The organism is Lacrimispora sp., assembly GCF_031982545.1.
In the GTDB taxonomy this organism is placed as follows: domain Bacteria; phylum Bacillota; class Clostridia; order Lachnospirales; family Lachnospiraceae; genus Lacrimispora.
Map to the genome: position 1 here is coordinate 1 of NZ_DALYXB010000013.1, position 57671 is coordinate 57671.

Consider the following 57671-nt stretch of genomic DNA (forward strand, 5'->3'; position numbering starts at 1 on the left):
AAGAGGAAAGAACGGATGAAAGATATATAACAATGTGTGGTTTTGAGGGTATATGTATTAACCTTCAAAAAGGTTTGGCCTGGTGGCTCAGTTGGTTAGAGCGCCGCCCTGTCACGGCGGAGGTCGTGGGTTCGAGTCCCATCCGGGTCGTTTTACAACTGCATTTTGCTTATGGGATCTTAGCTCAGCTGGGAGAGCATCTGCCTTACAAGCAGAGGGTCATAGGTTCGAGCCCTATAGGTCCCATTCTGTATGCACACGCCATACATGAGTAGATTTGTGCCGATGTGGCTCAATTGGCAGAGCAGCTGATTTGTAATCAGCAGGTTATCGGTTCGAGTCCGATCATCGGCTTGCATCAAAATTAAATATGGATGGGTTCCCGAGTGGCCAAAGGGGGCAGACTGTAAATCTGTTATCGACGATTTCGATGGTTCGAATCCATCTCCATCCATTTAGTGATTAAAATTCTAATCACTGCATATAATATAATTGAATAACGCGGGGTGGAGCAGTCTGGAAGCTCGTCGGGCTCATAACCCGAAGGTCGCAGGTTCAAATCCTGCCCCCGCAATTTTTGTTGGTATTTTTTATGAATTATGTGTTTTTTACACATGAGCCCAGATAGCTCAGTTGGTAGAGCAGAGGACTGAAAATCCTCGTGTCGCTGGTTCGATTCCGGCTTTGGGCATATGGGATACTAGCTCAGGTGGTAGAGCACTTGACTTTTAATCAAGTTGTCCGGGGTTCGAATCCCCGGTGTCTCAGGACAAGCCTTGGAACAGAAATGTTTCAGGGCTTTTTTTATGCAAAAAAATATTCGATGAAAGTATTACTATTCATCGAATTCTACGATTACATAATAGCCCCTGTCGTTGCGTTTGATCTCTTTCACAATTCCATGATCTGATTTAATTCGGTCACGGCCCATATAGCATCCGGACATGGCAACCGCAGGGTCAATAATATAGCTGTAGCTGCTGGTTCCTTCTCTTTCGATGATCTGAACCTGGTCACCAGCCGTTACAAGTCCGGGGCGTTCCATTTTAAATTCTATCAGTCTCATAATCGGTGTTCTCCTTCTTATTTCCAGGTTATTATAACCCTGTGAGAAAAAATTGTAAAGATAAGATAAGAATGATATACTAAAAGGGCAATTTCGAGTGCTATTAAGAGAGGCGGTTGGCAAAGTGAGTGATAATAGGAATCTATTAGAACGATTAAAGGAGTATGGAAGATCAGATTTTTATCCCTTTCATATGCCTGGGCATAAAAGACAATGGGAAGAATCATTTTGTACGAATTTTACCAACCCATTTTCTGTTGATATTACGGAAATTGACGGATTTGATAATCTGCATCATCCCCAGGGAATATTAAAGGAGTCTATGGAATGGGCGGCAAACGTATATAAAAGTGACAGGACTTATTATCTGGTGAATGGAAGCAGCTGTGGGATATTAAGCGCCATCAGCGGTACGGTATCAAGAGACGGAACCATTTTGATGAGCAGAAATTGTCACAAGTCAGCATTCCATGGAGTTTTCCTCAATAATTTAAGATCAGAATATATTTATCCACAATTGATCAGGGAATTTGGCCTTCAAGGTGGAATACTTCCTGAAGATATGGAATGGATGTTGAAAAACAATCCGGATGTGGAAGCTGTTCTTGTGGTATCTCCTACTTACGACGGTATTGTTTCGGATGTGGGAAAGCTTGCGGATATAGTTCATAAATTTGGTTTACCTTTGATCGTTGATGAGGCACATGGCGCTCATTTTTCTTTTGGAGAAGGACAGGGATTTCCTGTATCGGCCATTGAACTGGGGGCTGATGTGGTGATTCAGAGTCTTCATAAAACCCTTCCCTCTCTTACACAGACTGCTGTTATGCATGTAAAAAGCGGGTATGTGGATATGGACAGGCTGGACCGGTATGTGCATATGTATCAGACCAGCAGTCCGTCTTATGTTCTGCTTGCTTCCATAGACAACTGTATCAGATATATGGCTGAAAATGGGTCAAAATGCATGAATGAGTTCTATGAGAGGATAATGGAGTTAAGGGAGGGGCTGAAAAATCTTACCTGTCTGAAGATTCTTAATGAACAGGTAAGAGGGCAGTCCGGAGTGTATGACGTTGATTTATCAAAGCTTGTTATATCTACAAGGGAGTCTAAATACTCGGGAGCTGAACTGGATCATTTATTAAGGGAAGATTATCATTTGGAAATGGAAATGTGCGGAACGGACTATGTAACGGCTATATTAACCATGGCTGACACAGGAGAAGGCTTTAAAAGGCTTTCCCAGGCATTACTGGAGATTGATTCAACGGCAGGGAAGGGCTCTGAGATATGCTCGGGCGGAAGATATTTAGCAGCGGGATACGACAATTTTAAATTCAGACCGGAATGCAGGACTACCATTGGGAAGTCCATGGACTCTCGCAGAAGAAAGGTTCTTTTAAATGATGCAGTGGATCTTGTCTCAGCGGAATTTGTTTACATTTATCCTCCGGGCATCCCTATTATTGCGCCTGGCGAAGTGCTGAAAAAGGAGCTGATAGAACTGATTGCAGCATATAAAAATATGAAACTTCCGGTACAGGGACTGGAAGATGAAAAGATAGAACATATTTATGTTATGGATGAATTAGCTGAATAAATAAATTTGGAGTAGGAAACGATGAGCAGGATATTTTATATTATGGGTAAAAGTGCATCCGGGAAGGATACTATTTATAAAAAACTTCTGGAGAGAATTCCTGGTTTAAAAACCATTACCCCATATACCACGAGACCAATTCGGGATGGAGAAGTTAACGGGGTGGAATATTTTTTCACAACCAGAGAAGAGCTGGAACAATTCCGCAGAGACGAGAAACTAATTGAAGAACGTACTTACGATACAATATATGGGCCATGGACTTATTTTACAGTAGACGATGGCCAGTTTAACCGGTCAGGACGGGAACCATATCTTATGATCGGGACATTGGAATCTTACGAGAAAACCAGACATCATTTTGGTAGTGGGTATTTGTTTCCAATTTATGTGGAGGTGGATGACAGAAAGCGTTTACTTCGTTCTATTGAGAGAGAAAGATCTCAGGAAGTGCCTAAATATAAGGAAGTATGCAGAAGGTTTCTCGCGGATGAAGAAGATTTTAAAGAGGAGAATCTGCTTCGATGCGGTATAGATACGCGTTTTCAAAATGATGATCTTGATTACTGTCTGGATGAGATTACAGAGCAGATTAAAAAGTATTTGTAAAGATAAAAATGCTCTCTGACATTGGTATATTACCAAATTGTTCAGAGAGCATTTTTTTGTTTATTTTGCTGCCAGTCTTCTGGCTTTTGCTTCCATACGAGATCTTGTTACATCGATGAATACGGCTGCGATGATAACCATACCAATTACGATGTATTGAACAGAGCTTGAGGTATTAAGGAGTGTCAGTCCGTTACGAATGGTAGAGATCATCAGTGCACCGATTAACGTTCCCCAGATCGTTCCTTTGCCTCCCATGAATGAAGCCCCTCCTATAATACAGGCTGCAATGGCATCTGTATCATAAGGAGATATGGCTGCAGATGGATTTGCCACTGCAGAACGTCCTACAATCACCAGGCCGGCTATTGCACACATGAAACCGGATAAGCTGTAGACAAAGATCAGGACGTTGTCGGAATTGATGCCTGATAGACGGGCAGCTTCCGGATTTCCGCCTACACAGTAAATCATTCTGCCCAGTGCGGTTTTATTTAAGAAGAAGTGATACACACCATATATTAATAAAAGAACTACGAAGCACAGAGGAATTCCGGAAAACCCGTCCAATGATTTAAACAGGTTGGAGGATCCTAAAAATGTAACGCCTGCTGGAAAGTCGGAAATCGTTTTGGTTGATACCACTAAAAGGGCAAGGCCACAAAGTACGTTCTTCATACCCAGAGTTGATACAAAGGGATGAGGGAGATGCATTTTCGTCAACAGAAGTCCATTTAAAAAGCCAACACAAAGTCCTGTGATCATGCAGGCGAGTATGAGGATTAATGGATTGGTAATTCCCAGTGAATTCTTTAGCATACCCATTACACAGGCGCACAGTATGGCGTTTGCCCCTACAGAAAGGTCAATGCCTGCGGTAATCAGTACAACCAGCATTGCTGCGGATATAAGGCCGTTAACGGCCGTCTGCCGAAGGATATTCATCATGTTATTCATTGTAAGAAATTTGTCTGTTGCTACTGACAGAATCATAAACAACAGGATCAGAGCCAACAGCGGAGCTGCCTTACTGACTATGTCTTTCATTTTTTTTGTTTTCATTGTATAGCACCTCCCCAGGCAGCTTTCATAATTGTCTCCTGATTCAGTAAGTCACTGTCTCGTGAAAGCTCACCCATGATTTTTCCTTCTCTCATTATAATGACTCTGTCACTCATTCCGATAATTTCAGGCAGCTCAGAGGAAATCATGATTACACATTTTCCTGCTTTAATCAGGTTGTTCATGATGTTATAAACTTCAACTTTTGCGCCTACATCAATGCCTCTTGTGGGTTCATCAAAGATATAGATATCTGCATTGGTATTAATCCATTTGCCGATTACTACTTTCTGCTGATTTCCGCCGGAGAGCTGGCCCACTGCTTCCTTTGAATCTGATATTTTAATTTTTAAACCGTCTACATTATCTCCGGTTAGCTGGTCAATGTGTTTCTCATCCAGAAAGAGTCCTTTTTTGCATTTTTTCATGGAACTGAGAATGAGATTGGTACGTACAGACTGGGTCAGAACAAGGCCCTGGCCTTTCCGGTCCTCTGTTAAAAATGCGATGCCTTGTCGGATTGCATCTTTTGGAGTTTTAATTGTGGCAGGTTTTTCATTGATATAGATATTTCCTGAATCGTGGCCGTCAGCACCAAATATAGCGCGGAACGTTTCTGTACGGCCAGCGCCTACCAGGCCGGCAAAACCAAGTATTTCTCCGTAATTGGCATGAAAACTTACATCTTTTAAAAGTCCGGTTGAATTTAAATGCTCTACTCTTAAGGCCTCTTTCCCTCTGGCGGTCTCTATCTTTGGATACTGGTTATCCAGAGTTCTTCCTACCATGGCGGAGATCAGAGAGTCATTGTCCATCTCGGAAATGTCCTTTGTCAGAATATGTTCCCCATCTCTCATAACGGTTACGCGATCGCATAATTCGAAGAGTTCTTCCAGTTTGTGGGATACAAACAGGATGGAGATTCCTTTTTTCTTTAGAGCACGGACTGTCTTCATTAATTGGGCGACTTCTTTTTCTCCAAGACTGGAAGTTGGCTCATCCATAATAATAAGCTTTGCATCAATTAAAACAGCTTTTGCTATCTCAACCATCTGCTGTATTCCCATACCATAGGAACCACATTCTTTCTTTACATCAATATCCTGTCCCAGTGACAGCATTACCTCATGAGCCATCTCATGCATTTTCTCATATTCCAGGAGCGGGCTGTTCTTCTTTTTCAGCGCTTTATTAATAAATATATTATCTGTGACTGACAGAAGGCGTACAATATTAAGTTCCTGGTAAACACAGGCGATTCCATGAGCTGCAGCCTCCCTGGGGTTTTTAAAGGAGACTTCTTCTCCCTCCATGATGAGGGTACCTTCTTCCGGGGTATACACCCCGGTCAGTACTTTAATCAGCGTGGATTTCCCGGCACCATTTTCACCGATCAGTCCATGAATCTCGCCTGGTTTTATTTCCAGTGACATATTGCGCAGAGCCACAACTCCTGGGAAGCGTTTCGTCACATCTTTCAGTTCCATTAAGCTCATAGCAGTTCAACCCTTTCTGTTTCTTACAAGCAGGTTATTTTAAATAGCCTTTCAGTTTTTCTAAGTAGTCTTTTGCATTGTCGGAAGAAATAACTTCACAGCCTGTATCTACAAAGGATTTTACAGTCTCGCCTTTTACAGATTTCACTGCAGTTTCTACTGCTTTATATCCCATGGTGTAAGCTGACTGGGCGCAGGTTGCAGAAATGGTTCCATCAATAATATTCTGTACACCACTCTGATTTCCATCAAATCCTACGATGACTACATCTTTTAATCCGCTTTGTTTGCAGGCGGTTGCAGCTCCTGCAGCAGTATCATCATTGTGACATAAAACGATCTGAATGTTTCCGCTCTGAGCAGTAATCATGTTTTCCATAACATTGGCAGCTGTGTCAGGATTTGACTGGGCATACTGTACGGAAACGATGTCTATTCCGTTTTCTTTCATAGCTCTTTCGTAACCGGCCTGTCTGGCATCGCTGGTTGCGTTTCCTTCAACGCCGCCTATGATAACCGCTTTTGCTCCCTTGCCGGCTTTTTCTGCGGCATATAGTCCGCCCTGATAGGCAGCTTTGTCATTACCGGTACCGACAAAGGCTATTTTTCCGGGTATTTCAGCATCGGTATCAACGGTTATGATTGGTATTTTTACATCACCGATTACGCTGGCAACTGATTCTGACTGGAGAGGGGAAATAACAAATGCATCAATACCTCCTGCCAGCATGGTTTCAATCATATTGTTCTGCTCGTCATAAGATGTTTCTGAAGCAGGTCCCTGAAGGTCAACTTTTACACCTAAATCTTTTGCAGCAGCATTGACTCCAGCGGCTACGTAGCTCCAGTATTCGCTGGAAAGCGTTTTTAAGATTACACCGACTTTGATATCTCCCGTAGTGGAAGCGTCGGTGGAAGCGGGGGCAGCAGCGGCAGTGGAAGCTTCACTGCTGGCTGGCGTTGTATCCGCTTTTTTTCCTGCGCAGCCGGTAGCTGATACCAGTAAGGCAGAAATTAACATCATGGATAAGATTCTTTTTTTCATGTTTAATCTCCTTTCACAACACGTGTTATACAATTTGCATAAAATGATTCAATGTAATTACTATTTTATAGACAAAAACACAATAACACAATGGTATAATTTGCGCTGTAAGGGGGTGGATGTTTCGATATCTTATTTTATATCAGATGAAAAAAAGCCCGGCTGAGGTAGGCTTTTTTCAAAGAGAAACGATAGAAAATGGAAGCAGTTAATCTGTAAACAAACAGCCATTTAAAGCGGTCAGATGTTTTCCTTTCATGGTATATGCTTCTGTTATATGATTTGTAATGAGTATGACTGCAATTCCTGATTTTAATGCTTCATCAAGCAGATTTATGGTCAGTGAACGAAGCTGAAAATCAATGGATGAAAATGGTTTGATACAAACGAGAATTTTAGGACGGAGAAAAATCCACCTGTAATAGATTAGTTTCAGCTTGCACTCATCACTGACTTTATCTGCTTTCTCCCCCAGTTCCTTTTCTGTAAAAATCCCTTCAGTCATATTTTTAACCAGCTTCTGATATGACTTTTTTAATTGAATGCCAGACTTTTTTTGCATAAACATAAAAATAAAGTTATCCATAATCGTCATATCAGTGAATATCATCTCATCTAAAGATCTCGCTTCTATGAATACAATTTCGTTTAAAACAGAGCGAAAAACAGTATCCGACCGGTTGGATATCATTGCTTTTCCAGTTATGGAACGGCAGCCTTCCAGCATGGAAATGGCGTGACTGCATTCTGCAGAATTTGTGTCCAGTATATTTAACAGTTCTCCTCCCTTTATATAGCGGGTTAAGGAGATTACGGGATTCAGTTTTAAATCCTGAAGATCCTCAGTATCTGTAATGGTTTGATCACTTACTGACTGAATAAAGTGATGAGGGGTGAACCGGCTTAAGGATCTTCCGTTTTTTATAATGGTAATTTCATCAGCGTGTTTCCATAAATCAGAATCGCTTCCTGAAACATAGAGAAAGGTCATTCCTTTTTCTTTTAATCTGGCGGATAGTTCAAAAAAACCGTTCATTTCATCCTCTGATAAAAACATTTCCAGATCTGTAATTACAGACAGTTTTCGTCCGGATATATAAGCACGAAGGAGCTCAATCTGCTTTTGCTTTCCGTAATCCAGAGTATGGGCTTTGGATGACATGGGGAGAGACAGATCCAGTTCTTTTAAAAGGTCAGGCGCCATCCGGCAAAGAGAAGCGGCCCGGTTCCACCAGAACACCTTACTGTTAGCCACAAATATATTTTCTTCCACACTTAACTGGGAAAAAATGCCACGGTTTTTCCCTATAAAAGCGGTTTGTTTTTGAATCTGATCCTGGGAACGGTAAGAATTTATCTTTTCTCCATTCCAGTAGATCCAGCCTGAATCTGGTTTTAATGAGCCATTTAAAAGTCTTAAAAAATTCTGTTTTTCAATTAAATTAGGGATAATGGCACAGCAAATCTGCCCCCGAAAGGCTCGCAGGCATACTCCTTTTAGTAAAGTCTGATTTCCCTCAGAACAGTAGATATTTTCGTAGCGCAATACTTCCTGTTTCATTTTTCAAGCCCCTCTGCTTCATCAAGTATGTAGGGAAGGGTAAGAGACACCTCAGTTCCGGCTCCGGGGGAACTAAACAAATGAATGCCGTATTCCTCTCCCATAAGAAGACGTATTCTGGAATTCACGTTATTCAGTGCGATCCCGCCTTTTTTGTCTTCTCTCACAGAACCAGTGCCGCCTGCCATATGAAGAAGTGTATCATTTAAATGTTCGACTGTGGCTTCGTCTATGCCAATTCCGTCATCTGAGACGGAAATATAAAGGATGGTATCGCTGTGATCAATGTCTATGATCACCTTTCCTCCCTCAACTTTTGGCTCCAGTCCATGCTTAATGGCATTTTCAACGATTGGCTGGAGAGTAAGCTTTGGAATTCTGGCCTTTAAAAGGTCTTCCTCCTCTGGCAGCAGGATATCCAGATATAACTTTTCTTCGAACCGGTATTTTTGAATGATAAAATAGTTTTTTACATTGGAAAGCTCCTCTTCCAGTGTTGTAAGACTTTCCATATTAGAAGTAGTATAACGGAAAAATACCGCCAGTGCTTCTGCAATTTTTCCAATCTCAGGGACGCCCGCCATAATGGCATCCGAGCGGATGGATTCCAGTACGTTATAAAGAAAATGAGGATTGATCTGGTTTTGTAAGGCCAGATAACGGGCCTGCTGTTTCGCATTTTCAATCATCTTATCTTTATCCAGACTGGTATGAATTCCTGATAACAATTCATTGAAGCTGGGTGATATTCCTTCCAGGCTTTTAAAAAGCTCAGTGAATATAATGCCGTTGTTAAAGAGCTCTGCCTGCTTTTCCATAAAACGAAGTGGCTCCCATATTTTCGCTTTTCCCCATAGGAGAATTGAAAATAATCCAAGACTCATAAACAGAACCAGGAGCACTGCAAAGTAGGATTCCTGACTGTGATCCGCCATCAGAATCAGGAAAAGCATAAGGAGCATAAGAATACTCCAGGATATCAAAGTACCGATCCATAGGACAAACCGGTTTTTTAACCATTGCTTTTTCAATTAGATTCCTCCCAGCTATCGGTTGGTAAACAATTTCCTGTACTCATTGGGCGAGACGCCAAGGGTCTTTTTAAACTGTCTGGTGAAAAACTTGATATCATTATATCCGGCCAGTTCAGCAACCTCACTGATGCTTCTTTCTTTTTCGGTCAGCAGCTTTTTGGCGGTGTCGATCCGCACCATTTGTATATACTCGCTTAAAGTTTTTCCGGTTTCTTTTTTAAAGAGAGAGGAAAAATAGGTATAGCTGAACCCGGTATTTTTAGCCAGCTCTTCCAGCTTAATATTAATTCCCTTATTTTCTTCAATAAAATGTTTGGCATAGATGACAGGCTTTATTTCTCTGTTTTTCAAATGGTCCAGCACATTCATAAGTGTTTCACAAAGAGTGTCTTCCAATAGCCGGAATGTCTGCTCCAGGCTTGTACTGTGTTCGTACATTTCAGAAAACCAGGATTCTTTTTCGTGTTCGTCCAAAGAGGAATCCAGCTGCTTGAATCCATTGAGATAATAGTTAAGAAGCAGCAGGAGATTTTTCTTTACCTGTAAGCAGGAGGTTATATCTTCTGCCTTCATAATATGCCTTGCAGCTTCCACGCATTTTTTAATCTCTTCCATATCAAAAGCTTCCGGCCTGTCTTCCAGAAGCTTTAAGATTCTGGCGTCCATGGCGGAGGAGAGACCCGCGTTTATAAAAGGTGTCTTTATCTCTGAGACTGTATTTAAGCCAGTGAGAAAACGGTTACCAATGGCGATACGGCTTTCCTTAATCCGCTTAATCAGCTGGATGCAGCTATCTGCCTGTTCGCTGACGACAGCATTAAAGTAGAGCCTGGGGAATAAATCCTGTAGACTGAGGACACGCTCCTTTATGTGGTTTATGGATTCCAGCAGCTCTTTCCTGTCAAGAGCATCAGAAAAGAGAAGAAAGAATATTCCTTCTTCTGTTACTTCAGAGATCCAGATCCAGTTGTGGGAGGAAAACTCCACTTCAGCTATTTCAAGGGTTTTCTCTGTTAGCAGCTGGTAGCTTTCTTTTGTAAATTCCCTGTAACTGATATTGGGTTTTACTGCAATACACCTTGCTGAATTCTTCATGATATCAGCAGCATTTATTTTTTCAACTTCCTGCAGTATGTTCTCCTCCTGTTCGTCCAGCTGCTTTTGTAAAACAGTTTTTAAAAACAGGTGTTTAAATGTACCGGTATAATTCTTTATGGTTTCTTCAAGATGCAGGCGCGAGGATTGTATGGATATCTGCTCCTGGGTTTCCTTAACCAGTTTTTTTAATGTACGGGTTAAATCCTCCTGGTTGATGGGCTTTAGAAGATAATCTCTTACCCCAACCCGCATTCCCTGCTGGGCATACTGAAAGTCTTTATAACCGCTGATGATGATGCATTTGAGAATTTCATTCTGCATTTTTGCTTCTTCAATCAGACGAAGACCATCCATTCCAGGCATTCGGATATCTGTAAGAAGAATATCCGGTTTTTTTTCATTAATCAGCTGCAGAGCAGTTAAACCGTCGTATGCGGTTCCAAGCAGCCGGATGCCAATTTCATCCCAATTAACTAAATATTCGATGAGCTTACAGATCTTTTTTTCATCGTCTGCAATTACCATACCTAAAATTGCAATCATCTCCCGTTTTGTCATTTTTAACAGTATTGCCTTTCAGGTTAAGTATACTTCACTGGTGAGAGATTCTCAACATAAATAGTGTTGAAAATTGTTGGAAATTGTAAAAAACACCATAATATTTTAAGTAATGATGAAAATATTGAGTAATAATGCTTTTTAATCCGGGTTAATTTGTTAAAATTATATCAAAAGTGCATAAAAACGGTTCAAATCATAGGCAGTAACTATGAGTACAGTTGAATTTTCTTGCTATCAATGAGTGGGTTTGGTATATTATTAATAAGATTTTGTACCGTAAAAAACATAGGGAATGTAAGAGGTATAATAAGGTGATTAAAATATGAATGCTATGGAAGCCCGTAAGAGCAGATTCTTTAAAAATATGTTCTTGTCCTACTGTCTGATCATTATATTAAGCTTTCTCATTTACTCGGTTACAGTCATTTATGAGGCTGCAAAAGTGAAAGAAAATCAGGCAGTTAAATATTATGAAACAAAGGCCCAGGCATTTGCCAATGGGATGGATCAGCAGATTTACAGCGCACAGAATATAATAACAAATCTTAATAATTCCTCGTTGATTAACAAATTGTATATGACTGTCCAGATGCAAAGTCCGGTTGATTCCTATCTTTTGTATCAGGTGTTAAATGACATCCGTTATCAAAAAACAGCTGGAGATGATTTTAGTATCTCAGATGTTGTCCTGATGATGAATAACTACAATAAGGTATATACCAGCGATGAGGTGATTCACTTATCCGATCGCATTGATTTATCAGAATGGAAGACCGACCGTCTGGCAATCACAGATTTAAATACCTGTTTAAATATGAATAACAGCCAGCTGACATTTTTTAAAAAATATCTGATATACAGTGGAGCTTATCAATATGGATCTGGTTCACAGAGAGGGATTATCTGCGTTCTATTTGAAAATCAGAAGATAGAGGAGATGCTGAAAGCTGCATCCGGTGAGGCCCGGGGATATGCAGTTTACTATAATGGAAAACCGGTTATAAAAGAGGGGATTGAAAATGGAAGAAGTTTTAAACAGACCTCGCAGGTAAGCAGTGCCATTTCTTATGAGATTATAGCGGATCATAATAAGTTTGGCTTTGAGTTATCTGACTTAGGATCTTTTGCATTGGTATTTGGATTTTTGATTTGTGTGGGGTATTTAATCCTCGCTTACTTTTTTACAAACCGGTATTCATCCCCATTTGAGAAAATCAGGCTTTTAGTGGGGAAAGACAGGAAAGAGGGAAAAAACGAAGCAGAAAAAATTGTCTCCGGTGTGGTTGATCTTCTTGGAGAGCGTAATGGGTATATGCAGCAGGTTCATAACATGTCGCCCTATGCCAGTCAGGGAATCCTTCACAGTCTTATTCTTGGGAGTGACGGGGAATCTGGTAATAAAGAATTTTTAACTGATTTCGTTCAGTTAAAACGAGTGTTTTTTCTGGCCGCAATGGTCGATTTATATTATGGAGAAAAATGGAGTAAGGATGAGGCAAAAAAAGCGGTAAAAGCGATTTCCCTGCTGGCAGAACAGGAATCAGATGAGGAATTTAAGATCCTGTCTTATAAAAAGGATTCGTTCCATGTCTATCTTATTTTTAACAGCAATAACGGAGAGCGTCTGGAAGATAAGCTTTATGAGTTTTTTGATAAGATGAAAAAGACCCTGGATTCTAAGTGCATGGTAACCGTTGGAGCAGATGAGGTGAAGGAAGAACTGGAAGAGATATCTGTTTCCTGTGATAATGCAATGCTGGTTTTGGAAAAAATTTTATGGGAGGGAAGAGGGTCAATCTATTTCCATGATCCGCAGTCAGGCTGTTCTATGAATTATTATTTCCCAAAGGATGGAGTAAAACAGCTGACAAAGGGGATGAAGGACAGAGACAGGGAGTCTATCAGTCATTTCTTTGAGGAGATTGAGAAGAAAAACCAGATGGAGTTTGATAATTCTGTTTATGCCGGGAAGCTGCTGTTAAGTGAGCTTTATGTTACCGTTGCAAAAGCGATGCAGGCCATATGGGATCAATGCGGCATTCCTTTAAGAAGAGTGGATGTCTGCCCTTCTTACCGTACCATGGATGAGGTCATTGAATATTATAGCAATCTGATAGAAGGGCTTTTTATTGAAGTGGATCACTCTGAGGAATTAAGAGAGGAATATTTCCAGAATGAGTTGGAATTAATTGAGTATATCAATAAAAATGACAAAAACCCGGATCTTTCCCTTACCCAGATAGCGGACCATTTTTCGGTAAGCAGTAAATATGTGACTGCTTTGGTGAAAAAGCGGTTTGGCATGACCTATTTAAAATATGTGCAGGAACGAAGAATTTCTTATGCCATTGATCTTTTAAAGAATTCGTCTCTTCCCCTTGAGAAAATAGCGGAAGAATGTGGCTACACCAATATGCTGACATTCAGAAGAAATTTTAAAGCGATTATGGCATGTAACCCAAGTGACTTCCGGGGAGAGAAAACAGCGGAAGAAGAGTCGTAATAAATCAACAAATAAACGGATTATAAAACCAGGAATGAATCAAAAAAGGATAGCAAATACGGCTTCCTTTTTTGATTCATTCATTTTTTATGGGCAAAATGCCCTTGGAAAAAGTGAAACTAGTAAAACAATAAGGCAAATTATACAATTTATTCACAACTCATCAAATGGAAGGGGACAAAAGAAATGAATGTGCTTGCCAGCAAAAAAGCAAAGCCAGAGATAAAAAAACTCTCGAAAGAAGAAAAAAAACTGCTGTTTCGAAAAAATGTGAAGAGAGATAAATATCTGCTTCTAATGTTTGCACCAGTTTTGATCTATTATCTGATATTCGCCTATTTACCTATGACAGGTCTGGTAATGGCGTTTACACAATTTAAGGCGGGCAGCGGAATGATGGGCCTTTATACAGGTACCTTTGTGGGGCTGAAATGGTTTATTCAGTTTTTTAACTCACCGTATGCGTTCCGATTGATCCGAAATACCTTTTTGTTATCATTTTATTCTTTAATATTTGGGTTTCCGATTCCTATTATTTTTGCACTGTGTATTACCCAGATAAAAAACAAGTATTTACAGAAAGGGACTCAGATCATTACATATTTGCCTTATTTTATCTCTACGGTAGTTATCTGCGGAATGATAACAAACTTTTTATCACCGTCCAGCGGAATTATTAACCAGCTGATTGTTAAGGCAGGGGGGACCGCAATAAACTTCCTGGGAGAGCCTAAATGGTTCCGGGCGATTTATGTTATTTCTGGTTCCTGGCAAAGCTTTGGATTTAATTCTATTATCTTCGTAGCTGCAATTATGGGTGTTGCGCCGGAACTTTATGAAGCAATGAAGGTGGATGGTGCCAGCAAGGTTCAGACCATACGTTATCTGGTACTGCCAAGCATTAAGCCAACCATCGTACTATTACTGATTATGTCGCTGGGCAATCTCCTGAATGTGGGATTTGAAAAGGTTTATCTTCTTTATAATTCCGGAATCTATGATACGGCAGATGTAATCTCCACTTATGTTTACAGGCAGGGTATTGGTAGTCAGAATTACAGCTATGCAACAGCAGTGGGACTGTTTAATTCTCTGATTGGTTTTGTCATCGTGTTTACGGCAAACAGGCTCAGCAGAAAACTGACAGAAACATCGGTATGGTAAGGAGGAAGAGATGAATCAGAAAAGCGCATGGATAGAGTTTAAAAATGAATGTATCACAGATAAGCTGTTTGATATCTGCATCTGGGTACTGATTGCAGCAGCAGTCTGTATTACCCTGTATCCCTTTGTATATGTTGTAAGCATTTCCTTAAGCTCTGGCGAGGCGGTGAACAAGGGATTAATAACTATGTTACCGGTGGATGTTAATCTGGATACATATCGGATGGTTATGTCTTATAAGGATCTATGGATTTCTTATGGAAATACATTTTATTATACAATTACGGGAACCTTTTTAAATATTGTATTTACCTGTCTGGCGGCCTATCCGCTTTCCAGAAAACGGTTTTTTTTAAGAAAAAAAATGAATTTCCTGCTGGCATTTACCATGTATTTTTCCGGTGGACTCATACCAAGTTATCTGGTTGTAACCGGGCTTGGTTTGTATAACAGCAGACTGGCCATGATACTTCCGGTTCTGGTCAGTGCTTATAACGTTATGATCTGCCGTTCTGCGTTTGAAGGCATTGCTGAGGAATTATTTGAGAATGCGTATCTTGAGGGAGCAAATGACCTTCAGATTTTGGTAAAAATAGCAATCCCATTAGTAAAACCGACGTTAGCTGTTTTAACTCTGTATTATGCAGTGGCACGGTATAATGATTTCTTTAGTGCGCTGCTTTATATCGGAAAACAGAATCTTCAGCCGTTGCAGTTGTTTCTTCGAAGAATTCTTCTGATGGCATCTACAGAGATCATGCAGGCTTCCGGTAATGCAACGGCCGCCAGTGCAGCAGCTCAGTCTACCATTCAGATCAGATACGTCTGCATCGTTTTATCCATGGTGCCAATCGTATGTCTTACTCCCTTTATACAGAAGTATCTGGTGAAAGGAACCATGCTGGGAGCAGTAAAAGGATAATCATGTTTTGATTATATATAATAAAAATGAGGAGGATGTTACAATGAAAAAGAAGGAATATTGGAAAGCAGCAGTCTTATCTGCAATGATAGCTGCAGCGGCGTTATCTGGCTGTTCAGGAAAGGGCACTCAGGCGGAATCGAAAGAGGAAAAAAGCAATGAGGCTGAATTTAATTACACAGGGGCAGCACCGGTAACCAACACTCCTGATGCAAAGGTCAGTATTCTGGCACAAAATTCCTGGTATTCTACCGTAGACTATGCCAACGCGGATATTATTAAGAAAATTGCTTCCAACGCAGGGGTGACGATTGACTGGACCCTTGTCTCACCTACCAACTATAAGGACAGTGTCAGCCCAATGCTTGCATCCGGTTCGGATCTTCCCAATATTGTGGAACTCCCTGATCTGGATGATAATATGACTTATATTACCGGAGGACTTTTCTATCCTCTTGATGAGTATATGAATTATATGCCAAACTATAAGAAGTTTCTGGATAGCAACCCGGCGATAAAAGCCAGTCTGACAGCTGAGGATGGTCATATTTACTATGTACCCCAGACGGTTGTAACGGATAATTATCAGCCCTGTACCATGATGAATATGCAGTGGTTAGATCAGCTGGGTCTTCCGGTACCAACTACACTTGATGAGTTCGTAGAAGATCTGCGTGCGTTCCGGGATAATGATATGAACGGAAATGGAGACAAAACTGATGAGATTCCATTAAGCGTAACAGCTAAGAATCTCCCCTTTATGTTTGGCCCGGCGTTTGGTCTTAACCTGGTGGATGGTTTTTATGCGGATGAAAGTGGGAAGGTACACTATTCAGCTGCAGAATCTGACAATTACAAGAAGTATCTTACGTTTTTAAATGGTCTTTATAAAGAAGGTCTTTTGGAAGTTGAATATACATCGCTTACCCGTGATCAGATTACAGAGCGCTGTGCCCGTAATATAACTGGTGCAACATTTGATTACAGCTGGCAGATGTCACAGCTTTACAGCAAGCAGTATCCGGAGTATACTGGTGAAAAAGGAATTATGGTTGGAATTCCACCTCTTTCTGGAGAATCAAAAGGCTTTTATCTTGGAAGAAATCCTATTGCCAATATTTTCGGTGTCAGCAAGTCAGACAAAGACCCGCTTATTGCCATTAAATTTTTAGATTATGCCATGAGTGAGGAAGCACAGAATTATTATGTCTGGGGACTGGAAGGAGAAAGCTATACGGTATCAGCAGATGGGAAAAAGGCTTATACAGAAAAGGCTTCTGATAGCAACTGGCTTCAGCAGTTTGGCATTAATGCAGGTTGTCTTCCTTCCCAGCAGTCGGTGGATGCTACAGATGTACTTCTTCCAAAATGGCATGTTGATAAGGATAAGGAGCTGCAGGCATTTTCCAAGGCACCTTGGCCATTCATCTATTCTACAAAGGATGAGCAGAATATTATTTCCCAATATCTGGTTGATATTACTACTTATGTAGATGAAATGAATGTGGCATTTATTACAGGTACAACAGATCTTAGTACATTTGATTCCTATTTATCTACCCTTGACAATATGGGATTAAAGGATCTGCTGAAAGTGAAACAGCAGCAGTATGACCGGTTCGTTTCATCGACCAAATAATGAGTTTAAGACCGGCACAGAGGATGGATTCTGTGCCGGTTTTTTACTTTAAATGTATATAATTGAAAGGACAAGATATGGAAAATAAGAAAAGAACTATACCTATCTCCAGGTTTTATACCTGCGAAGAGAAGCTGATAAAGAGAATCAGGGAGAAGGGCAGAAAAAACAGGTTCTGTGCTGAGACAAAAACAGATTATGAAAATTGGAAGAAGGAAACAAGAGAGCTGTTAAAAAACCTGATTGGACTTCAGAACATGGAATATTCCCCGTTAAATCCCCAATGTCTGGAACGGGTGGTAATTGAAGACGGTATCATACGTGAAAAGATTCTTCTTCAGGTAGAACCGGAAGTGTATATGCCGGTCTATGTTCTGATTCCTCCCAAAAAGGGGGAAGAAAAGTTAAAATGTTTTCTGGCACCTCCCGGTCATCAGGGAGCAGGGAAATATTCGGTAGCCGGAGTGCGGGAAATTCCGGCAGTTGCGGATAAAATTGAGCTGTTTCATTATGATTATGGTTTGATGATGGCAAAGCTTGGCTATGCAGTTCTCTGCCCTGACTGCCGCGGCTTTGGGGAGAGAAGGGAGGCTGCACTCCAGGGAGAAGAGGAAAATGAATTTTTAAATTCTACCTGTTTTCATCTTGCCCATATGGCAGAACCCCTTGGTATGACTGTGATTGGGATGTGTACCTGGGACTTAATGAGACTGGTTGATTATGTCTGGGAGCGGGGAGAATGGGAGGAGGAATCTGTGGGGTGTGTGGGATTTTCCGGCGGAGGGATGCAGACACTCTGGCTTTCTGCTTTGGATGACCGGATTAAAACCGTGATAATCAGCGGATACTTATATGGATATTCGGATTCTCTTTTAAGGCTGAATGGCAATTGCAGCTGCAATTATGTACCTCATCTTTGGGAACATGTGGATATGGGAGATATTGGGGCACTCCTGGCGCCAAGACCTCTCATGGTACAGTCCGCCCGTTCTGATCATCTGAATGGTTACAGAGGAATGGAAAATGTTTTAGAGCAGCTGGATGTGATCAGAAAGGCATATGGTTTGTATGGGAAAGAGGAAGTAATTTATCATGATATATGGGATGGTGGTCACTGTTTCCACGCAGAAAATCTGGAGAAATTCTTAAATGGAGTCATGGAAGTGAAATAAAGTAATTTTAATTGGATACGATAACATTTGCCAATACTTCTTTCTTGTGGTGAAAAACGTTCTATGCTATAATGATACTGGCTGGTTTTTATAAAAACGGGTCATACAACAGCGATAGGGAGGTGTCTCTATGCCAGGTTTCCACGATATTATCGGTCATGAGAGAATCAAAGAACATTTGCAGAAGGCGATTGAATCAAATCATGTATCCCATGCGTATATTCTCACTGGAGAAGCGGGAATGGGAAGAAAATCTCTGGCTAACGCATTTGCCATGACTTTGCTGTGTGAAAAAGGTATGAGCGAACCGTGTATGCAGTGCCATGCCTGCAAACAGGTTATGAGCGGGAATCATCCGGATCTTATTTTTGTCACACATGAAAAAACAGCAGGTATCGGTGTAGATGACATCCGAGGTCAGATACAGGATACGATTATGATTCGGCCTTACAGCAGTTACTATAAAATATATATCGTTGATGAGGCGGAAAAGATGACGGTTCAGGCGCAGAATGCTCTATTAAAGACCATTGAGGAACCTCCGTCTTATGCAGTTATTATGCTTCTTACTACCAACCAGGAAGCATTTCTGCCTACAATCCTCTCCCGGTGTGTGCAGTTGAAATTAAAGCCGTTAAAAGATTCTGTCGTTACTTCCTATCTGACAGGATCTATGGGGATTAGTGAGAGCAGGGCGGAAGTATACGGAGCATTTGCCAGGGGTAATTTGGGACGTGCCATTCATCTTGCTGCGTCAGAAGAATTTCAGGCGCTGTATATGGAATTAATCCATATGCTGAAGCACTTAAAAGAGATGGATATCATGGAACTCTTAAATTATATCAGGAAGCTGAAGGAACAGGATCCGGATTTATCTGACTGCCTGGATTTTATGCAGCTGTGGTATCGGGATGTTTTAATGTTTAAAGTAACACAGGATATCAATCTTCTTGTTTTTAAAGAAGAATTTAATACAATGAAGGAAATGAGCGCTGCCAGCTCTTATGAGGGAATCGAGCTGATCCTACAGGCCATAGATAAGGCAAGGGTTCGTTTAAATGCCAATGTAAATATGGAACTGGCGATGGAGCTTATGCTGCTTGTTATGAAGGAGAATTGATTGATGATAAAAGTTATTGGCGTCAGATTCCGGAATGCAGGAAAAATCTATTACTTTGATCCTGTAAATCTGGAGGTAAAGGCTGGGGATCATGTAATAGTAGAGACAGCAAGAGGTATTGAGTATGGTTACGTTGTACTTGGAGCCCGTGAAGTGGAAGATGAGAAGGTGGTTCAGCCTTTAAAATCGGTGATCCGTATGGCTACCAAGGCAGATGATGAAGTAGAGAAAAAGAATCATGAGAAGGAAAAGGAAGCATTTAAAATCTGCAAGGAAAAGATTAAAAAGCATGGTCTTTTGATGAAGCTGATTGATGCGGAATATACCTTTGATAATAATAAGGTGCTGTTTTATTTTACAGCAGATGGAAGAATTGATTTCAGGGAGCTGGTTAAAGATCTGGCTTCTGTTTTTAAAACAAGGATTGAGCTGCGCCAGGTAGGTGTCAGGGATGAGACTAAGATTGTGGGAGGTGTTGGTATCTGCGGCAGAACGCTGTGCTGCCACTCTTATCTTTCTGAGTTTATACCGGTTTCTATTAAGATGGCAAAGGAGCAGAACCTTTCACTAAATCCAACCAAGATTTCTGGCGTGTGCGGAAGGCTTATGTGCTGCTTGAAGAATGAAGAAGAAACCTACGAAGATCTTAACAGCAAGCTTCCTGGTGTTGGAGATTTTGTGACCACAGATGACGGTTTAAAGGGAGAGGTTCATTCAGTCAGTGTTCTAAGGCAGTTAGTTAAGGTCGTGGTTACGATTAAGGATGAAAAGGAAATCAGAGAATACAAGGTGGAACAGTTAAGGTTTAAGCCCAGACGCCGCAGGGAAAAGACCCAGGTGACGGATGAGGAGTTAAAGGCTTTGGAAGCTCTGGAAAGGAAAGAGGGAAAGTCTAAGTTAGATGACAATTAAGCTGAAAGACAATGAACGAATTGATGACCTGCAGCGCAATGGTTATCAGATCATACAAAATCGGGACGGCTTCTGTTTTGGGATGGATGCCGTTCTGCTTTCCGGATTTGCAAAGGTAAAGCCAGAAGAAAAGGCAATTGATCTTGGAACCGGAACGGGAATTATCCCCATTCTTTTGGAAGCGAAGAATCTGGGTCTTCATTATACAGGGCTTGAGATTCAGGAGGAAGTGGCTGATATGGCTGCCAGAAGCGTGGCGCTGAATCATCTTGAGGATAAAATAACCATTGTCAAAGGAGATATAAAGGAAGCCAGCCGTTTGTTTGGTGCGGCTTCTTTTGATGTGGTGACATCCAATCCGCCTTATATGAATGACGCCCACGGTCTTAAGAATCCGGATCTGCCAAAGGCAATATCACGACACGAGGTATTGTGTACATTAGAGGATGTGGCAAGGGAAGCGGCCAGGCTTCTTCGTCCGGGAGGACGGTTTTATCTGGTTCACCGACCACACAGACTGATTGAAATCATAACAGCATTAAAGAGTGTGGGTATGGAACCCAAGCGAATGAAGATGGTACACCCCTTTGTTGATAAGGAAGCAAATATGGTTCTTATTGAAGCAGTCAGAGGTGGAAGGTCCATGATTAAGGTGGAGGCACCGGTGATTGTGTATAAGGAACCAGGCGTGTATACGGATGAGATCTATACCATTTACGGGTACTGATCTTAACCAGGAATGAAAGAAAAGGAATTTTAGCGGGAGAAGGAAAATGAACGAGAAAAAAGGTAAATTGTATTTGTGCGCCACTCCCATCGGTAATCTTGATGACATTACCCTCCGGGTCTTAAATACGCTGAAGGAAGCGGATTTAATCGCGGCAGAGGATACCCGTCACAGCATTAAGCTTCTGAATCATTTTGATATCAAGACGCCTATGACCAGCTACCACGAGTATAATAAGGTAGAAAAGGCAGTTTATCTGGTGGAGCAGATGAAGCAGGGAGTTATGGTTGCTTTGATTACAGATGCGGGAACACCGGGGATCTCCGATCCAGGTGAGGAACTGGTGAAACAATGTTATGAAGCAGGGGTAGAGGTAACTTCTCTTCCGGGACCTGCGGCCTGTATCACAGCGTTGACCCTTTCCGGACTGGGAACCAGGAGATTCTGCTTTGAAGCGTTCCTTCCTTCCGATAAAAAGGAAAAGCAGTGGATTTTAAATGAGTTAAAGAATGAGACAAGAACCATAATTCTCTATGAGGCTCCCCACCGTCTTGTCAAGACTCTGGAAGAGCTTTATGAAGCATTAGGGGAACGTAGAATTACCATCTGCCGGGAATTGACAAAACGGTATGAGACTGCATTTCGTACAACATTTACCCAGGCACTCAGCACTTACCGCAATGAGGATCCAAAGGGAGAATGCGTCATCGTGGTGGAAGGTAAGAGCTTCGATGAAATCCGTATGGAGCAGACAAAAGCGTTTGAGGAGCTTTCTATTGAAGATCACATGGCACGCTACGAAAGCCAGGGAATGGATAGAAAAGAAGCCATGCGTATGGTTGGGAAAGACCGTGGAATCAGCAAAAGAGAGGTTTATCAGTATCTGTTAAACCGGGAAATATAAAAAATATCTTGACAACAGGCGTTTATTCTAATAATATTAGTTTGAGATTCAAACTATTTGAAATATAAAACAATCCAACGAGGCATGATTTCATTTCAGTCCGGGAATTACCAGAATGGAACAGAAACATGAATGGGGGAAATATATGACAACAAAAATAATTGGAACAGGGTCTGCAGTTCCGGACCGGGTGGTGACCAATGACGATCTGGCTAAGATCGTGGATACCAGTGATGAATGGATCCAGTCAAGGACTGGTATCAGGGAACGGCGGATTGCCGATGCCCAGTCTGGAACCACGGATCTGGCTATAAAGGCCGCTATGGCCGCTCTGAAGGATTCGGGTGTATCGGCGGATGAACTGGACATTATAGTTTTGGCTACTTCATCTCCTGACCGCTGTTTTCCAAGCGGAGCCTGTGAAGTACAGGCGGCAATCGGAGCCCACAGGGCAATTGCTTTTGATTTAAGCGCTGCATGCTCTGGTTTTGTCTATGGATTCCATACAATCTCCGCATTTTTTCAGGCAGGTATCTATAAAACAGGTCTGATCATCGGAGCCGATACGTTAAGCAAGTTAATTGACTGGAAAGACAGAGGAACCTGTGTACTTTTTGGAGATGGTGCGGGAGCAGCGGTAGTACGGACCCAGGATAAAGGAAATTTTTACATGACCATGGGTGCTGATGGCACAAGAGGAAGTGCACTGGACTGTGTATCACGGACCACTGGTAATTTTCTCACTGGTCAGGAACCGGAAACGGGCTATATGACCATGGATGGCCAGGAGGTGTTCCGGTTTGCAGTTAAAACCGTTCCGGAAGCAATCTCAGAGGTGCTTACAGAGAGTGGAACGGATATAAGTGAAATTAAGTATTTTATTCTGCATCAGGCGAATTACCGGATCTTTGAATCCATTGCAAAAAGACTGAAAGTGCCCATGGAAAAGTTTCCAACCAATTTAGAACGGTATGGAAATACATCAGGAGCATCAGTTCCGCTTTTATTAGATGAATTAAACAAAGCCGGAAAGCTGCAACGGGGAGATAAGATTGTACTTGCCGGATTTGGGGCAGGTCTTACCTGGGGAGCAATCCTTATGGAGTGGTAGATATTGGATGTAATACTTTGAAAATCAAAGTACTAGCATATAAAAATGATTAAGAGGAAGCAAAAGGAGATTAGAAGATGTTAGAGAAAATGCAGGAAATTATCGCAGAGCAGTTAAATGTGGATGCAGCAATCGTAAAACCAGAATCCTCTTTTAAAGAGGACTTAGGGGCAGACTCCCTTGATTTATTTGAACTGGTTATGGCTCTTGAAGATGAGTACTCAGTTGAGATTCCTTCCGAGGATTTAGAGAAATTAACAACCGTTTCACAGGTTATGGACTATTTAAAAGCAAAGGGCGTGGAAGCGTAATGAATACCAGAATCCCCCAACTTTTGGGAATTGAATATCCCATCATACAGGGCGGCATGGCATGGGTTGCGGAACATCATCTTGCAGCAGCCGTGTCGGAAGCTGGTGGCCTTGGACTGATTGGCGGAGCCAATGCACCGGGTGAAGTGGTGCGTGAGGAAATCCGCAAAGCAAAGAAGCTGACCAACAAGCCAATCGGTGTCAATGTCATGCTTTTAAGCCCTCATGCTGATGATGTGGCAAAGGTAATCGTTGAGGAAGGCATTAAGGTGGTAACCACCGGAGCCGGTAATCCTGAAAAATATATGGAGATGTGGAAGGCAGCAGGAATTAAGGTAATTCCGGTTGTCGCTTCTGTAGCACTTGCAAAGAGAATGGAGCGCTATGGTGCGGATGCGGTAGTAGCAGAGGGCTGCGAGTCCGGCGGACATATTGGAGAGCAGACCACCATGACGTTGGTTCCCCAGGTGGCAGACGCAGTTTCCATACCGGTTATAGCAGCAGGAGGAATTGGTGACGGCAGAGGAATCGCAGCAGCATTTATGCTTGGTGCAGAGGCTGTCCAGATTGGAACCAGATTTGTGGTTTCCAAAGAATCCATTGTACATGACAATTACAAACAGAGAATTATAAAGGCAAAGGATATTGATTCTGCAGTAACGGGACGTTCACACGGCCATCCGGTAAGATCTTTAAGAAATCAGATGACCAGGGAGTATACGAAACTGGAAGAAGAAGGAAAATCCTTTGAAGAATTGGAATATTTAACCCTTGGAACCCTTCGCAATGCGGTTTTAGAGGGAGATGTTATTAACGGTACGGTTATGGCCGGACAGATTGCAGGTATGATCAGTAAAGAACAGACCTGTAAGGAAATGATTGAAGAAATGATGGAGCAGGCCGGGAAACTTCTTGGCCGTTAAAGAGGAGTTTATGACTATGAGCAAGATCGCATTTATTTTCCCAGGCCAGGGCGCACAGTACTGCGGTATGGGCCAGGATTTTTATGAGCAGACAGCAACTGGAAAAGAAAATTTTGATATGGCTTCCGGACTTTTAGGTTTTTCCCTGCCGGAACTCTGCTTTGAGAAGAATGACCGTCTGGATATTACAGAATATACGCAGGCAGCCATGGTGACCACAGGGATCGCCATGATGAGGGTGCTGGAAGAAAAAACAGGGATCAGACCGGATGTGACGGCTGGTTTAAGCCTGGGAGAATATTGCGCGCTTGCAGCAGCAGGAGTCATGAGTGACAGGGATGCAATCTTAACTGTCAGACAAAGAGGAATTCTTATGCAGGAAGCAGTTCCTGCCGGTCTGGGAGCAATGGCAGCCGTTCTTTCTTTGGATGCGGATAAAATTGAAGAGGTTTTAAGCCAGATCGATGGAGTTCAGATTGCAAATTATAACTGCCCCGGGCAGATTGTTATATCAGGAAAGAAAGAAGCTGTTGAGGAAGCCGGTGAGAAGCTTCTGGCAGCAGGAGCAAAGAGAGTCATTGGCTTAAATGTAAGCGGTCCGTTCCACTCAGCCATGCTGACGCAGGCAGGTGAAAAGCTTGGTGCCGTGCTTGAGAATATAGAGATTCATAAACCTGTGATTCCCTATGTAGCAAATGTAACAGCTCAGTATGTGACAGAGGCAGATGAAGTTAAGCCTTTCCTGATCCGACAGGTATCTTCTTCCGTGCGTTTCCAGCAAAGTGTGGAAGCCATGATAAAAGACGGAGTGGATACTTTTATAGAAATAGGACCAGGAAAAACACTGGCAGGGTTTATTAAGAAGATAACGAGAGATGTTAAAGTCTTTAATATAGAAAAACTGGAAGATATAGATAAGTTAACGGAAATTTAAGGGGAGGTGACAGGATATGTTAGATGGTAAAATAGCGGTGGTCACTGGTGCCAGCAGAGGAATCGGAAGAGCAATTGCGCTAAGGCTGGGACTGGAAGGAGCCACTGTAATAGTCAATTATAATGGATCAGAAGAAAAAGCACTTCAGGTAGTAAAAGAGATTGAGGAAAAAGGCGGTAAAGCTGAGGCGATTGCCTGTAACGTATCAGATTATGAAGCTTCCGGAATATTCCTTGAGGGAGTCATTAAGAAATATGGAAAGCTTGATATTCTCATTAACAATGCAGGTATTACCAGAGATAACCTTCTTATGAAAATGTCCGAAGAAGAGTTTGATGCAGTCATTAATACCAACTTAAAGGGGGTATTTAACTGTATGAAGCATGTTTCCCGTCAGATGATCAAACAAAGAGGCGGCAGAATCATCAACATTTCATCTGTATCCGGAATTCTTGGGAATGCAGGTCAGGCAAATTACTGCGCGGCAAAAGCAGGAGTCATCGGAATGACAAAATCATTTGCCAGAGAATCTGCCAGCAGAGGCATTACTGTAAATGCCATAGCACCTGGCTATATTCAGACAGATATGACAGATGTGCTGTCTGATTCTGTGAAAGAGGCAACTTTGGACCAGATTCCCATGAAACGTTTTGGAACGCCGGAAGATATTGCGGCTGCCGCAGTATTTCTTGCATCAGACCCGGCTGGTTATATCACAGGTCAGGTCATCAGTGTAGATGGCGGAATGGCTATGTAAAAAGGAGAAAAACGGTATGAATAGAAGAGTGGTAGTAACAGGCATGGGAGCAATAACTCCTATTGGTAAGGATGTAGAAAGTTACTGGAACGGACTGAAGGAAAAAAAGGTGGGAATCGCGCCTATCACTCAGTTTGATACAACAGAATATAAAGCCACACTGGCTGCAGAAGTTAAGGATTTCGATCCGAAGGAGTATATGGATCCAAAGGCAGCCAAACGAATGGAACGTTTTGCACAGTTTGCAGTTGCAGCTACAAAGGAAGCTCTTGAAATGTCAGGAATTGATATGGAAAAAGAAGATCCTTATCGCGTGGGCGTTAGTGTAGGTTCCGGGATTGGAAGCTTACAGGCCTTAGAGCGGGAACATAAAAAGCTATTAGAGAAAGGTCCGGGCAGAGTCAATCCTCTTTTGGTACCCATGATGATATCCAATATGGCAGCAGGAAATGTGGGGATTCAGTTCGGATTAAAGGGTAAGTGCATCAACGTGGTTACGGCCTGTGCTACGGGAACTCACTCCATAGGAGAGGCGTTCCGATCCATCCAGTATGGGGAAGTGGATGTGATGGTGGCAGGGGGTGCGGAAGCCAGCGTTTCACCAATCGGTGTGGCCGGATTTACGGCTCTTACTGCGCTTACTACTTCAGATGATCCGCTCCGTGCTTCCATCCCATTTGATAAGGACAGAAGCGGCTTTGTTATGGGTGAGGGTGCTGGCGTTGTGGTATTGGAAGAACTGGAGCACGCGCTTTCCAGAAATGCCGTTATCTACGGAGAAGTAGTTGGTTACGGGTCTACCTGTGATGCATACCATATTACCTCTCCTGCAGAGGACGGAAGTGGTGCTGCGAGAGCCATGACTGAGGCGATGAAAGATGCCGGCATTAAGGCGGAAGATCTTGATTATGTCAATGCTCATGGAACCAGCACTCATCACAACGACTTATTTGAAACTATGGCAATTAAAGCTGCTTTAGGTGATCATGCAAAAAATGTAAGAATCAGTTCTACAAAATCCATGGTCGGCCATCTTCTTGGCGCGGCAGGCGGTGTGGAGTTCATTGTCTGTGTGAAATCCATTCAGGATGGATTTATTCATGCCACTGCCGGTCTGGAAGAAGAAGGTGAAGGTTGTGATCTAAACTATACAAAGGGTGAGGGCGTTTCCTGTGACGTAACTTATGCCATCAGCAATTCCCTGGGATTTGGTGGTCATAATGCCAGCATTCTTGTAAAGAAGTATGAACAGTAGGAGGCAGTCATAATGGAAATCAATGATGTGATCAGACTGATGGAGGCCGTTTCACAGCAGGGCCTCACCAGTTTTAAGCTGGAAGAGGGTGACTTTAAGTTATCCATTAAGAAAGAAAAACAGATGGTGATTGCGGCAGAAGGTGATTATGTCCAGAGAAGTATGGAGATTCCTTCTTATGCCGTTTCCAATACGAAGGCTCCAGCGCTGGAGAGTGGAATGGATGATGCTAAGACGGAAGCACTTGCTACTGATAATGTAGTATCTTCTCCGTTAGTAGGAACCTTTTACAACGCTTCTTCGCCGGATAGTGCACCGTTTGTAAAGGCGGGAGATACGGTTAAGAAAGGGCAGACTCTGGGCATTATCGAAGCCATGAAGCTGATGAATGAGATTGAATGTGAATACGATGGTGTGGTAGAAGCCGTTCTGGTTGGAAATGAAGATGTGGTGGAATACGGTCAGCCTCTGTTCCGTATCCGGTAGATGATTGTAAAATCTAAGAGAGGTCCAGGGTCGGACCTCTCTTTTGAACATAAGGAGATAGTATGATGTTAGGTATAAAAGAAATTCAGGAAATTATTCCACACAGACATCCGTTTTTACTGGTAGACTGCATTGAAGAACTGGTGCCGGGAGAGAAGGCTGTGGGATATAAATGTGTCACTTATGATGAGTCCTTTTTCCGGGGACATTTTCCGGAGGAACCGGTTATGCCAGGAGTTTTAATCATTGAAGCTCTGGCTCAGGTTGGAGCGGTTGCTATATTAAGCATGGAAGAGAATAAGGGAAAAATCGCTTATTTCGGAGCAATTGACAAGGCTAAATTTAAACAGAAAGTATATCCTGGAAGTAAGATAAAACTGGACTGTGAAATTATTAGAAAAAAGGGTCCGGTAGGAGTTGGGAAAGCGGTTGCCACTGTAGATGGTAAAATCGCAGCCAGCGCTGAACTGACATTTATGATTGGGTAGGTGGAGACCGATGTTTGATAAGATTTTAATTGCCAACCGCGGTGAGATTGCGGTAAGAATCATAAGAGCATGCAGGGAGATGGGAATTAAAACGGTTGCTGTATACTCGGAAGCGGATCGGGAAAGCCTTCATACCCTTCTGGCAGATGAAGCCATCTGCATCGGACCGGCACCGTCCACTCAGAGTTATTTAAATATGGAACGGATTCTCACTGCTACCGTAGCCATGAAGGCAGACGCAATTCACCCGGGATTTGGATTTCTTTCTGAGAACGCCCGATTTGCAGAACTCTGTCAGAAATGCAACATTACCTTTATCGGACCAGATGCCGGAATTATCAATAAAATGGGAAATAAATCAGAAGCCAGAAAAACCATGATGGAAGCTGGTGTTCCGGTAGTACCAGGCGGCAAAGAAGCTGTTCATCACGTGGAAGAAGCCAGACAAATGGCAGAGCGGATTGGTTTTCCGGTTATGATCAAGGCCTCATCAGGCGGCGGCGGAAAAGGAATGCGTATTTCAAGGGGAATGGAAGACTTTGAAGCCAATTTCAACAATGCACAAATGGAATCGGTAAAAGGATTTTCCGACGATACCATGTACATTGAGAAATATATTGAAAAGCCCAGACATATTGAATTTCAGATACTTGCAGATCAGATGGGGCATGTTATTCATCTGGGAGAACGGGATTGTTCGATTCAAAGGCGTCACCAGAAGGTTCTGGAGGAGTCCCCTTCTGCAGCAATTTCTGAAGAACTTCGCCACCAGATGGGCGAGGTTGCAGTACGTGCAGCAAAGGCGGTAGGCTATGTGAATGCAGGTACCATTGAATTTTTGCTGGATAAGGATAAGAATTTTTATTTTATGGAAATGAATACAAGAATTCAGGTGGAGCATCCGGTAACAGAAATGGTAACCGGACTGGATCTCATCAAAGAGCAGATCCGCATTGCAGCAGGTGAACCACTTCGTGTATCACAGTCTGATATTACAATCTCCGGTCACGCCATTGAATGCAGAATTAATGCGGAAAATCCATCAAAAAACTTTATGCCATGTCCTGGTCTTATTAAAAATGTCCACGTGCCGGGAGGGAATGGTGTACGAATTGATACCCACATTTACAATGATTATAAGGTTCCGGCAAATTATGATTCCATGCTGATGAAGCTGATCGTCCATGGGAAAGACCGTACGGAAGCCATTGCTAAGATGAGAAGCGCCCTTGGGGAGCTTATTATTGAAGGAATTGAAACAAATATAGATTTTCAATTTGATATATTAAGTCATGATGCATATCGGGATGGTGATGTGGATACAGACTTTATTCCCAAATTCTTCCCGGAATATATCCGGTAAACAGGGAAAGGAGCAGATCTTATGTTAAGAGAAATGTTTAAGAAAACTTATACCCTGATTGACAGCAAATACAGGACGGTGGAGAAAACCGGGGAACCGAATATTCCGGAGGGACTTTGGAAAAAGTGCAATAAATGCTGTCAGCCGATCTATGCGGAGGATGTAAGAAGTAATCATTACGTCTGCCCAAAGTGTAAGGGATACTTCAGGATTCACGCTTTTCAGAGAATTGAAATGACATCAGATGCAGGAACCTTTGAAGAATGGGATAAAGAGATGGAATTTGAAAATCCTCTTGATTTTCCAGGATATGAAAAGAAGATTGCTGCAGCCAGAGAAAAAACAGGACTGTCAGAAGCAATTGTGACAGGTGTCTGTGAAATTAACGGCCATAAAGCTGTGCTAGGCGTCTGTGATGCCGGGTTTATTATGAGCAGCATGGGGCATGCAGTAGGAGAAAAGATCGCCAGAGCTGTTGAGCGTGCGACTGCTGAGAAACTTCCTGTAATTTTATTCGCCTGTTCTGGTGGAGCCAGAATGCAGGAGGGGATCGTGTCCTTAATGCAGATGGCGAAAACTTCGGCAGCGTTAAAACGCCATCATAAGGCTGGGCAGCTTTATGTCAGTGTTCTTACTGATCCTACAACCGGCGGTGTTACCGCAAGTTTCGCAATGCTTGGAGATATTATTCTGGCTGAACCAGGGGCTTTAATTGGTTTTGCGGGCCCCCGGGTCATTGAGCAGACAATTGGTCAGAAACTGCCGGAAGGCTTTCAGAGGGCTGAATTTTTACTGGAACATGGTTTTGTTGATAAGATTGTTCCAAGAGAAGAGATGAAGGATATATTAACTTCAATCTTAAGGCTCCACAATCCCCACAACAAGGAAAGTTTTTGTGTGGATAACCAGGAAGCAATTGAAAATGCCTGTGGAAAAAAGAGTGGGTTCTGGCCGAAAAAGAATAAGCGGAGCCCATGGGATACGGTGCAGCTGTCAAGAAGTGCGGACCGCCCGGTAGCTTCTGATTATATTCATCAGCTCTTTGATGATTTCATGGAGTTTGCGGGAGACCGTTATTTTAAAGATGACGGAGCAATTATAAGCGGAATTGCCTCCTTTCATGGAATGCCTGTCACTGTGATCGGGCAGGAAAAAGGTAAGAATACAAAGGATAACATCAGGCGTAATTTTGGTATGCCTTCACCTGAAGGTTATAGAAAAGCCTTAAGGCTGATGAAACAGGCAGAAAGCTTTAATCGCCCCATTATCTGTTTTGTGGATACGCCAGGAGCGTTCTGCGGTCTTGAAGCAGAGGAGCGGGGGCAGGGAGAAGCCATTGCCAGAAACTTATTTGAAATGGCAGATTTAACAGTACCGGTTCTTTCCATTGTAATTGGAGAGGGCGGAAGTGGAGGTGCTCTTGCCATGGCAGTTGGAAATGAAGTCTGGATGATGGAAAACTCCATATATTCCATTCTGTCTCCGGAAGGCTTTGCCTCTATATTGTATAAAGATAGTAAAAAAGCAAATGATGCAGCCAGAGTCATGAAGATTACGGCTAAGGATCTGATGGATCTTGGCCTTATTGAACGGGTAATACCGGAGGAAGAGCCTGCCTGTGCAGAAAATATTCCGGAGATTGCCAGGGAAATGGACCGTGCAATGATAGAGTTTTTTGCCGGATTCCTTACCATGACGAAAGAAGAACTGACAAATCAAAGATATGATAGATTTAGGAGAATGTGATGGGAACATTAAAACCATTGGTAATAGGAGATCTGGTGGCAAAATATCCGGTAATTCAGGGTGGGATGGGAGTCGGAATCAGCCTTTCCTCTCTTGCAGGAGCTGTGGCTAAGGCAGGAGGCGTTGGGATTATTTCAACAGCTCAGATTGGTTTTAAACAGCCCGATTTCCTTAAGAACCCCCTGGAAGCCAATTTACGTGCGATTGGTGAGGAAATGAAGAAGGCCAGGGAGATTGCTCCAGAGGGAATTATAGGCTTTAATATTATGGTTGCCACCAAAAATTATGCAAGCTATGTGAAAAAAGCGGTGATAGCAGGTGCTGATATCATCATTTCAGGAGCCGGTCTTCCTGTAAGCCTTCCAGAGTATGTGGCGGAAGCCGCAGAAGAAGCTGGAATTAAACTGAAAACAAAAATTGCCCCCATTGTTTCTACTGTAAAGTCTGCTATGGTTATCTGTAAGATGTGGGATCGTAAATTTAACCAGGCACCTGATCTGGTTGTTGTGGAAGGTCCCCTGGCAGGCGGCCATCTGGGATTCTCCAGAGAAGACTTATCAGAACTGGGTGTTGATACAGCGGATGTGGAACACACCTTTCAACAGGCGAAATATGACGAAGAGGTAAGGGGTATCATCCGACTTGTAAGAGAGTATGGAGAAAAGTATAATAAAGTAATACCGGTAGTAACTGCAGGCGGAATCTATACCCATGAGGATGTCATGCATCAGATTGATCTGGGTGCTGACGGTGTCCAGGTTGCAACCAGGTTTGTCACAACTCAGGAATGCGATGCTCCAGAGGAATTTAAGGAAGCTTATATAAAGTCAGCCAAAGAGGATATTGTCATTACGAAAAGTCCGGTTGGAATGCCAGGCAGAGCAATAAAAAATCCGTTTTTGGATCATGTGGCCAATACCCCCTTTAAACTGGAACACTGCTACGATTGTCTGGAGAAATGTGACAGGAAGACCATACCCTACTGCATTACAAAAGCCTTAATCTCATCGGCAGAAGGAAGAACTGAAGACGGACTGGTATTTTGCGGCAGCAATGCTTATCGGGCAGAGAAGATGGAAACGGTTGATGAAGTAATGAAAGATCTTGTATTTGGAGAATAACATTTCATAAACTCCTCTTTTTAGGAATAGGATAAAAAGAAAACAAAGAAATGTGGAGTGATGGATGTTAAATTATCTCTGGGCATTTATGCTATTGATAGGAGTTATCTGGGGAGCACTTCATGGAAATTTAAGTGCTGTAACAGACGGAGCTTTAACTTCTGCAAAGGAATCGGTGATGCTGTGCATTACCATGCTTGGAATTATGTCTTTCTGGACCGGACTGATGGAAATCGGAAGTAAATCAGGACTGATTGAACGGTTGTCAGCCAAAATGGGGCCAGTGCTTCATTTTCTGTTTCCAAAGATACCTGATCAACATCCTTCCCTGGAGTATATTTCTACCAATATTATTGCTAACATTCTGGGCCTGGGATGGGCAGCTACGCCTGCCGGTCTGAAAGCCATGGAATCTTTAAAGGATTTAGAGGAGACCAGAAGAAAAGAGTATACTCAGGGAAAGAAAATTCCCAAACCGGTTTCCGAGGGTACTGCCAATAATGAAATGTGCACGTTTATGATTATTAACATATCGTCGCTCCAATTAATCCCGGTCAATATGATTGCTTACAGAAGCCAGTATGGCAGTCCTGATCCAACAGCAATTGTAGGGCCAGCTATTGCAGCAACGTTGTTTTCAACGGTAATCGGTGTTGCTTTGTGTAAGCTGCTTGACCGGTGATCTCTTATAAGACTGGAAAAACGCCGGTCCTCCAGAAGAATGGAGGACCGGCGTTATGTATTTATTTGGTATTGAATGAGCAGTTGACGACTGTGGCGCCTACAATGACGTCTTTACTTGCACCACCGCTTGAGATACAGTCTGAAAACTTATGAGTTCCTGAGGAAGGAGCTTTTGGGAAGTAGAAATTAACGTTGTTATTCTTTCCTGTACAATTTTTGAGAGTGATATAACCAGTATTGTTATTCTGGTCATATCCTCTTTTTTTATTGCCAATAGCAACGCAGCCTTCCAGATAATGGTTGTCGCTGGTATAATTTCCGCCTACTTTAAAGCCCTGTCCGTTTCCATTGCCTTTACCGTTGTAAGAGGCTTCGCAGTTGTATAATTTAACGGCATTGCCTGCGGAATAGAAATCAAAGCCGTCATCAGAATTGTTTAGAGCATTACAGTTTCTAAATACATTGCCGCTTCCGATGCTTAACTTGGCTGCAAAACCATCCGCATTCTCTCCGTTGGTTTTGGAGTCGTAGTTATAAGTAGAGGTAACGCGGGTGATTTCATTATTGTACGCCCCGTTGCTCATCTGAAGGCCGGTGTCTCCACATTTAGTAATGAAGCAGTCTGTGATCTTGTTGTTACCTCCGCTGATATGTATTCCATTATCTCCCGCGTTCTGAATGGTAAGACCGGATATAACCCAATAGTTTCCCGTAATCTGGAAGCCTCTTGAGCTGTCAGCATATGGCTGGCTTGAGAAATCAACAACTGGCTTGTGACCGCTGTAATTCATAATCCGAATTGGTGAACCGGAAGTACCGCTTTTGCTTAATTTGTAGGTATTAGATGATTTGTAGGTCCCATTCATTAAATAGATGGTAGTCCCTGCGGAAGCGTTGCCTAATGCCTTATCAATGGTCTTATAAGGCTTGTCCTTAGATTGTCCGTTATTGGAGTCGCTGCCGTTTGCAGAAACGTAATACTCCCCTGAAGCACCATGGGCTGGTGTGGGACTCATGACACATAAACTGGTGACCATAAAGCAGGTAGTGATAATACTGATGATTCTTTTTCCATTTCTCATTTTTTTATCCCCTTTCTTTCTATCTGGGCACCGGAGCAGCTATTTGATCCGGTATTTCCAGACTTATAATTAGATACTATGATAGCAAAAGTCATATGTCAATAAAAAACAGATTTATTTTTAAACTATTCCAAAATGTCATAATTAATACCATGATAGCAGAAAAATAAACAAATTAAAGTTAAAAAAACGGAATTAGCAGAATACTTTTTGCCTTGAAAATAACGCAAAAAGCTTAATTTTAATTTTATCTATTTTTTGAAAAAAACATATAAGACAACAAACAACATACCAATTGGTATGATCTATATATTAAAGGTATGATGAATTATATTATAGAACTATACAATATAAACAAAAAACACGAAAAAAATTGTCGTAATATAATGAAAAACAAAATATTTACTGAAAATATATTTACATACATCATATGTTATGCTAGCATTAGGTCAGACGACAGATAAAAATTACTAAATACATACGGTTAAAATAAATAAAAAATATGAAAAACGCCTATTGTTATTTTTACAGAGGAGAATGCAATGCGGAGAGATACAGATAAGATACAGAATATTGATGCGTTACCCATGGCCATTTCACAAAAGGTGAAAACAATGATTATACAAAGGCAGATGAAGCCGGGAGACCGGCTGCCGACAGAAAAAGAACTGTCAGAGCTTTTTGCTGTGAGCAGGTCTACTTTAAGAGAAGCCATGAAGTTTTTAAGAGCAGAAAATGTAGTGGTAATCCGTCAGGGAAGCGGTACCTTTATCAGCGCAGGAACCGGCATAGGAGATGATCCACTGGGGCTGCATTTTACCAATCAAAAATATCTTATACAGAATCTTTTTGAAACCCGTATGCTGATTGAACCTCAAATCGCAGGATTAGCTGTACAGAGAGCAACCCCTCAGGATATTAAAAATCTTGAGAGACTTGTTGAGGAAATGGAAGGGATTCAAATTAACAGCGCTTCTACGGCAGAGATGGATGTTCAATTCCACACAGCTGTTGCAGAATGTACGCATAATGAAGTACTCATTCGGGTGGTTCCTATCATTAACGAATCCATCCGGCGCAGTCACGTAGAAACCCATAATGACCTGGAGAGCTTTAAACGAGCAAAACGAAGCCACAGGGGTATTTATAAAGCCATTGCCGACGGCAACTATATGGAAGCCAAGTTTCTGGCCGAGCGGCATGTATGGGATACATTAACTGATGTAAGGGAAAGGGAGGAACAAAAATGAAGAAAAGATTATTTGGAAAGGAAACAATGGCTGTTGCCATTGCAGCGCTTATGGCAGCAGGCGTAATGGCGGGCTGTTCATCTGGCGGAAAAGAGACAACGGAAGCAACAACGGAGAAAGAGACAACGGCAGCTACCTCGGTGGCCTCTGAGTCAAAGGAGGGACAGGTGCCAGCAGATGAAATTGAACCCTGTGAGATCAAATTCCGTTACTGGGCTGATAACACAGATTATTCCGCTCTGATGCAGGATATTATTAAAAAATTTAATGCTGAAAACGGGAAAGGTATTACTGTTATTGGGGAAGAAAGCCCGTGGGATGGAGGCGCTTATTCGGAGAATTTATTTAATGCTAAGATGGGTGGCGGAGATGTAGATTGTGCAACCTCGAAGCTCACTTCCACGCCATTATTTGTTAATAACGATCTTCTGGCTGACTTAACACCAATGATTAATGCCTGGGATAAAAAGTCTGAAATTGATGATAATATTTATAACATTATGGTAGAAGCTGGAGACATGCAGCGGATTTATGTAATGCCATGGAATATTCAGGTCCTTTATGTATATTACAGACCTTCTATCTTTAAAAAGGCTGGTATCGAGGTGCCAAAGACCTATGAGGAATTTTTGCAGGCAATTGAAAAATGCACCATGGATACCAATGGAGACGGAAAGACCGATACATATGGCTTTGCTATGAGAGGCGCAAAAGGTGGTCAGGAGCCATGGGGAAGCTTTGTCTATGGACGTGGCGGCAGTTTTGAAGACCTGACGACTCCAGAGGCTGTACAGGGCATGCAGGATTTCATTGATATTTATCAGAAGGGCTATGTTCCTCCTACAGCGACCAGTGACGGATTCAGCGAGATCATCGCCAACTTCCAGTCCGGCCTTGCTGCTATGACCATTCATCATACAGGCTCCAGCAAGGATATGGAAAAGGTATTCGGAGACGATGTTTCTGCTTTTCCGTTTCCAGCAGGCAAGGGTCAGTGGACATCAATGGGCGATACGGAAACAGTTATATTTGAATCCTGTAAGAACAAACAGGCAGCCTTTGAGTGGGTATCTTATTTAGCGGCAGGAGAAGGCCAGAAAATGTGGTGTGAGGGAACCGGAAATGTTCCTGTAAGCAAGAGCGTTCAGGAGACTGATTTCTTCCAGAATAATCGTTTTATGAAAGCGTCCATTGATGGACAGAAGTATGCAGGCATCGTTCCGATTCTTGATACGACAACCGAGTGGATTTCTAATCTTTGGCCCAATACAGTATCTCAGGCGCTGACTGGAAGTATTTCTGCCAAACAGTGTATGCAGACCTTGCAGGATGGACTTTATCAATAGGAGACTTATATGTCGGGGCTGCTTCGTATGCAGCCCCAACCAGTTAGGAGGGGAAATACGAATGGTTAAGAAACGGACGATATGGCCGTATGTATTAGTTGCTCCGGCAGTGCTGATTATCCTGTGCGTGGTATTTATACCGGTTATCAATGCAATCATTATGAGTTTCCAGAACTATGACCTTAGAAGACCTAAACAGATTGCATTTAACGGAATTTCAAATTATATGTCGGCGTGCGGGGATCCGCTTTTTCAGGGGGCGCTCATTCGGACCATAGTCTGGGTGGTATGTGGTGTTGGTTTTCAGTTCCTGTTTGGTTTTATTCTGGCCCTTTTTCTAAATAAGGAGTTTGCGGGGCGGGGAGTGATTCGGGCAGTCAGTATGATACCATGGGTAACACCGGGTGTTTTGATCGGATTAATGTGGAGATGGATTTATGACGGTAACTTTGGCGTATTAAACGATCTGTTGTTAAAGGCCCATTTAATAACCAATAAAATTCCGTTTCTTTCTCAAGTGACGACTGCGTTCCCCAGTGTCATTGTGACGATTATCTGGCAGGGAATTCCGTTCTTTTCACTGATGCTTCTGGCTGCTTTGCAGGGAGTGTCAACGGAGATTTATGAAGCTGCCGACATTGACGGGGCATCTTTCTGGCAAAAATTATTTTTTATAACCATTCCATCAATAAAAAATACGATTTATGTAACGGTACTGCTTCGTGTCATCTGGGTTGCCAATTCTGTGGATGTGATCTTTAACATGACAGAAGGCGGACCGGCTTATTCTACTCAGACGCTTAGTGTTTATATTTTCAATAAGGGAAATGCGTTAAACCTGGGTTATGCATCTGCAATGGCAATATTGCTGGCAGTGCTTCTGTTATTTGCATCTGTTCCATATCTGAAAATGAACTTTAAAGAGGAGGTATAAAGATGAAGAAGCAAGTTGATATAAAACAGATTGTGTGTGTGTACGTTCCACTGGCAATAATACTGCTCTTTATTTTATTTCCTTTTTACTGGACATTTATTACATCAGTAAAGCCTCAGGAAGAGTTGTATGGAATGGTGGTCACATATTGGCCGAAATCAATTACGTTTGAGTCCTACAGGAAGCTATTTACAACTACGGTTAATTTTCTTGCAGCGATCAAGAATAGTTTTATAGTAGCAACAATGACGACTTTGGTATCTTTGACGGCATCGACTCTGGCAGCTTATGCATTTTCCAGATATCAGTTTGCAGGAAGAAAAGTACTTATGTGTACCTTCCTTTGCAATAATATGTTCCCTACGGTATTACTGTTAATTCCGTTGTATTCCATTATGCGTAAGCTGGGGCTTTTGTACACACCAACTTCTCTGGTTTTATCTTATACTACATTTACCATTCCGTTTTCCGTATGGCTGCTTTTGGGATTTCTAAACGATCTTCCCATGTCTCTTGAGGAAGCGGCGCTGGTAGATGGCTGCAACAGAGGTGCCGCTTTTGTAAAGATTATACTTCCGATTCTTGGACCCTGTCTGGTTGCTACCGGTGTTTACATTTTTATGACATCATGGAATGAATATACATTTGCTGTAATGTTTACCAATGCAGAAACACGTACCATTCCGGTAGCATTAAAGAGTCTGATCGGACAGCTTGGTGTTCAGTGGGATTTACTTACAGCTGGAGGAATCATAACAATTATACCGGTATGTATCATGTTCTTTTTCGCTCAGAAACGATTAGTAGAAGGTTTAACGGCAGGAGCTGTAAAAGGTTAAGCCGATAATAAGGAGGAAAATAATTATGCAATACGATTTGAAGGCAAAGGAATTGCGGGCAGACATTATTAAGATGTTATTTGCCTGTCAGTCAGGACATCCAGGAGGTTCCTTATCCTGTGTGGAGATGCTTATGGCACTTTATTATGAGGTAATGAATATCGACCCTGAGAATCCGGATAAGCCGGACAGGGACCGACTGGTATTAAGCAAAGGACATGCATGCCCTGCACTATATGCGGTTCTTGCAGATCTTGGATATTTTCCAAAAGAGGATCTGGCAGGGCTCAGACAGATTGACAGCCACCTTCAGGGTCATCCGGATTGTACAAAGACACCGGGCGTTGATATGAATACCGGTTCTTTAGGGCAGGGAGCATCACTGGCAATGGGATTGGCACTTGCGGCCAGACATGCAGAAGCGTCCTATCAGGTTTATGCAATCTTAGGTGACGGGGAATGCCAGGAAGGACTTGTATGGGAAGCTGCTATGGCAGCAGCTCATTATAATCTGGATAATCTTACATTCATGCTGGATTATAATAAGCTTCAGATTGATGGCAGCAATGAAGAGGTAATGTGTCTCGGAGATATTATAAAGAAATTTGAAGCATTTGGCTTTGCATGCATGGAAGTAGATGGACATGATATTGGAGCCATAACAAAGGCGTTAAAGACTCCGGTAGCAGGCAGGCCCAAATTTATCTGCTGCAATACCATAAAGGGAAAAGGCGTTTCTTTCATGGAAAATCAGTACGGCTGGCATGGAAGACCAATGAATACAGATGAATTTGCCATGGCAATGAAAGAACAGGAGGTAGTTTAAATGGGAAAGTCGCTGAGAGTTGCATATGGAGAATCCCTTGTAAAATTAGGGGCAGAAAATAAGAAAGTAGTGGTGCTTGATGCGGATTTGGCACATGCGACCCAGACCTGTATGTTTAAGGATGAGTATCCCGACCGTTTCTTTAATATGGGAATTGCAGAAGGAAACATGATGTGTGCGGCTGCAAGCTTTGCAAGTACAGGATACATACCATTTGTAAGTACATTTGCTTTATTTGGAGCAGGGCGTGCTTATGAGCAGATTCGCAATTCAATCTGTTATACGAATGCAAATGTAAAGTTTGGATTTTCTCATTCCGGGCTGTCCGTTGGAGAAGACGGGGGAAGCCATCAGTCTATAGAGGATATTGCTCTAATGAGAGAGATGCCTCACATGACAATCTTTGTACCCTGTGATCCAGGTGAAACAGAAAAAGCAGTTATGGCCGCCACAGAAATTGACGGACCGGTGTATATCCGCGTGGCCAGACCTGTTTGTGAAGACATTACAACATCAGATACCCCATTTATCCCGGGCAAAGCAAATGTGATGAGGGAAGGAAATGACGTGTGCATCATATCCTGTGGTCTGATGATTCCTGAGGCATTAAAGGCTGCTGAGGAACTGGAAAAGGAAGGCGTCCATGCCTCTGTCGTAAACATGCATACCATCAAACCCATTGATAAAGATATTATACTGAAAATGAATAAGACCTGTAAAGGCATTGTAACACTGGAGGAACATTCCGTAATTGGAGGACTCGGTTCTGCAGTTGCAGAAGTCCTGGCGGGTCACGCAGGGGCAAAATTTGAAATCATAGGAATTCAGGATAAGTTTGGAAAGTCAGGAAAACCGGAACAGCTTTTTGAAGCTTATGGACTGACAGCAGCACATGTAGTAAAAACCTGCAGAGAGATGTTAAAATAGAAGGAGAATTACTTAAAATGAATATTGAACATTATGAATTTACCGGAGAAGGCATGCAGAGAGTATTTGAAAATGAAAAGTGGACCGTTGGCATAAAAAACTGGAAACCCGCCAATGACATTACTGGTATTGACTGCCTGGAAAGGCATAATAAAACGGACGAACTCTTTGTGCTGACAGAAGGTGCATGTACCCTTGTTTATGCCAATGAAACGGAAGGCGGATTGAAGTTTGGTACTGTTAAAATGGTTCCCGGGGAGGTGTTTAACATACCTGCGACCTTATGGCACAATACGATAACGCAGAAAGATACTAAAATGGTTTTAATAGAAGATTCAAATACTTCTATGGAGAACAGTGATATATTAAAGCTTGATAATAACCAGATTGAAAACATCAGAAGTCTTATATAGGGAAGAAGAGGAGAAAATGAAATTTTTTATTGACACAGCTAATGTAGAAGACATCATAAAAGCAAATGACATGGGAATAATCTGTGGTGTTACAACGAACCCTTCGCTGATTGCTTTGGAAGGAAGGGATTTTAAAAAAGTTATAAAGGAAATTGCAGCCATTGTTGACGGCCCCATCAGCGGGGAAGTTAAGGCAACGACGGTTGATGCAGATGATATGATCCTGGAAGGACGGGAGATTGCTGCTCTTCACCCTAATATGGTAGTGAAAATTCCGATGACAATAGAAGGTCTGAAAGCAGTTAAGGTACTAACTTCAGAAGGAATAAAGACCAATGTAACTCTGATATTTTCGGCGACTCAGGCTCTATTGGCCGCGCGGGCAGGAGCAACTTATGTATCACCGTTTATGGGTCGACTTGATGATATTTCCATGAAAGGAATTGTTCTGATAGGAGAAATTACCGATATTTTTAAGACACATAATATCAAAACAGAAATTATTGCTGCCAGTATCCGCAACCCCGTTCACGTAATTGATTGTGCTAAAGCGGGAGCTGATATTGCGACAGTTCCGTATAAGATATTGGAACAAATGGTTAACCACCCGTTAACCACTCAGGGTATTGCCAAATTTCAGGCGGACTACAGAGCGGTATTCGGAGAATCTTAATATAAAATAAGTGCTGCCAGATGTGGGTTTAATCCGCTCATCTGGCAGCACTTTTCATATTAATGACTTTCCTTATACTCCTTTAATGCTTTGGACAGCTGATCCGGGCAGGAAGTAGGACGAAAGCCGCATTTGATTCCTTCCAGACGGCGAATGGCATCATCAACATCCATGCCTTCCACCAGTCTTGATACGCCCTGTGTATTTCCTGAGCAGCCGCCGACAAACTGTACATGACCAATCTTGCTGCCTTCTATTTCAAAATTTATTTCCTGGGAACAGACTCCGTGTGTTTTATATTTCATCATTCATACCTCCGTATAATTGTTACGCTTACCTCAACTGGAACTTTAAAGAATTATAACGAATTCCATGGCAAGTGTCAATAGATCATAAAAGGAAGAAACAGGAAGCATGACGCAGCTAAGATTCTGGTATAAGTTCTTTCTGTTCTTTTAAATATTCATATAACATATTGGATTTGTCTACTAGTTGGGGATTGATACAGTTAGAGGATAATTTGGCAAATCCAATATTTGTTTTAACCGAATCTCTGATCCTGTAATATGTAAGGTTTGGAAACATCTGAAGATTAGCAAGCTGTCGGGGTAAAATAGCACAGCCGCCTTTTTGAGACAAAAAAGACAGAAGCATCATATGTCGGGGGAATGTCCCGGCAATACTGCCTGTGTATCCAATATCATAAAGTTGTTTTTTAGTCAGCCGGTAAATATCCGACTCCTTGGCAATGGTGTAGATATTATCAAATTTAAAGCCTTTTAAATCAATCTCACTGCCTTGTTCAAATGGAAATACATTCTTACTGCAAATCATCACCATCTCATCTGAGACCAGAGATACGGTATCATATTCTGTGTCATTCATTAAATCTGTACGGCAGATAGCAGCATCAATCTCCTGCTGAGATAGCATTTTAAGCAGATTTGACTGGTCATCCTCCACAATTTGGATGGAGTAATTACCAAATTTCTCCTGGAAGTTAAGAAGCAGCTGCATGATCCCGCTTTCCGCAAGGCAGGGAATCGTTCCTACGGTCAATTCTGTGACATAGCAGGATGTACCAAACTTTTCCAGTTTGGTTCTTAAGTCCTGGGTACACTTGCGGATGTTCAGTGCATATTCCAGGTAGACAGTGCCAGCTTCTGTCAGTTCTGCCTTTGTATTACTTCTGATAAACAGTACAATTCCCAGCTCATTCTCAATTGCCTTAATATGTTTTGATAAAGCTGACTGGGAAATATAAATGCTTTCGGCAGCGGTAGAAAAATTTTGGTACTTTGCCAATGCTAAGAAATCATCAATCCATTTTGTCATAATCAAATAGCCCCCTTAAGTTACTGATAAATCGTAAAAATCCACACTTGGATTTACGTTTTGTCATTAACACTATTATAATACAGAATGATGAGAAGGAAAATATGTTTATACTATTTTATCATGACATTTTAGAATACTTTTAAATATTAAAAAAACATAAAGTTAACTATCATTTTAATGGTAAAGTGCAATAAAATGCGTATTTATAAATCGTTTATTTTAGGTTTACCATTTGCTATGAATCATAATTGAAAAATTTAAAGATTTTTTGATTCCATTATGGAATAGTTGCGCGAATTTAATCGAATTGCCACGAAAATTGTAATTGATTATAATTTAACTATGTTGGAAAAATAATCCAGCTGGGAACCGTATCAGCATTATATGAAGAAATCAGGAGGAAAATTTATGGCAAAAGTTTATCAGGATTTGCGCAGTTTCCTTTCCACTCTGGAAGAAAACGGTCAGTTAGTACGAATTAAGGAGGAGGTTAATCCAGAACCGGATATTGCGGCAGCAGGCAGGGCAGCGGCAAACATAGAGAGTGGTCCGGCGGTTTTATTTGAAAAGGTAAAAGGATATCCTTACAGCGTAGTTACCAATGTGCATGGTTCATGGGCCAATCATGCTCTGATGCTTGGCATGGATAAAACGGCATCAACCAAAGAGCAGTTCCATGAGATCAACCGCAGATGGGATCGATTCCCGGTTAAGCCTGAAATTCTCAAACGAGAAGAATCACCCTGTAAAGAAAACACCATTGATAAAGCGGAGGATATCAACCTGTTTGAACTCCTTCCATTATACAGAATCAATGATCAGGATGGCGGCTTCTTCCTTTCCAAAGCGTCCATTATTACGGCAGATCCCAATGAGCCCGATAATTTTGACAAGTTAAATGTTGGTACATACCGCATACAGGTTAAGGGAAAGAATCGTGTAGGAATTCAGGCACTGGCATTTCATGACATTGCAATCCAGTTGGAAGCTGCTGAGAGAAAGAATGAAAAGGTTCCGATCTGTATTACAGTTGGAAACAGTCCTCTTGTAACCTATATGGCATCTACGCCTGTTATGTATACTCAGAATGAGTATGAATTTGTAGGTGCTCTCCAGGATGGCGTTCCCACACAGATTGTTCAGTCCGATCTTTACAAAAACCTGTATGTTCCAGCCGGTTCAGAGGTTGTTTTAGAAGGTTACATTGAGCCAAGGGTACGTGAGGTAGAAGGCCCGTTCGGAGAATTTCCGGGCTCTTACTCCGGTTCCAGACGCCAGTGTGTGATTACAATAACTCATGTAACCCACAGAACAAATCCTATTTTTGAGAATCTTTATCTGGGTATTCCGTGGACTGAAATCGATTATCTTATGGCTTTAAATACATCAGTTCCTCTTTACCAGCAGATCAAGCGGGATTTCCCTGAGGTACAGGCGGTGAATGCCATGTATACTCATGGAATCGGCTGCATTATCTCCACAAAGGTACGTTTCGGCGGTTTTGGTAAAGAAGTGGCATTCCGCCTTCTTTCCACCCCTCATGGCGGTTCGTATAGTAAGATTATTATTATTGTTGATGAATTTGTTGATCCGTTTAACCTCCCTCAGGTTATGTGGGCACTGACTACCCGTGTGAGACCGGATAAAGACGTTGTGGTGATTCCAAACTGCCCGGGTATGCCTCTCGATCCATCCTCATATCCTGCAGGAATGCATTCCAAACTGATTATAGATGCGACAACACCAAAGGATCCGGAACCTAATCCAAGAGAAGTTGAACTTTTAGAGCCGCCGGCTGGATATGAAAAGTATGAAGCTTTGATTCGTAAACTGATGTCTGAGATGTAAGCTCTATAACGAAAGGAGATTGAAACTATGAAATGTCCACGCTGCGACGGAAATAAAATTGAAGTGATTGCAACCTCTCCTGTTGGAAATGTCTGGGAAGTTTATGAATGTATGGATTGCTTTTATTCCTGGAGGTCTACTGAGACGCCCCATATTCATGATAAATTTAAACTGAAAAAAGAACAGATTGATACGTTACAGGTAATTCCCCCCATTCCGCCTCTTGATAAATAAGTTAAAGAAATCCTGACTCTTAAGGCTTTCCCCCAAGCCTTAAGAGATCATAAAAAATCAGCTTATTGATTCTAATCATGAAAGGAGAAGCTTCAGTGACATTCACTAAACAGAAATCAGGCTTTTTAATCGGTATTATTATTTTTGTTCTTGTCCTACTTCTTCCGCTTGACGGCTTGTCCAGAGAAGGACAGATCTGTCTTGGATTAACACTTATGACCGTAGTCTGGTGGGCTGCACAGGTTGCCCAGTCAGGTTACGTGGGGGGATTCTATCTGGTCTCCGTATGTCTTTTAAAGCTTGCTGATACGAAAGTGGTATTTGCGGGCTGGACAACTTCAACCCTGTGGCTGGTTATCGGTGCTTACATGATTGCGGCAGCAGTTAAAAAGTCAGGATTAGGGGAACGGATCTCTTATGCCTATATCCTGAAATTTGTAAGATCATGGAAGAGCATTATCATTGGCATTTTTGTATTGACTTTTATTTTATCCTTATTTATTCCTCACCCCTGGCCCCGTGCATTCTTAATTATGTCGGTTATGTCCGTAGTGATTAAGGCTGGGAATATGCCAAAGGAGGATGCGGTTAAGGTGGGATTTACGGTGTTTGCAGCGTCAGTTCCGGTTTCTCTTATTTTCCTCACTGGAGATTCCGTTATTAACCCGCTGGTAGTGACTTACTGTACAACAGAAAGCATTAATTTCGTACGCTGGTTTCAGATTATGGGACCGCCAGCTCTGTTTTTAAGTATTACTACCCTGATCTTAATCCTGATTTTGTTTAAACCATCAAAAGCAGTTGAAGTTAATTTCGATGAGGTGCGTACCGCTCAGTCTGCGCTTGGTAAAATGACCGAAAAAGAGAAGAGGACTTTAATCTGGATTATGATAGCAATTGCCCTCTGGCTTACCAACGGTATAACCGGTCTTGATGTAGGCTGGGTTACACTGGCGGTGGCCATGTGCATGGCTCTGCCTGTAATCGGTAATGTCTTAACGGTAAAAGAGTGGAGTGATGTTCCTGTTCATGTTCTGGTATTTTTAACTTCTGCCATTGCAATTGGTAAGGTTGGAGCAGTAACCGGTATGAATGAATGGATTGCAGCTACTCTGCTTCCCAAAACCATGCCGGGTAACATACTGGTACTGGCCATTATGATTGCAGCAATTGCAATTCTGATTCATATGTTTATGGGTTCTGTGATTGCAGTTATGGGAGTTGCCATTCCGGCGATCTTAGTCTGTACCAATGCACTGGGAATTAATGAGCTGGCAGTTATTTTTGTTATTTATCTGGCCATTTCAGGCCATTATATTCTTCCGTTCCATCACCTTAATATCCTGGTGGGGCAGGGAGAGGAAAACGGAATGTATACACAAAAGGAAACCATTAAGATGGGGGTTCCGTTGCTTATTCCGATTTTCCTGACAGTTGGTTTTGCCGTAGCGTGGTTTGCAGTTCTTGGCATTGTATAACTGTTTATAAGAGAGGTGTTTAAATGAGAATTATTGTAGGAGTATCAGGAGCAACCGGCGTGGTCATGAGCCTTTATCTGGTGAAAGCGCTGAAAAGTTTCAAGGACTGTGAGGTTCATCTGGTGGTATCGGATTGCGCCAGAAAAACCTGGGAGTTAGAAACCGATTATCCCTTTGAGAGGCTGGTTGAACAGGCAGATTATTATTATGACGTACATAACCTCGCTGCAGCAATCTCAAGCGGCTCCTATCAGACAGACGGAATGATTATACTGCCCTGCAGTATGAAGACTCTGTCAGGAGTTGTAAATGGTTTTACCGATAATCTCCTGATCCGTGCAGCCGACGTCTGCATGAAAGAAAACCGGAAGGTAATTCTGTGTACAAGAGAAATGCCTCTTGGTAAAGTTCATCTTCGCAACATGATGGCAGCAGCAGATTTAGGCTGTACCATAATTCCTCCAATGCTTACTTTTTATAATGGTCCCAATTCCCTGGATGATCAGATTAACCATGTGGTTGGAAAGATCCTGATGCAGTTTGGACTTGATTATAAAAATTTCGTCCCATGGCGCGGTGCAGATTAACTGCGGAGATGGAATTGTAAAAGGGAGAGATATTATGATAAACAAAATTTACGGAGCCGGAAAGTATGCGGTAAGTATGAGCGTCCATATAACAACGGGAAACGGACTAGCAGTTTTTATAAGCGGCGGTGAAAGACCACATCTTGGAGGAGTGGCATTGGCATCCCCCAGTGCAGAGCTTGATGGTCAGCAACTTTCCAGCTGCGACTTATGGACCCTGACAGTACCGGGGCATAAGGACGCACAGCTGGCACAAAAAATCGCAAAGAAGCTTTGCACTGCGCTGGGAGAGCCGGTATCTGTAAGTCTTGGCGTTCATGTTGAACATGCCACAATGGATGAGATTAAACTTTTGTGTGATAATGTGGAAGCTGCAGCAGATTTATTTTTAAAAGAGTATCTTAAAAAGGACTGATTGGAGTAATTATGGACCATTTGATTTGTGTTGACATACTGGATCGGGAAATAGGGAAAGCGACCAAAGAAGAGTGTCATCAAAAAGGATTGCTTCACAGGGCTTTTTCGGTATTTTTGTATCATGAGGGGAAATTGCTGCTTCAGCGGCGTGCATTGGAAAAATATCATTCCGGAGGTTTGTGGACCAATGCATGCTGCTCTCACCCCCGATATCAGGAATCTTTAGAGGAAGCAGTTAAAAGGCGTCTTTATCAGGAACTTGGAGTCGTCTTAAACTGTGAAGAAGCAGGTTCTTTTATTTATTATCATAAGTTTCATGATGATATGTTTGAGTACGAATATGACCACGTGTTTATTGGTCAGTATGATGGAGAAATCAGTCCGGATCCGGAAGAGATTATGGATCTGAAATGGATGGAAATAGCTGATTTGTCTGAAAGCATGCTGCAAAATCCGGAACAGTATACGGTGTGGTTTTTAACTGCAGCACCTATGGTTATTAGAAAACTGATGAGCGGAAAAGTACCAGGGTAATGACCTGGATTTTTCGCTGTTCAGAGATAGATTGGCTTTAAAATAAATACATAATGGGAGGTACACTTATGAGTGACAAGAAAGGGTTTAAGGTATGGATTACAAATTTATCGGTTAAATGGAAATTATCAATTGGGTTTGGTGTTGTGTTTTTAATATTGTTAATTTCGCTGGGTACTTCTGCAAGCAGTATATCCAAAATCGGAAACCAGGTAGAATTATATTCAAAATTCACCTACCCTCTCACCTCTAATAATCTGGAAGCCCAGAGGGATGCTGTGTCAGTACAGAGATTTTTACTGATGGCACTTCTTGAAAAAGAATCAGGGAAAGATTATCAGGCCTCTCTTGATATGTCCAGTAAAAGTGCACAAAATTTTATGGAGGTTTTTGATAAATTTGCCAAAAACCAGAGAAGTGCAGCAAATGATAAAAACATTGCAGATGTAAATCAGCATGTACAGGAGGCAGAAGTAGCCCGTAATAAAATTCTTGACCTGCTAAACGATCCATCCAAAAAAGATGCATCTGCAGCCTATACCATTTTCCAGGAAGAATTTTTACCACCCTTTAATCAGATCACAGATATAATGGAACAGATGAATGTGGTTGGTGCACAAAAAGCGGATGTACAGAAACAGACAGCAAAAAGCGTTATTGCAGAGTCATGGGTAATACTACTGGTGGTACTGGTGGCATCTGTTTTAGCCACTCTTTCCATTATAATTGTACTGACACGTGCAATTTTAAAACCTGTTAAAGAAATAGAAGAAGTGTATAAAGACATGTCGGAAGGAAATCTTCGTTCAGAAATTCACTACGAGAGCCGTGATGAACTGGGACGTATGGCTGAAGGCATTCGTTCTACCAATGCAAGACTTATTACTTATATTGAAGATATTATTTCAAAACTCACTATGCTTTCACAGGGAAACATGAGTTTTACGGTTGATCTGGATTATGTTGGGGATTTCTCTGCAATCAAGCAGTCAATACTTAATACAATTGCTTCTCTTAATGCAACCATGCAGGTGATACATACTGCTGCGGAGCAGGTAAACTCCGGAGCAGGACAGGTATCTGACGCTTCTCAGGCACTTGCATCAGGAGCAACAGAACAGGCGGCAACCATTGAAGAGCTGACGGCCTCCATTCATAGTGTGACGGAAAAAGCGGAGAAAAACACTGTATCTGTGCGCAATGCTACAGAATCTGTATTCCAGGCTGGTCAGGGAGTAGGAGAGAGTAATAACCGGATGAAACTCCTGAATGAAGCAATGAAAGAAATCAGCCATTCTTCAGAAGAAATATCCAAGGTAACAAAGATAGTGGAAGATATCGCTTTCCAGACAAACATTCTGGCATTAAATGCAGCAGTAGAAGCAGCAAGAGCCGGTGAGGCAGGCAAGGGCTTTGCTGTAGTTGCGGATGAAGTAAGAAATCTGGCTGCAAAATCAGCGGAAGCAGCCAAACAGACAGCAGATCTGGTCCAGAAATCTACGGATAAAGTAGCAGAAGGCGAGCGGATGGCAAACGAAAGCTTAAGGCTTTTAGATGATGTAGCTGAAAAATCTTCCATGGTGGAAAAAGCAATTAAACAGATCGAGTCCGACACCCAGGATCAGGCAAATTCCATTGTCGAGATTAACCAGGGGCTTTCCCAGGTTTCCGCTGTTGTACAGACCAACGCTGCAACTGCAGAAGAAAGCTCTGCTTCCAGTGAGGAACTGGCTGCACAGGCACAGATACTCAGGGAGCAGATTTCAAAATTCAAGCTCACAAGTGTATCTGTCAGCACAGGAAATGAACCGTTCGCCCCAAGATTTGCGGAACCGGAGATAAAGCAATCTGCAGCCTTTGATTCTGCGTCCGGAAAATATTGAAATTAATTACACAATTGCTCCGTTTTCCGTTATAATAATACGGTAGCCGATGAAACAATAAAACATAAAGGAGGACTGCTATGTTAGGGATTATCGGAGCAATGGATGTGGAAGTTGCAGAAATTAAAGAATCCATGAAGGATGTTACGGTTGAAACCATAGCGGCAATGGATTTTTATAAAGGAACATTAAAAGGACTGGAAGCAGTTGTAGTCCGGTGTGGGATAGGAAAGGTCAATGCAGCCATCTGTACCCAGATTCTGGCAGATCATTACCATGTGACTGCTGTCATTAATACAGGAATTGCCGGTTCTTTAAAGAATGAGATCAATATTGGAGATGTGGTGCTTTCCACAGATGTAGTACATCATGATATGGACGCAACAGGCTTTGGTTATCCCGCAGGACAGATCCCCCAGATGAAGGAATTTTCATTTCATGCAGATGAAAAACTCCGCAATCTGGCTGAGAATTGCTGCAAAGAGGTGAATCCTGAAGTTGGAATTTTTAAAGGAAGAGTGGTTTCAGGGGATCAGTTCGTCTCTGACAGGGTTAAAAAAACCTGGATCTCTGATACATTTCAGGGATTTTGTACAGAGATGGAGGGGGCTGCCATTGCACAGACCGCTCACTTAAACCACATACCATTTCTCATTATCAGAGCCATCTCAGATAAGGCGGATGACAGCGCAAATATGGACTATAGCGAGTTTGAACAAAAGGCAGTAAAAGCGTCTGTGAACCTTATTTTAGCTATGGCAGAAAAATATTCAGATTAACTTAATAATCGAATTCTGGCAGGATTTGACGAACGATTCTAGGCTCTCTCATCTTCCCAAAGGCAGTCCGGGTGTTTATAATAAACCTATCACCCGGAGATGCCGGGAAGAAAGGGGAGCTATTATTATGCTGGAATTTTTACAGACAGGCAAAGCGTTATACGTGATGGCAGTTTTCTGCGGCATTGGCATTATTACCAGATGGCTTACACGTAACCTCTACAAAAGACTGATTAAAGAATCAGACAATCTGACACTTACTAAAAACAGGAACCTTCGTGCTTTTAAACAGAAGACCGAATCAACTTATCAAATGAACCAGGGGATTCCCAGGGTCAAGCCTTATTTAGAAAGACAGATGTATGATTTTAAACATATGGGTATCACACTCCATGGCTGGAACATGTTATCCAATCAAATGACACTTTGGTGTTTCTTAGCGGGTGGTGCAGCCGCGTTTGGTTCTTACTGGTACCGGACAGATCCTTATTACATAGTTTTATATGGTTCGGTAGGAATCATGGCAGGTTTGTTTACCATATTGGTGGATCATGGTGCGGGAGTTACAGAAAAACGCCAGCAGCTGTTTGCAGCACTGGACAATTATCTGGAGAATACGCTGATCTACCGACTGGATCAGGAACGGGAGGAGTCAGCTTCCATGTTGGGGCCGCGGCTGGAGCCTCGGGAAAATATCCGATCCATCTATGCGGCTCAATCAAGAGGAGCAGCAGAACCGGAAGCGGAGCCGGAACGAAAGGCTGACAGAAGGAGCACCAGACAGAGGGTGCGCAACCGTCCTCAAAAGCAGGCGGAGGAATATTCTGATGAAATGGAGCGTTTGCCAATGAGAGGAGAATCCATGGATGCATCGGAAGTAAAAGGTTCCGTCCGTGATGTGGACTATTTAAAAAAGAGTTTGGAACAGATTGCAGCAAGCAGGGAAAAGGAGCGGGGAAACAGACAGGGAGAGGATTGGCTTAAGGATTTAAATCCGGAAGAATTAAAGCTGATTGGCGAAATTCTCCAGGAATATTTAACATGAACGTTCGGAGGGCAGAAGAAAATAAAGTCGCATTTCGATGAGTTCTATGATATAATTTTCCTAAACAGGCAGACAGGAACCTGACATAATAGGAAAAGGAGAATATTAGCAATGGGAAATATAGTTTTTGATGATTCCAGAGCAGCAGGATTTGTATCAGCAGAAGAGATGGATAACATGAAAGCCACAGTACTGTGTGCGAAGGATGTGCTGATGAACAAAACTGGTGCGGGTAACGATTTCTTGGGGTGGATTGATCTACCGGTCAATTATGATAAAAAAGAATTCCAGGAAATAAAGGCGGCAGCAGAAAAAATTCAGAGTGATTCTGATGTACTGCTTGTTGTCGGGATCGGCGGCTCTTATCTTGGCGCAAGAGCAGCGATCGAATTTTTATCCCACAGCTTTTATAACGTATTACCAAAAGGAAAGCGTAAAACTCCGGAGATTTATTTCGTCGGCAACAGCATTAGCAGCAAGTATATTCAGGATTTAAAGGACGTGCTGGAAGGAAAAGATTTCTCCGTTAATATTATATCCAAATCCGGTACAACCACAGAGCCTGCAATTGCATTCCGTGTATTTAAGGATCTGCTGATCGAAAAGTATGGACGTGAAGAGGCAAATAAAAGGATTTATGCCACTACGGATAAGGCGAAGGGTGCGTTAAAGAATTTAGCGGACCAGGAAGGTTATCAAACGTTTGTTGTTCCGGATGATGTGGGAGGACGTTTCTCAGTGCTTACGGCAGTCGGCCTTCTTCCGATTGCAGTATCCGGTGCTGATATTGATAAATTGATGGAAGGCGCGGCAGCAGCCAGAGAGGAGGCAGTAAACACACCTTATGAATCAAATGGTGCACTCCGGTATGCAGCGGTCCGCAACATTCTCCTTAGAAAGGGAAAGTCGGTTGAGATCGTGGCAAATTATGAGCCAAGCCTTCATTATGTTTCCGAGTGGTGGAAACAGCTGTTTGGAGAAAGCGAAGGAAAGGATCAGAGAGGTATTTTTCCGGCAGCAGTAGATTTAACCACAGACTTGCACTCTATGGGACAGTTTATTCAGGATGGGTCCCGAATTATGTTTGAAACTGTATTAAATGTAGAAGAATCTCCGGCAGAGATCCTCTTAAAGGAAGAAGAGGTTGATACAGACGGAATGAACTATCTGGCGGGAAAGAGCGTGGACTTCGTGAACAAGAGCGCGATGAATGGAACAATTCTGGCGCACAGTGACGGAGATGTCCCGAATCTGATGGTAAACATTCCGGATCAGGATGAATTCAGCTTAGGACAGCTGTTTTACTTCTTTGAATATGCCTGTGGTGTAAGCGGTTATATTCTGGGAGTGAATCCATTCAACCAGCCGGGTGTGGAAAGCTACAAAAAGAATATGTTTGCTCTCCTTGGAAAGCCTGGGTTTGAGAAGGAAAGAGAAGAGCTTTTAAAGAGATTATAATCTGGTTTGTATATAAAAAAGTCATGTGAATTATTAAAAAGTACTGACCCCAAAAAGTTAGACCTAAAATCTAACGATTGGAGGTCAGTATTTTTATTGCCAAATATACTTTTGAATTTTAGGGGGATCCTCAGTTACGTCTGCAAATAAAAAATCATGGTTTAATTCAGACATAGTGCAAAACTGTATCCTATAAAAAAAAGAAAACCGTCCCTTATCAAGAGAACGGTATTGCTGTATAATTTTATATTAGAACCAGAGCGAAACGGAGTTGCAATAAGAATGATTGAAAAAGAGATGGTTTTTAAAGAATCCGAGGAAGAAATAACCCAATTAAAGAGCAGGTCCAGAATCGTGAAATTTATTTATCTCACCACTGGGCTGGTCTTTTTGGGGTTGGGACTGCTGGGTATTGTGCTGCCGGTTCTCCCTACAACCCCATTTCTTCTGATTACTACTTACTGCTTTGCAAAGGGGTCTTCCCGATTTCACCAATGGTTTTGTCATACCCATATTTATCAGAAGTATATAGAAAACTATATAAAGGAAAGGGCCATGACACTTAAAACCAAGCTGTCAATATTAATATTTGCGTCCACGGTTATGATGATAGCATTTGCGACAATCCGTGTTTTGCCTGCAAGGTGTTTTCTCATTGCAGTGATACTCTTTCATTGGTGGTACTTCTTTTTCCGTATAAAAACAAAATAATTTATTACAGGAGGATAAATAAAATGCAATATAGAATGAAAACACATCCGCTATCAGAAGAAAAGTTGAATGATTTATTGTCCAGAGTGCAAACGGGCAGCCTGGCAACCCTGAATGAAGACGGAACCCCATACAATACGCCGGTTCACTTTGTCTATGTTAATGAGTGTATTTACGTGCATGGATTGCCCAAAGGACAAAAGATTGACAATATTATTCGTAACGGCAAAGTAGGATTTACCGTGTATGAGATGCAGGAGCTTTTACTTGATGAAAATGGAAAACCCTGTGATACCAATACAAAATATGAGAGTGCAATTGCAACGGGAAGAGCCGCTTTGGTAGGGGATTTGGAAGAAAAAAGAATGGTTCTGCAGAAAGTCGTGGAAAAATACACACCCCAGCTGGTTCATGTCCCGCTTCCAGAAAACATGGTTCGAGGAACTGCAGTAATACGAATCAGCATAGTTGAGCTGACAGGCAAGTACTATGAATAAAGAGTTGTAAAAGGCAGACAGCAAATCTGGCTGTCTGCCTTAGTAACTATTAATTACCCGCTTTTCGGTTATTCTTCTATAATCTGTATCTCCAGAAAATCAAAATCAATGGGTTCCATAAAATTATCCTGAGTAAATCGTGCTTTTGAATGAACCTTAAAATCCTTAACAGTAGAATCAAGCCATATGGGCTTTCCAAGATCAAACTGATAGCAGATCTCCTCCAGAGACTGAAACACCATAGAAGTTCTGGACAGACTGTAATCGGAGATACAGATGACGGTATCTTTTACGATCCGGGTATTAGTTATTAATTTTGCCCACATACGAAACATAATAATTTTCCCTTCTATCTGACAAATTTCGGTGACCGGCAGTAATTTGATGAAACGATTATAGCATTATGTGTACGAATATGGCAAGGAAGAAATTCAGGACATTGTAAAACAAATCAACCTATGATAAAATTGTGAGAGGAAAAACCGAAGGAGGAAGACAAAAGATGGCACAGCCTATAGAAGATCAGGTTGGATTTCTTGGAGAGGCATGCAGAGCCGTTCAGGAACTATCGGTAAGCAAGAGTTTGCTTGAAAAATACCGTCTGGAAGAAAAGAGTCTTTTTAGAGAACTGGAAGCAGAGAGAAAGGCTGTGACCGATGCCATCAGCCTTACGGTGAAAAAAAGGGTACAGGAAATTAACGATACCTATGACAGAGAGATCGCGAGAGAACAGGACAATCTAAAGCGTTTAAGAAACAAACGGGAAAAAGCCAAAACCCAGGGAATTAAGGAACGAATTGAAGAGGAGACTCAGGAGCTTAAGGATAAAAACAAAGAATTGTTAACTGAGTTAAAATCTGTTTTTAAACGGGATCATGTTCCGTCTTACTGCAGGAGCACCTGGTATTATGCTTTGTTTTTCACCAGAGGGTTTTCCGAAACCATTATCCTGCTCTTTACCGCACTTATTTTTTTCCTTGCCATACCCTGCGGGATCTATTTTCTCATACCCCAAAGAAAATCATTTTATCTGGCGGGAATTTATTTTGTCTCCATTCTGCTTTTTGGCGGGATTTATATTCTGATTAACAATCGGACAAGAGTCAGACACCCAGAGGCTTTAAAAAAGGGAAGAGCTATTAAAAATTCTATAAAATCCAATCGGAGAAAGCTTCGTGCCATTATCCGTTCTATAAAAAAGGATCGTAACGAGAAGGTCTATAATCTGGAGAAGTTCGATGATGAGATTGCAAGAACAGAACAGGATCTTGCTGATATTGCGGACAAGAAACAGGAGGCATTAAATACATTTGATAAGGTAACGAGTACGATTATCTCCGATGAAATCGCCAGCAGTAAGAGAGAAAAGATCTCACAGCTTGAGAAGGAGCACGAAGAGGCGGTTAATAACTGGAAAGAAGCTCAGATACGGGTTAAGGAGCAGACACTGTTTATCAATGATAATTATGCTTCTTATATCGGATCTGAATATATGATCCCTGAGAAGCTTGATGAACTGGCAGATTTGATACGGATGGGGAAGGCGCAAACCATTAGTGAAGCCAAGGAAATTTATAATAGCATAAAAGACTAAAATAAAGGTACAGTAACCAGCCGTCATAAACGGCAGGCCTGTACTTTTTTTGCATTTTTCCAGAGGAATGAGGTGAATAATTCTTAAGAACCCGGCTTATAATAGAACAGAGAAAAATAAGGACAGCAGGGCAGTATATTATGAAATTATGGGAAAGAATTGCAATCCGGGGAAATCGGGATGTTTTTTATTATGACACCAGGCAGACCTTTGAAGCAGAGGAGTTTGCGTCCAGACTTTACAGCATGATATGCTCGGAGCAGGAGAATGGAAAATCGGCAGGTGTGCTGTTTTTATGCATCGGCACCGACCGTTCCACGGGAGACAGCCTTGGGCCCTTAATTGGTTATAAGCTAAATGAGATGGGACTGGAGCATTTAGAATTACTGGGCACGTTAGAGCGTCCGGTCCACGCCATGAATTTAGATACCTATCAGACTATTTTAAAGCTACGATATCCCAATCATGTAGTGGTAGCCGTGGATGCCTCAGTTGGAAATATAGATCACATTGGCTATGTCACCCTTGGAAAAGGGGCGTTAAAACCAGGCCTTGGAGTCAGCAAAGAGCTTCGGGCTGTAGGGGATATTTTTATTACAGGTATTGTGGGAAGCTGTGGAAATTACGATCCGCTTATGCTTCAGAGTATCCGGCTTTCTGTTGTTATGCGTATGGCAGACTGCATCAGCCGCAGTATTTGTCTTGTCGAAAAGTTATGGGAAAACTCGTACTTTCTTTGACACGTTTTTCAAAAACCTTATGCTATGATTCATTGGATTAAATAGAATAGCGGGGTGATCCAATGGATGAATTATACAATCCGTTCCCGAAGCTGCCCAAAAACATCAGACAGATTGGGGAACGGGATGAAATCGTAAAATTATATGTAGAGGATTATGTTAACACATATTTAAAACGTCTTTTTCCTGTAAGTGGACAAAGACTGCGGGTCGGGCTTTTGCTTGGCAGCATGGAGTTAAGTGACGGGACGCCGTATATCTTTATCGACGGAGCATTGGAGATGGAAGATGTGACGGAAGAGGGCCTGAAGGTGTCCTTTACAGAACTGTCATGGAAAAGAGCTTCCCAAAACATGGACCAGCTTTTTCCAAAAAGATCCATACAGGGCTGGTTTATATGTGGAAGTCCCGGAGAGGATTTAAGTCCTTTAAATTACTGGAAGCAGCACATGCAGTATTTTGGAGGTCCCAACAAACTAATGTATTTAAGTTGTGGAACAGAGGGGGATGAAACAATTTATGTAACCTCGGAAGATGGTTTTTATAAGCTTCAGGGGTACAGTATCTATTATGAACGCAATCAAATGATGCAGGATTATATGGTACTGCGCAAGGATGTAAAACGTATCGAAACCGATACAAATGATAAGGTAATTGAAGAATTCCGCAAGCGAATGGGCGAGAACAAGGAAGAAGCAGTGGACAGGCATCAGACTGTCGGACTTCTCCGGGGCATGTGCATGGCCATGTCAGTTGTCGTATTAGCTGGCGGAATTGTTATGTTTAACAACTATGAGCGTATGAAAAGCATGGAAAGTGTGGTAGTCTCTGCAATCCCAGCCAAGGCAGAAAAAATACTCC

Annotated in this window: 57 protein-coding genes and 7 tRNA genes (1 of these 64 running past the window's edge); 53 read left to right on the top strand and 11 right to left on the bottom strand. The window is 42.0% G+C overall.

Going from position 1 to position 57671, the window contains the following annotated elements:
* Nucleotides 1–76 precede the first annotated feature (76 nt).
* The 7 genes from ABS301_RS19820 (at nucleotide 77) to ABS301_RS19850 (ending at nucleotide 767) form a co-directional block, all read left to right on the top strand.
* Nucleotides 77–150 (top strand) — tRNA-Asp (locus tag ABS301_RS19820).
* Between the two features lie 23 nt (nucleotides 151–173).
* Nucleotides 174–246: transfer RNA gene (locus ABS301_RS19825), tRNA-Val, on the top strand.
* 35 nt (nucleotides 247–281) lie between these two features.
* Nucleotides 282–354, top strand: a tRNA-Thr gene (locus tag ABS301_RS19830).
* A gap of 18 nt (nucleotides 355–372) precedes the next feature.
* A tRNA-Tyr gene (locus tag ABS301_RS19835) sits at nucleotides 373–454 on the top strand.
* Between the two features lie 46 nt (nucleotides 455–500).
* Nucleotides 501–574 (top strand) — tRNA-Met (locus ABS301_RS19840).
* 44 nt (nucleotides 575–618) lie between these two features.
* A tRNA-Phe gene (locus tag ABS301_RS19845) sits at nucleotides 619–691 on the top strand.
* A 3-nt stretch (nucleotides 692–694) separates the two neighbouring features.
* Nucleotides 695–767, top strand: a tRNA-Lys gene (locus ABS301_RS19850).
* Between the two features lie 68 nt (nucleotides 768–835).
* Here the strand turns inward: ABS301_RS19850 and ABS301_RS19855 are convergent.
* The gene (locus ABS301_RS19855; RefSeq protein ID WP_349673859.1) at nucleotides 836–1066 is read right to left on the bottom strand and encodes a hypothetical protein; all 231 of its coding nucleotides are present in this window, start codon (nucleotides 1064–1066) and stop codon (nucleotides 836–838) included.
* A gap of 124 nt (nucleotides 1067–1190) precedes the next feature.
* Here ABS301_RS19855 and ABS301_RS19860 point away from each other — a divergent pair, with 124 nt between their 5' ends.
* Both ABS301_RS19860 and ABS301_RS19865 read left to right on the top strand, forming a co-directional pair.
* Nucleotides 1191–2669 (top strand): aminotransferase class I/II-fold pyridoxal phosphate-dependent enzyme, encoded by a 1479-nt coding sequence (locus ABS301_RS19860; RefSeq protein ID WP_349673860.1) that lies wholly within the window; start codon nucleotides 1191–1193, stop codon nucleotides 2667–2669.
* A gap of 21 nt (nucleotides 2670–2690) precedes the next feature.
* A complete protein-coding gene (locus ABS301_RS19865; protein WP_349673861.1) occupies nucleotides 2691–3278 on the top strand; it encodes a nucleoside/nucleotide kinase family protein in 588 nt (195 codons plus the stop codon).
* Between the two features lie 60 nt (nucleotides 3279–3338).
* Here the strand turns inward: ABS301_RS19865 and ABS301_RS19870 are convergent, their stop codons facing one another.
* The 6 genes from ABS301_RS19870 to ABS301_RS19895 form a co-directional block, all read right to left on the bottom strand.
* Entirely contained in the window at nucleotides 3339–4340 is a 1002-nt protein-coding gene (locus ABS301_RS19870; protein WP_349673862.1) for an ABC transporter permease, read from the bottom strand.
* Nucleotides 4337–5836, bottom strand: coding sequence for a sugar ABC transporter ATP-binding protein (locus ABS301_RS19875; RefSeq protein ID WP_349673863.1), 1500 nt, complete (start codon nucleotides 5834–5836; stop codon nucleotides 4337–4339). Before ABS301_RS19875 ends, ABS301_RS19870 begins: the two co-directional genes overlap by 4 nt.
* A 34-nt stretch (nucleotides 5837–5870) precedes the next feature.
* Nucleotides 5871–6881 carry a sugar ABC transporter substrate-binding protein gene (locus tag ABS301_RS19880; protein WP_349673864.1) on the bottom strand — a complete coding sequence of 337 codons (1011 nt, stop codon included), beginning with the start codon at nucleotides 6879–6881 and terminating at the stop codon, nucleotides 5871–5873.
* 208 nt (nucleotides 6882–7089) lie between these two features.
* Nucleotides 7090–8442, bottom strand: coding sequence for an ATP-binding cassette domain-containing protein (locus ABS301_RS19885; protein WP_349673865.1), 1353 nt, complete (start codon nucleotides 8440–8442; stop codon nucleotides 7090–7092).
* On the bottom strand, nucleotides 8439–9473 hold the full coding sequence (locus tag ABS301_RS19890; protein WP_349673866.1) for a sensor histidine kinase: 1035 nt from the start codon (nucleotides 9471–9473) through the stop codon (nucleotides 8439–8441). Before ABS301_RS19890 ends, ABS301_RS19885 begins: the two co-directional genes overlap by 4 nt.
* Before the next feature lie 15 nt (nucleotides 9474–9488).
* On the bottom strand, nucleotides 9489–11132 hold the full coding sequence (locus ABS301_RS19895; RefSeq protein WP_349673867.1) for a response regulator transcription factor: 1644 nt from the start codon (nucleotides 11130–11132) through the stop codon (nucleotides 9489–9491).
* Between the two features lie 325 nt (nucleotides 11133–11457).
* Here ABS301_RS19895 and ABS301_RS19900 point away from each other — a divergent pair, with 325 nt between their 5' ends.
* The 21 genes from ABS301_RS19900 to ABS301_RS20000 all read left to right on the top strand — a co-directional run bounded on the left by ABS301_RS19900 (nucleotide 11458) and on the right by ABS301_RS20000 (nucleotide 33375).
* A complete protein-coding gene (locus ABS301_RS19900) occupies nucleotides 11458–13638 on the top strand; it encodes a helix-turn-helix domain-containing protein (RefSeq protein ID WP_349673868.1) in 2181 nt (726 codons plus the stop codon).
* A gap of 186 nt (nucleotides 13639–13824) precedes the next feature.
* Complete coding sequence (locus ABS301_RS19905; protein ID WP_349673869.1) at nucleotides 13825–14802, top strand: ABC transporter permease; 978 nt, start codon at nucleotides 13825–13827, stop codon at nucleotides 14800–14802.
* 10 nt (nucleotides 14803–14812) lie between these two features.
* The gene (locus ABS301_RS19910; RefSeq protein WP_349673870.1) at nucleotides 14813–15724 is read left to right on the top strand and encodes a carbohydrate ABC transporter permease; all 912 of its coding nucleotides are present in this window, start codon (nucleotides 14813–14815) and stop codon (nucleotides 15722–15724) included.
* Between the two features lie 43 nt (nucleotides 15725–15767).
* On the top strand, nucleotides 15768–17363 hold the full coding sequence (locus ABS301_RS19915; protein WP_349673871.1) for an extracellular solute-binding protein: 1596 nt from the start codon (nucleotides 15768–15770) through the stop codon (nucleotides 17361–17363).
* Between the two features lie 77 nt (nucleotides 17364–17440).
* A complete protein-coding gene (locus ABS301_RS19920) occupies nucleotides 17441–18535 on the top strand; it encodes an alpha/beta hydrolase family protein (RefSeq protein WP_349673872.1) in 1095 nt (364 codons plus the stop codon).
* Between the two features lie 130 nt (nucleotides 18536–18665).
* Nucleotides 18666–19655: a DNA polymerase III subunit delta' gene (gene holB / locus ABS301_RS19925; protein ID WP_277405373.1), complete on the top strand. Its 990-nt coding sequence runs from the start codon at nucleotides 18666–18668 to the stop codon at nucleotides 19653–19655.
* A 3-nt stretch (nucleotides 19656–19658) separates the two neighbouring features.
* Nucleotides 19659–20567, top strand: coding sequence for a PSP1 domain-containing protein (locus ABS301_RS19930; RefSeq protein ID WP_349673873.1), 909 nt, complete (start codon nucleotides 19659–19661; stop codon nucleotides 20565–20567).
* Nucleotides 20557–21294: a tRNA1(Val) (adenine(37)-N6)-methyltransferase gene (locus tag ABS301_RS19935; RefSeq protein ID WP_349673874.1), complete on the top strand. Its 738-nt coding sequence runs from the start codon at nucleotides 20557–20559 to the stop codon at nucleotides 21292–21294. Before ABS301_RS19930 ends, ABS301_RS19935 begins: the two co-directional genes overlap by 11 nt.
* 46 nt (nucleotides 21295–21340) lie before the next feature.
* Nucleotides 21341–22198: a 16S rRNA (cytidine(1402)-2'-O)-methyltransferase gene (gene rsmI / locus ABS301_RS19940; protein WP_349673875.1), complete on the top strand. Its 858-nt coding sequence runs from the start codon at nucleotides 21341–21343 to the stop codon at nucleotides 22196–22198.
* 145 nt (nucleotides 22199–22343) lie between these two features.
* On the top strand, nucleotides 22344–23309 hold the full coding sequence (locus ABS301_RS19945) for a beta-ketoacyl-ACP synthase III (RefSeq protein ID WP_349673876.1): 966 nt from the start codon (nucleotides 22344–22346) through the stop codon (nucleotides 23307–23309).
* Between the two features lie 77 nt (nucleotides 23310–23386).
* Nucleotides 23387–23620: an acyl carrier protein gene (acpP, locus tag ABS301_RS19950; protein WP_104439607.1), complete on the top strand. Its 234-nt coding sequence runs from the start codon at nucleotides 23387–23389 to the stop codon at nucleotides 23618–23620.
* Nucleotides 23620–24543 carry an enoyl-[acyl-carrier-protein] reductase FabK gene (gene fabK, locus ABS301_RS19955; protein ID WP_349673877.1) on the top strand — a complete coding sequence of 308 codons (924 nt, stop codon included), beginning with the start codon at nucleotides 23620–23622 and terminating at the stop codon, nucleotides 24541–24543. Before acpP ends, fabK begins: the two co-directional genes overlap by 1 nt.
* Before the next feature lie 16 nt (nucleotides 24544–24559).
* Nucleotides 24560–25477 carry an ACP S-malonyltransferase gene (fabD, locus tag ABS301_RS19960; RefSeq protein ID WP_349673878.1) on the top strand — a complete coding sequence of 306 codons (918 nt, stop codon included), beginning with the start codon at nucleotides 24560–24562 and terminating at the stop codon, nucleotides 25475–25477.
* 16 nt (nucleotides 25478–25493) lie between these two features.
* On the top strand, nucleotides 25494–26234 hold the full coding sequence (gene fabG, locus ABS301_RS19965) for a 3-oxoacyl-[acyl-carrier-protein] reductase (protein ID WP_349673879.1): 741 nt from the start codon (nucleotides 25494–25496) through the stop codon (nucleotides 26232–26234).
* Nucleotides 26235–26250: 16 nt separating this feature from the next.
* The gene (gene fabF, locus ABS301_RS19970) at nucleotides 26251–27489 is read left to right on the top strand and encodes a beta-ketoacyl-ACP synthase II (protein WP_349673880.1); all 1239 of its coding nucleotides are present in this window, start codon (nucleotides 26251–26253) and stop codon (nucleotides 27487–27489) included.
* Between the two features lie 12 nt (nucleotides 27490–27501).
* Nucleotides 27502–27975 (top strand): acetyl-CoA carboxylase biotin carboxyl carrier protein, encoded by a 474-nt coding sequence (gene accB, locus ABS301_RS19975; protein ID WP_349673881.1) that lies wholly within the window; start codon nucleotides 27502–27504, stop codon nucleotides 27973–27975.
* A 62-nt stretch (nucleotides 27976–28037) separates the two neighbouring features.
* Nucleotides 28038–28463, top strand: coding sequence for a 3-hydroxyacyl-ACP dehydratase FabZ (fabZ, locus tag ABS301_RS19980; RefSeq protein WP_185140397.1), 426 nt, complete (start codon nucleotides 28038–28040; stop codon nucleotides 28461–28463).
* Between the two features lie 10 nt (nucleotides 28464–28473).
* Nucleotides 28474–29826, top strand: a complete 1353-nt coding sequence (locus tag ABS301_RS19985; RefSeq protein ID WP_349673882.1) for an acetyl-CoA carboxylase biotin carboxylase subunit — start codon at nucleotides 28474–28476, stop codon at nucleotides 29824–29826.
* A 21-nt stretch (nucleotides 29827–29847) separates the two neighbouring features.
* Nucleotides 29848–31572 (top strand): acetyl-CoA carboxylase carboxyltransferase subunit alpha, encoded by a 1725-nt coding sequence (locus ABS301_RS19990; protein WP_349673883.1) that lies wholly within the window; start codon nucleotides 29848–29850, stop codon nucleotides 31570–31572.
* Nucleotides 31572–32693 (top strand): NAD(P)H-dependent flavin oxidoreductase, encoded by a 1122-nt coding sequence (locus ABS301_RS19995; protein WP_349673884.1) that lies wholly within the window; start codon nucleotides 31572–31574, stop codon nucleotides 32691–32693. The genes ABS301_RS19990 and ABS301_RS19995 overlap by 1 nt, the downstream gene beginning before the upstream one ends.
* Nucleotides 32694–32757: 64 nt before the next feature.
* Nucleotides 32758–33375, top strand: a complete 618-nt coding sequence (locus ABS301_RS20000) for a nucleoside recognition domain-containing protein (protein WP_349673885.1) — start codon at nucleotides 32758–32760, stop codon at nucleotides 33373–33375.
* Nucleotides 33376–33436: 61 nt separating this feature from the next.
* On the opposite strand, the gene ABS301_RS20005 is transcribed toward ABS301_RS20000, so the two are convergent.
* Nucleotides 33437–34459, bottom strand: a complete 1023-nt coding sequence (locus ABS301_RS20005; protein WP_349673886.1) for a right-handed parallel beta-helix repeat-containing protein — start codon at nucleotides 34457–34459, stop codon at nucleotides 33437–33439.
* 542 nt (nucleotides 34460–35001) lie between these two features.
* Here ABS301_RS20005 and ABS301_RS20010 point away from each other — a divergent pair.
* The 8 genes from ABS301_RS20010 (at nucleotide 35002) to fsa (ending at nucleotide 41667) form a co-directional block, all read left to right on the top strand.
* Nucleotides 35002–35709 (top strand): FadR/GntR family transcriptional regulator, encoded by a 708-nt coding sequence (locus ABS301_RS20010; RefSeq protein WP_349673887.1) that lies wholly within the window; start codon nucleotides 35002–35004, stop codon nucleotides 35707–35709.
* The gene (locus ABS301_RS20015) at nucleotides 35706–37055 is read left to right on the top strand and encodes an ABC transporter substrate-binding protein (RefSeq protein ID WP_349673888.1); all 1350 of its coding nucleotides are present in this window, start codon (nucleotides 35706–35708) and stop codon (nucleotides 37053–37055) included. The genes ABS301_RS20010 and ABS301_RS20015 overlap by 4 nt, the downstream gene beginning before the upstream one ends.
* A 61-nt stretch (nucleotides 37056–37116) precedes the next feature.
* Nucleotides 37117–37989, top strand: coding sequence for a carbohydrate ABC transporter permease (locus tag ABS301_RS20020; protein WP_349673889.1), 873 nt, complete (start codon nucleotides 37117–37119; stop codon nucleotides 37987–37989).
* 2 nt (nucleotides 37990–37991) lie between these two features.
* Nucleotides 37992–38828, top strand: a complete 837-nt coding sequence (locus ABS301_RS20025; protein WP_349673890.1) for a carbohydrate ABC transporter permease — start codon at nucleotides 37992–37994, stop codon at nucleotides 38826–38828.
* 25 nt (nucleotides 38829–38853) lie between these two features.
* Complete coding sequence (locus ABS301_RS20030; RefSeq protein ID WP_349673891.1) at nucleotides 38854–39654, top strand: transketolase; 801 nt, start codon at nucleotides 38854–38856, stop codon at nucleotides 39652–39654.
* On the top strand, nucleotides 39655–40581 hold the full coding sequence (locus ABS301_RS20035) for a transketolase family protein (protein WP_349673892.1): 927 nt from the start codon (nucleotides 39655–39657) through the stop codon (nucleotides 40579–40581).
* Nucleotides 40582–40598: 17 nt separating this feature from the next.
* A complete protein-coding gene (locus ABS301_RS20040) occupies nucleotides 40599–40994 on the top strand; it encodes a cupin domain-containing protein (RefSeq protein ID WP_349673893.1) in 396 nt (131 codons plus the stop codon).
* A gap of 16 nt (nucleotides 40995–41010) precedes the next feature.
* Nucleotides 41011–41667 carry a fructose-6-phosphate aldolase gene (fsa, locus tag ABS301_RS20045; protein ID WP_349673894.1) on the top strand — a complete coding sequence of 219 codons (657 nt, stop codon included), beginning with the start codon at nucleotides 41011–41013 and terminating at the stop codon, nucleotides 41665–41667.
* Between the two features lie 59 nt (nucleotides 41668–41726).
* On the opposite strand, the gene ABS301_RS20050 is transcribed toward fsa, so the two are convergent.
* A complete protein-coding gene (locus tag ABS301_RS20050; protein ID WP_349673986.1) occupies nucleotides 41727–41972 on the bottom strand; it encodes a TIGR03905 family TSCPD domain-containing protein in 246 nt (81 codons plus the stop codon).
* Between the two features lie 118 nt (nucleotides 41973–42090).
* Nucleotides 42091–43002 (bottom strand): LysR family transcriptional regulator, encoded by a 912-nt coding sequence (locus ABS301_RS20055; RefSeq protein ID WP_349673895.1) that lies wholly within the window; start codon nucleotides 43000–43002, stop codon nucleotides 42091–42093.
* 411 nt (nucleotides 43003–43413) lie between these two features.
* On the opposite strand from ABS301_RS20055, the gene ABS301_RS20060 reads away from it, so the two are divergent.
* From ABS301_RS20060 to ABS301_RS20115, 12 genes are all read left to right on the top strand, one after another.
* Entirely contained in the window at nucleotides 43414–44853 is a 1440-nt protein-coding gene (locus ABS301_RS20060; RefSeq protein ID WP_349673896.1) for a non-oxidative hydroxyarylic acid decarboxylases subunit C, read from the top strand.
* Between the two features lie 27 nt (nucleotides 44854–44880).
* Complete coding sequence (locus tag ABS301_RS20065; RefSeq protein WP_104439622.1) at nucleotides 44881–45087, top strand: non-oxidative hydroxyarylic acid decarboxylases subunit D; 207 nt, start codon at nucleotides 44881–44883, stop codon at nucleotides 45085–45087.
* Between the two features lie 95 nt (nucleotides 45088–45182).
* Nucleotides 45183–46565 carry an SLC13 family permease gene (locus tag ABS301_RS20070; RefSeq protein WP_349673897.1) on the top strand — a complete coding sequence of 461 codons (1383 nt, stop codon included), beginning with the start codon at nucleotides 45183–45185 and terminating at the stop codon, nucleotides 46563–46565.
* A 23-nt stretch (nucleotides 46566–46588) separates the two neighbouring features.
* Nucleotides 46589–47152, top strand: a complete 564-nt coding sequence (locus ABS301_RS20075; protein ID WP_349673898.1) for a UbiX family flavin prenyltransferase — start codon at nucleotides 46589–46591, stop codon at nucleotides 47150–47152.
* A gap of 34 nt (nucleotides 47153–47186) precedes the next feature.
* On the top strand, nucleotides 47187–47567 hold the full coding sequence (lpdD, locus tag ABS301_RS20080) for a prenylated flavin chaperone LpdD (RefSeq protein WP_349673899.1): 381 nt from the start codon (nucleotides 47187–47189) through the stop codon (nucleotides 47565–47567).
* An 11-nt stretch (nucleotides 47568–47578) separates the two neighbouring features.
* Nucleotides 47579–48103, top strand: coding sequence for an isopentenyl-diphosphate Delta-isomerase (gene idi / locus ABS301_RS20085; protein WP_349673900.1), 525 nt, complete (start codon nucleotides 47579–47581; stop codon nucleotides 48101–48103).
* Nucleotides 48104–48171: 68 nt separating this feature from the next.
* Nucleotides 48172–49986 (top strand): methyl-accepting chemotaxis protein, encoded by a 1815-nt coding sequence (locus ABS301_RS20090; RefSeq protein ID WP_349673901.1) that lies wholly within the window; start codon nucleotides 48172–48174, stop codon nucleotides 49984–49986.
* Between the two features lie 80 nt (nucleotides 49987–50066).
* Entirely contained in the window at nucleotides 50067–50765 is a 699-nt protein-coding gene (locus ABS301_RS20095) for a 5'-methylthioadenosine/adenosylhomocysteine nucleosidase (RefSeq protein ID WP_104439628.1), read from the top strand.
* 127 nt (nucleotides 50766–50892) lie between these two features.
* On the top strand, nucleotides 50893–51810 hold the full coding sequence (locus ABS301_RS20100; RefSeq protein WP_349673902.1) for a hypothetical protein: 918 nt from the start codon (nucleotides 50893–50895) through the stop codon (nucleotides 51808–51810).
* A gap of 111 nt (nucleotides 51811–51921) precedes the next feature.
* On the top strand, nucleotides 51922–53268 hold the full coding sequence (locus ABS301_RS20105; RefSeq protein ID WP_349673903.1) for a glucose-6-phosphate isomerase: 1347 nt from the start codon (nucleotides 51922–51924) through the stop codon (nucleotides 53266–53268).
* 282 nt (nucleotides 53269–53550) lie between these two features.
* Nucleotides 53551–53979: a YbaN family protein gene (locus tag ABS301_RS20110; protein ID WP_349673904.1), complete on the top strand. Its 429-nt coding sequence runs from the start codon at nucleotides 53551–53553 to the stop codon at nucleotides 53977–53979.
* A gap of 23 nt (nucleotides 53980–54002) precedes the next feature.
* The gene (locus ABS301_RS20115; RefSeq protein ID WP_349673905.1) at nucleotides 54003–54476 is read left to right on the top strand and encodes a pyridoxamine 5'-phosphate oxidase family protein; all 474 of its coding nucleotides are present in this window, start codon (nucleotides 54003–54005) and stop codon (nucleotides 54474–54476) included.
* A gap of 68 nt (nucleotides 54477–54544) precedes the next feature.
* On the opposite strand, the gene ABS301_RS20120 is transcribed toward ABS301_RS20115, so the two are convergent.
* Nucleotides 54545–54811: a hypothetical protein gene (locus ABS301_RS20120; RefSeq protein WP_170822203.1), complete on the bottom strand. Its 267-nt coding sequence runs from the start codon at nucleotides 54809–54811 to the stop codon at nucleotides 54545–54547.
* A 167-nt stretch (nucleotides 54812–54978) separates the two neighbouring features.
* Between ABS301_RS20120 and ABS301_RS20125 the strand changes: the two genes are divergently transcribed.
* The 3 genes from ABS301_RS20125 to ABS301_RS20135 form a co-directional block, all read left to right on the top strand.
* Nucleotides 54979–56070: a regulatory protein RecX gene (locus ABS301_RS20125; protein WP_349673906.1), complete on the top strand. Its 1092-nt coding sequence runs from the start codon at nucleotides 54979–54981 to the stop codon at nucleotides 56068–56070.
* Nucleotides 56071–56210: 140 nt separating this feature from the next.
* Nucleotides 56211–56810: a spore protease YyaC gene (gene yyaC, locus ABS301_RS20130; protein WP_349673907.1), complete on the top strand. Its 600-nt coding sequence runs from the start codon at nucleotides 56211–56213 to the stop codon at nucleotides 56808–56810.
* A gap of 62 nt (nucleotides 56811–56872) precedes the next feature.
* Nucleotides 56873–57671, top strand: the 5' portion of a protein-coding gene (locus tag ABS301_RS20135) for a LysM peptidoglycan-binding domain-containing protein (RefSeq protein WP_349673908.1). Its footprint extends 452 nt past the window's final position; the window shows 799 of its 1251 coding nt (coding positions 1–799); the start codon lies at nucleotides 56873–56875; the stop codon falls past the right edge of the window.

Bases quoted from the DNA above. Each gene is read 5' to 3' on its own strand.
- ABS301_RS19930 (WP_349673873.1), top strand. From the start codon at position 19,659: ATGATAAAAGTTATTGGCGTCAGATTCCGGAATGCAGGAAAAATCTAT.
- ABS301_RS19985 (WP_349673882.1), top strand. From the start codon at position 28,474: ATGTTTGATAAGATTTTAATTGCCAACCGCGGTGAGATTGCGGTAAGA.
- fabK (WP_349673877.1), top strand. From the start codon at position 23,620: ATGAATACCAGAATCCCCCAACTTTTGGGAATTGAATATCCCATCATA.
- ABS301_RS20030 (WP_349673891.1), top strand. From the start codon at position 38,854: ATGCAATACGATTTGAAGGCAAAGGAATTGCGGGCAGACATTATTAAG.
- ABS301_RS20020 (WP_349673889.1), top strand. From the start codon at position 37,117: ATGGTTAAGAAACGGACGATATGGCCGTATGTATTAGTTGCTCCGGCA.
- ABS301_RS20075 (WP_349673898.1), top strand. From the start codon at position 46,589: ATGAGAATTATTGTAGGAGTATCAGGAGCAACCGGCGTGGTCATGAGC.
- ABS301_RS20115 (WP_349673905.1), top strand. From the start codon at position 54,003: ATGCAATATAGAATGAAAACACATCCGCTATCAGAAGAAAAGTTGAAT.
- ABS301_RS20105 (WP_349673903.1), top strand. From the start codon at position 51,922: ATGGGAAATATAGTTTTTGATGATTCCAGAGCAGCAGGATTTGTATCA.
- ABS301_RS19880 (WP_349673864.1), bottom strand. From the start codon at position 6,881: ATGAAAAAAAGAATCTTATCCATGATGTTAATTTCTGCCTTACTGGTA.
- ABS301_RS19915 (WP_349673871.1), top strand. From the start codon at position 15,768: ATGAAAAAGAAGGAATATTGGAAAGCAGCAGTCTTATCTGCAATGATA.
- ABS301_RS20110 (WP_349673904.1), top strand. From the start codon at position 53,551: ATGATTGAAAAAGAGATGGTTTTTAAAGAATCCGAGGAAGAAATAACC.
- ABS301_RS20100 (WP_349673902.1), top strand. From the start codon at position 50,893: ATGCTGGAATTTTTACAGACAGGCAAAGCGTTATACGTGATGGCAGTT.
- lpdD (WP_349673899.1), top strand. From the start codon at position 47,187: ATGATAAACAAAATTTACGGAGCCGGAAAGTATGCGGTAAGTATGAGC.
- ABS301_RS20060 (WP_349673896.1), top strand. From the start codon at position 43,414: ATGGCAAAAGTTTATCAGGATTTGCGCAGTTTCCTTTCCACTCTGGAA.
- ABS301_RS19870 (WP_349673862.1), bottom strand. From the start codon at position 4,340: ATGAAAACAAAAAAAATGAAAGACATAGTCAGTAAGGCAGCTCCGCTG.
- ABS301_RS19855 (WP_349673859.1), bottom strand. From the start codon at position 1,066: ATGAGACTGATAGAATTTAAAATGGAACGCCCCGGACTTGTAACGGCT.
- ABS301_RS19910 (WP_349673870.1), top strand. From the start codon at position 14,813: ATGAATCAGAAAAGCGCATGGATAGAGTTTAAAAATGAATGTATCACA.
- idi (WP_349673900.1), top strand. From the start codon at position 47,579: ATGGACCATTTGATTTGTGTTGACATACTGGATCGGGAAATAGGGAAA.
- acpP (WP_104439607.1), top strand. From the start codon at position 23,387: ATGTTAGAGAAAATGCAGGAAATTATCGCAGAGCAGTTAAATGTGGAT.
- ABS301_RS20125 (WP_349673906.1), top strand. From the start codon at position 54,979: ATGGCACAGCCTATAGAAGATCAGGTTGGATTTCTTGGAGAGGCATGC.
- ABS301_RS19885 (WP_349673865.1), bottom strand. From the start codon at position 8,442: ATGAAACAGGAAGTATTGCGCTACGAAAATATCTACTGTTCTGAGGGA.
- ABS301_RS19865 (WP_349673861.1), top strand. From the start codon at position 2,691: ATGAGCAGGATATTTTATATTATGGGTAAAAGTGCATCCGGGAAGGAT.
- ABS301_RS19945 (WP_349673876.1), top strand. From the start codon at position 22,344: ATGACAACAAAAATAATTGGAACAGGGTCTGCAGTTCCGGACCGGGTG.
- ABS301_RS19990 (WP_349673883.1), top strand. From the start codon at position 29,848: ATGTTAAGAGAAATGTTTAAGAAAACTTATACCCTGATTGACAGCAAA.
- fsa (WP_349673894.1), top strand. From the start codon at position 41,011: ATGAAATTTTTTATTGACACAGCTAATGTAGAAGACATCATAAAAGCA.
- ABS301_RS20010 (WP_349673887.1), top strand. From the start codon at position 35,002: ATGCGGAGAGATACAGATAAGATACAGAATATTGATGCGTTACCCATG.
- ABS301_RS20005 (WP_349673886.1), bottom strand. From the start codon at position 34,459: ATGAGAAATGGAAAAAGAATCATCAGTATTATCACTACCTGCTTTATG.
- fabD (WP_349673878.1), top strand. From the start codon at position 24,560: ATGAGCAAGATCGCATTTATTTTCCCAGGCCAGGGCGCACAGTACTGC.
- yyaC (WP_349673907.1), top strand. From the start codon at position 56,211: ATGAAATTATGGGAAAGAATTGCAATCCGGGGAAATCGGGATGTTTTT.
- ABS301_RS20035 (WP_349673892.1), top strand. From the start codon at position 39,655: ATGGGAAAGTCGCTGAGAGTTGCATATGGAGAATCCCTTGTAAAATTA.
- fabG (WP_349673879.1), top strand. From the start codon at position 25,494: ATGTTAGATGGTAAAATAGCGGTGGTCACTGGTGCCAGCAGAGGAATC.
- ABS301_RS20040 (WP_349673893.1), top strand. From the start codon at position 40,599: ATGAATATTGAACATTATGAATTTACCGGAGAAGGCATGCAGAGAGTA.
- ABS301_RS20120 (WP_170822203.1), bottom strand. From the start codon at position 54,811: ATGTTTCGTATGTGGGCAAAATTAATAACTAATACCCGGATCGTAAAA.
- ABS301_RS19875 (WP_349673863.1), bottom strand. From the start codon at position 5,836: ATGAGCTTAATGGAACTGAAAGATGTGACGAAACGCTTCCCAGGAGTT.
- ABS301_RS20025 (WP_349673890.1), top strand. From the start codon at position 37,992: ATGAAGAAGCAAGTTGATATAAAACAGATTGTGTGTGTGTACGTTCCA.
- holB (WP_277405373.1), top strand. From the start codon at position 18,666: ATGCCAGGTTTCCACGATATTATCGGTCATGAGAGAATCAAAGAACAT.
- ABS301_RS20015 (WP_349673888.1), top strand. From the start codon at position 35,706: ATGAAGAAAAGATTATTTGGAAAGGAAACAATGGCTGTTGCCATTGCA.
- ABS301_RS20050 (WP_349673986.1), bottom strand. From the start codon at position 41,972: ATGAAATATAAAACACACGGAGTCTGTTCCCAGGAAATAAATTTTGAA.
- ABS301_RS20095 (WP_104439628.1), top strand. From the start codon at position 50,067: ATGTTAGGGATTATCGGAGCAATGGATGTGGAAGTTGCAGAAATTAAA.
- ABS301_RS19895 (WP_349673867.1), bottom strand. From the start codon at position 11,132: ATGACAAAACGGGAGATGATTGCAATTTTAGGTATGGTAATTGCAGAC.
- ABS301_RS19920 (WP_349673872.1), top strand. From the start codon at position 17,441: ATGGAAAATAAGAAAAGAACTATACCTATCTCCAGGTTTTATACCTGC.
- ABS301_RS20055 (WP_349673895.1), bottom strand. From the start codon at position 43,002: ATGACAAAATGGATTGATGATTTCTTAGCATTGGCAAAGTACCAAAAT.
- ABS301_RS19900 (WP_349673868.1), top strand. From the start codon at position 11,458: ATGAATGCTATGGAAGCCCGTAAGAGCAGATTCTTTAAAAATATGTTC.
- ABS301_RS20000 (WP_349673885.1), top strand. From the start codon at position 32,758: ATGTTAAATTATCTCTGGGCATTTATGCTATTGATAGGAGTTATCTGG.
- fabF (WP_349673880.1), top strand. From the start codon at position 26,251: ATGAATAGAAGAGTGGTAGTAACAGGCATGGGAGCAATAACTCCTATT.
- ABS301_RS19935 (WP_349673874.1), top strand. From the start codon at position 20,557: ATGACAATTAAGCTGAAAGACAATGAACGAATTGATGACCTGCAGCGC.
- ABS301_RS19905 (WP_349673869.1), top strand. From the start codon at position 13,825: ATGAATGTGCTTGCCAGCAAAAAAGCAAAGCCAGAGATAAAAAAACTC.
- accB (WP_349673881.1), top strand. From the start codon at position 27,502: ATGGAAATCAATGATGTGATCAGACTGATGGAGGCCGTTTCACAGCAG.
- rsmI (WP_349673875.1), top strand. From the start codon at position 21,341: ATGAACGAGAAAAAAGGTAAATTGTATTTGTGCGCCACTCCCATCGGT.
- fabZ (WP_185140397.1), top strand. From the start codon at position 28,038: ATGATGTTAGGTATAAAAGAAATTCAGGAAATTATTCCACACAGACAT.
- ABS301_RS20090 (WP_349673901.1), top strand. From the start codon at position 48,172: ATGAGTGACAAGAAAGGGTTTAAGGTATGGATTACAAATTTATCGGTT.
- ABS301_RS19995 (WP_349673884.1), top strand. From the start codon at position 31,572: ATGGGAACATTAAAACCATTGGTAATAGGAGATCTGGTGGCAAAATAT.
- ABS301_RS20065 (WP_104439622.1), top strand. From the start codon at position 44,881: ATGAAATGTCCACGCTGCGACGGAAATAAAATTGAAGTGATTGCAACC.